This window comes from Streptomyces sp. NPDC001348, from assembly GCF_053597535.1.
Window position 1 is genome coordinate 1 of sequence record NZ_JBSFIK010000032.1, and the last position, 56,951, is coordinate 56,951.

The 56,951-nt window shown below is 70.0% G+C and carries 51 protein-coding genes, 1 tRNA gene and 5 pseudogenes (1 of these 57 running past the window's edge); 25 read left to right on the forward strand and 32 right to left on the reverse strand.

From position 1 onward, the window contains the following. From ACWC21_RS28395 to ACWC21_RS28410, 4 genes and pseudogenes are all read left to right on the forward strand, one after another. The coding region (locus tag ACWC21_RS28395) for a putative T7SS-secreted protein (RefSeq protein WP_450885771.1) at positions 1–4,632 on the forward strand (4,632 nt) is incomplete at its 5' end. A gap of 42 nt (positions 4,633–4,674) precedes the next feature. Beyond that, positions 4,675–5,118: a hypothetical protein gene (locus ACWC21_RS28400; protein WP_450885772.1), complete on the forward strand. Its 444-nt coding sequence runs from the start codon at positions 4,675–4,677 to the stop codon at positions 5,116–5,118. Between the two features lie 82 nt (positions 5,119–5,200). Then, the gene (locus ACWC21_RS28405; RefSeq protein ID WP_450885773.1) at positions 5,201–6,010 is read left to right on the forward strand and encodes a hypothetical protein; all 810 of its coding nucleotides are present in this window, start codon (positions 5,201–5,203) and stop codon (positions 6,008–6,010) included. Positions 6,011–6,036: 26 nt separating this feature from the next. Continuing rightward, positions 6,037–6,145: pseudogene (locus ACWC21_RS28410) on the forward strand (aminotransferase class I/II-fold pyridoxal phosphate-dependent enzyme); the annotation flags it as partial. A 43-nt stretch (positions 6,146–6,188) separates the two neighbouring features. On the opposite strand, the gene ACWC21_RS28415 reads toward ACWC21_RS28410, so the two are convergent. Beyond that, positions 6,189–6,452 (reverse strand): type II toxin-antitoxin system RelE family toxin, encoded by a 264-nt coding sequence (locus tag ACWC21_RS28415; RefSeq protein WP_450885774.1) that lies wholly within the window; start codon positions 6,450–6,452, stop codon positions 6,189–6,191. Continuing rightward, entirely contained in the window at positions 6,445–6,714 is a 270-nt protein-coding gene (locus ACWC21_RS28420) for a type II toxin-antitoxin system Phd/YefM family antitoxin (RefSeq protein WP_005483715.1), read from the reverse strand. The genes ACWC21_RS28415 and ACWC21_RS28420 overlap by 8 nt, the downstream gene beginning before the upstream one ends. A gap of 101 nt (positions 6,715–6,815) precedes the next feature. Between ACWC21_RS28420 and ACWC21_RS28425 the strand changes: the two are divergent. Together ACWC21_RS28425 and ACWC21_RS28430 are read left to right on the forward strand one after the other, a co-directional pair. Continuing rightward, positions 6,816–7,247, forward strand: a pseudogene (locus ACWC21_RS28425) (aminotransferase class I/II-fold pyridoxal phosphate-dependent enzyme); the annotation flags it as partial. A 22-nt stretch (positions 7,248–7,269) separates the two neighbouring features. Further along, complete coding sequence (locus ACWC21_RS28430) at positions 7,270–7,527, forward strand: hypothetical protein (RefSeq protein ID WP_450885776.1); 258 nt, start codon at positions 7,270–7,272, stop codon at positions 7,525–7,527. 447 nt (positions 7,528–7,974) lie between these two features. On the opposite strand, the gene ACWC21_RS28435 is transcribed toward ACWC21_RS28430, so the two are convergent. Next, positions 7,975–8,529 carry a Uma2 family endonuclease gene (locus ACWC21_RS28435; protein WP_450885777.1) on the reverse strand — a complete coding sequence of 185 codons (555 nt, stop codon included), beginning with the start codon at positions 8,527–8,529 and terminating at the stop codon, positions 7,975–7,977. A 113-nt stretch (positions 8,530–8,642) separates the two neighbouring features. On the opposite strand from ACWC21_RS28435, the pseudogene ACWC21_RS28440 reads away from it, so the two are divergent. The 3 genes and pseudogenes from ACWC21_RS28440 to ACWC21_RS28450 all read left to right on the forward strand — a co-directional run. Continuing rightward, positions 8,643–9,077, forward strand: a pseudogene (locus ACWC21_RS28440) (aminotransferase class I/II-fold pyridoxal phosphate-dependent enzyme); the annotation flags it as partial. A gap of 145 nt (positions 9,078–9,222) precedes the next feature. After that, positions 9,223–9,480, forward strand: a complete 258-nt coding sequence (locus ACWC21_RS28445) for a type II toxin-antitoxin system Phd/YefM family antitoxin (RefSeq protein ID WP_037676836.1) — start codon at positions 9,223–9,225, stop codon at positions 9,478–9,480. Positions 9,481–9,490: 10 nt separating this feature from the next. Further along, positions 9,491–9,751: a Txe/YoeB family addiction module toxin gene (locus ACWC21_RS28450; RefSeq protein WP_450885778.1), complete on the forward strand. Its 261-nt coding sequence runs from the start codon at positions 9,491–9,493 to the stop codon at positions 9,749–9,751. 320 nt (positions 9,752–10,071) lie between these two features. Here ACWC21_RS28450 and ACWC21_RS28455 read toward each other — a convergent pair whose 3' ends face one another. Both ACWC21_RS28455 and ACWC21_RS28460 read right to left on the reverse strand, forming a co-directional pair. Beyond that, positions 10,072–10,209 (reverse strand): DUF397 domain-containing protein, encoded by a 138-nt coding sequence (locus ACWC21_RS28455; RefSeq protein ID WP_450885780.1) that lies wholly within the window; start codon positions 10,207–10,209, stop codon positions 10,072–10,074. Beyond that, entirely contained in the window at positions 10,166–11,080 is a 915-nt protein-coding gene (locus ACWC21_RS28460; RefSeq protein WP_450885935.1) for a helix-turn-helix domain-containing protein, read from the reverse strand. Before ACWC21_RS28460 ends, ACWC21_RS28455 begins: the two co-directional genes overlap by 44 nt. A gap of 176 nt (positions 11,081–11,256) precedes the next feature. Here ACWC21_RS28460 and ACWC21_RS28465 point away from each other — a divergent pair, with 176 nt between their 5' ends. After that, on the forward strand, positions 11,257–11,739 hold the full coding sequence (locus tag ACWC21_RS28465; RefSeq protein ID WP_450885782.1) for an ATP-binding protein: 483 nt from the start codon (positions 11,257–11,259) through the stop codon (positions 11,737–11,739). A 93-nt stretch (positions 11,740–11,832) separates the two neighbouring features. Here the strand turns inward: ACWC21_RS28465 and ACWC21_RS28470 are convergent, their stop codons facing one another. Further along, complete coding sequence (locus ACWC21_RS28470; protein ID WP_450885784.1) at positions 11,833–12,384, reverse strand: YbjN domain-containing protein; 552 nt, start codon at positions 12,382–12,384, stop codon at positions 11,833–11,835. A 262-nt stretch (positions 12,385–12,646) separates the two neighbouring features. Further along, positions 12,647–15,244 carry an ATP-dependent chaperone ClpB gene (gene clpB / locus ACWC21_RS28475; protein WP_450885937.1) on the reverse strand — a complete coding sequence of 866 codons (2,598 nt, stop codon included), beginning with the start codon at positions 15,242–15,244 and terminating at the stop codon, positions 12,647–12,649. A gap of 139 nt (positions 15,245–15,383) precedes the next feature. On the opposite strand from clpB, the gene ACWC21_RS28480 reads away from it, so the two are divergent. Then, positions 15,384–15,797 carry a pyridoxamine 5'-phosphate oxidase family protein gene (locus ACWC21_RS28480; RefSeq protein ID WP_388792918.1) on the forward strand — a complete coding sequence of 138 codons (414 nt, stop codon included), beginning with the start codon at positions 15,384–15,386 and terminating at the stop codon, positions 15,795–15,797. Positions 15,798–15,946: 149 nt separating this feature from the next. Here ACWC21_RS28480 and ACWC21_RS28485 read toward each other — a convergent pair whose 3' ends face one another. Both ACWC21_RS28485 and ACWC21_RS28490 read right to left on the reverse strand, forming a co-directional pair. Next, the gene (locus tag ACWC21_RS28485) at positions 15,947–16,282 is read right to left on the reverse strand and encodes a hypothetical protein (RefSeq protein ID WP_450885786.1); all 336 of its coding nucleotides are present in this window, start codon (positions 16,280–16,282) and stop codon (positions 15,947–15,949) included. A 1-nt stretch (position 16,283) separates the two neighbouring features. Then, the gene (locus ACWC21_RS28490) at positions 16,284–16,493 is read right to left on the reverse strand and encodes a hypothetical protein (protein ID WP_450885787.1); all 210 of its coding nucleotides are present in this window, start codon (positions 16,491–16,493) and stop codon (positions 16,284–16,286) included. A gap of 170 nt (positions 16,494–16,663) precedes the next feature. Between ACWC21_RS28490 and ACWC21_RS28495 the strand changes: the two genes are divergently transcribed. Then, on the forward strand, positions 16,664–17,635 hold the full coding sequence (locus ACWC21_RS28495; protein ID WP_450885789.1) for a helix-turn-helix transcriptional regulator: 972 nt from the start codon (positions 16,664–16,666) through the stop codon (positions 17,633–17,635). Between the two features lie 5 nt (positions 17,636–17,640). Then, a complete protein-coding gene (locus tag ACWC21_RS28500) occupies positions 17,641–18,633 on the forward strand; it encodes a LuxR C-terminal-related transcriptional regulator (RefSeq protein WP_450885939.1) in 993 nt (330 codons plus the stop codon). Here ACWC21_RS28500 and ACWC21_RS28505 read toward each other — a convergent pair. The 7 genes from ACWC21_RS28505 to ACWC21_RS28535 form a co-directional block, all read right to left on the reverse strand. Then, positions 18,596–19,642, reverse strand: a complete 1,047-nt coding sequence (locus ACWC21_RS28505; RefSeq protein ID WP_450885790.1) for a LuxR C-terminal-related transcriptional regulator — start codon at positions 19,640–19,642, stop codon at positions 18,596–18,598. The genes ACWC21_RS28500 and ACWC21_RS28505 overlap by 38 nt on opposite strands. A 324-nt stretch (positions 19,643–19,966) precedes the next feature. Then, on the reverse strand, positions 19,967–21,073 hold the full coding sequence (locus ACWC21_RS28510; protein ID WP_450885792.1) for a sugar ABC transporter substrate-binding protein: 1,107 nt from the start codon (positions 21,071–21,073) through the stop codon (positions 19,967–19,969). Positions 21,074–21,493: 420 nt separating this feature from the next. Beyond that, a complete protein-coding gene (locus ACWC21_RS28515) occupies positions 21,494–21,946 on the reverse strand; it encodes a heat shock protein transcriptional repressor HspR (protein ID WP_389143869.1) in 453 nt (150 codons plus the stop codon). 5 nt (positions 21,947–21,951) lie between these two features. Beyond that, positions 21,952–23,127 (reverse strand): molecular chaperone DnaJ, encoded by a 1,176-nt coding sequence (dnaJ, locus tag ACWC21_RS28520; protein ID WP_450885794.1) that lies wholly within the window; start codon positions 23,125–23,127, stop codon positions 21,952–21,954. A 39-nt stretch (positions 23,128–23,166) separates the two neighbouring features. Further along, complete coding sequence (grpE, locus tag ACWC21_RS28525; RefSeq protein ID WP_450885796.1) at positions 23,167–23,826, reverse strand: nucleotide exchange factor GrpE; 660 nt, start codon at positions 23,824–23,826, stop codon at positions 23,167–23,169. Next, positions 23,823–25,667, reverse strand: a complete 1,845-nt coding sequence (dnaK, locus tag ACWC21_RS28530) for a molecular chaperone DnaK (protein WP_450885798.1) — start codon at positions 25,665–25,667, stop codon at positions 23,823–23,825. Before dnaK ends, grpE begins: the two co-directional genes overlap by 4 nt. 93 nt (positions 25,668–25,760) lie before the next feature. After that, entirely contained in the window at positions 25,761–27,008 is a 1,248-nt protein-coding gene (locus ACWC21_RS28535) for an undecaprenyl/decaprenyl-phosphate alpha-N-acetylglucosaminyl 1-phosphate transferase (protein WP_450885800.1), read from the reverse strand. Positions 27,009–27,238: 230 nt separating this feature from the next. Here ACWC21_RS28535 and ACWC21_RS28540 point away from each other — a divergent pair, with 230 nt between their 5' ends. Continuing rightward, positions 27,239–29,521, forward strand: coding sequence for a (Fe-S)-binding protein (locus tag ACWC21_RS28540; RefSeq protein WP_450885802.1), 2,283 nt, complete (start codon positions 27,239–27,241; stop codon positions 29,519–29,521). Positions 29,522–29,584: 63 nt separating this feature from the next. Here ACWC21_RS28540 and ACWC21_RS28545 read toward each other — a convergent pair whose 3' ends face one another. Both ACWC21_RS28545 and ACWC21_RS28550 read right to left on the reverse strand, forming a co-directional pair. Then, complete coding sequence (locus tag ACWC21_RS28545; RefSeq protein WP_450885804.1) at positions 29,585–30,334, reverse strand: L,D-transpeptidase; 750 nt, start codon at positions 30,332–30,334, stop codon at positions 29,585–29,587. After that, positions 30,324–30,836, reverse strand: coding sequence for a SigE family RNA polymerase sigma factor (locus ACWC21_RS28550; protein ID WP_388792892.1), 513 nt, complete (start codon positions 30,834–30,836; stop codon positions 30,324–30,326). Before ACWC21_RS28550 ends, ACWC21_RS28545 begins: the two co-directional genes overlap by 11 nt. A 197-nt stretch (positions 30,837–31,033) precedes the next feature. On the opposite strand from ACWC21_RS28550, the gene ACWC21_RS28555 reads away from it, so the two are divergent. The 5 genes and pseudogenes from ACWC21_RS28555 (at position 31,034) to ACWC21_RS28575 (ending at position 35,876) form a co-directional block, all read left to right on the forward strand. Further along, positions 31,034–31,483, forward strand: coding sequence for a sigma factor-like helix-turn-helix DNA-binding protein (locus ACWC21_RS28555; protein ID WP_450885806.1), 450 nt, complete (start codon positions 31,034–31,036; stop codon positions 31,481–31,483). After that, positions 31,480–32,163, forward strand: coding sequence for a hypothetical protein (locus tag ACWC21_RS28560; protein ID WP_450885808.1), 684 nt, complete (start codon positions 31,480–31,482; stop codon positions 32,161–32,163). The genes ACWC21_RS28555 and ACWC21_RS28560 overlap by 4 nt, the downstream gene beginning before the upstream one ends. Next, positions 32,151–33,872, forward strand: a complete 1,722-nt coding sequence (locus ACWC21_RS28565; RefSeq protein WP_450885810.1) for a transglycosylase domain-containing protein — start codon at positions 32,151–32,153, stop codon at positions 33,870–33,872. Before ACWC21_RS28560 ends, ACWC21_RS28565 begins: the two co-directional genes overlap by 13 nt. 42 nt (positions 33,873–33,914) lie before the next feature. Further along, positions 33,915–34,184 (forward strand): annotated as a pseudogene (locus ACWC21_RS28570) (type II toxin-antitoxin system RelE family toxin); the annotation flags it as partial. Between the two features lie 108 nt (positions 34,185–34,292). Then, positions 34,293–35,876 carry an alpha/beta hydrolase gene (locus ACWC21_RS28575; protein WP_450885812.1) on the forward strand — a complete coding sequence of 528 codons (1,584 nt, stop codon included), beginning with the start codon at positions 34,293–34,295 and terminating at the stop codon, positions 35,874–35,876. Positions 35,877–35,942: 66 nt separating this feature from the next. Here ACWC21_RS28575 and ACWC21_RS28580 read toward each other — a convergent pair whose 3' ends face one another. After that, complete coding sequence (locus tag ACWC21_RS28580) at positions 35,943–36,272, reverse strand: antibiotic biosynthesis monooxygenase family protein (RefSeq protein ID WP_450885814.1); 330 nt, start codon at positions 36,270–36,272, stop codon at positions 35,943–35,945. A 113-nt stretch (positions 36,273–36,385) separates the two neighbouring features. On the opposite strand from ACWC21_RS28580, the gene ACWC21_RS28585 reads away from it, so the two are divergent. From ACWC21_RS28585 to ACWC21_RS28595, 3 genes are all read left to right on the forward strand, one after another. Further along, the gene (locus ACWC21_RS28585) at positions 36,386–36,796 is read left to right on the forward strand and encodes a hypothetical protein (protein WP_450885816.1); all 411 of its coding nucleotides are present in this window, start codon (positions 36,386–36,388) and stop codon (positions 36,794–36,796) included. Between the two features lie 1,533 nt (positions 36,797–38,329). Continuing rightward, positions 38,330–39,811, forward strand: coding sequence for an FG-GAP and VCBS repeat-containing protein (locus ACWC21_RS28590; RefSeq protein WP_450885818.1), 1,482 nt, complete (start codon positions 38,330–38,332; stop codon positions 39,809–39,811). A gap of 155 nt (positions 39,812–39,966) precedes the next feature. Then, positions 39,967–40,938 carry a Yip1 family protein gene (locus ACWC21_RS28595; protein ID WP_450885819.1) on the forward strand — a complete coding sequence of 324 codons (972 nt, stop codon included), beginning with the start codon at positions 39,967–39,969 and terminating at the stop codon, positions 40,936–40,938. Positions 40,939–41,007: 69 nt separating this feature from the next. Here the strand turns inward: ACWC21_RS28595 and ACWC21_RS28600 are convergent, their stop codons facing one another. Together ACWC21_RS28600 and dcd are read right to left on the reverse strand one after the other, a co-directional pair. Next, positions 41,008–41,505, reverse strand: coding sequence for a phosphoribosyltransferase (locus tag ACWC21_RS28600; RefSeq protein WP_450885821.1), 498 nt, complete (start codon positions 41,503–41,505; stop codon positions 41,008–41,010). A 10-nt stretch (positions 41,506–41,515) separates the two neighbouring features. Further along, complete coding sequence (gene dcd / locus ACWC21_RS28605) at positions 41,516–42,091, reverse strand: dCTP deaminase (protein WP_450885823.1); 576 nt, start codon at positions 42,089–42,091, stop codon at positions 41,516–41,518. A 520-nt stretch (positions 42,092–42,611) separates the two neighbouring features. On the opposite strand from dcd, the gene ACWC21_RS28610 reads away from it, so the two are divergent. Further along, a tRNA-Gly gene (locus tag ACWC21_RS28610) sits at positions 42,612–42,685 on the forward strand. A gap of 49 nt (positions 42,686–42,734) precedes the next feature. Here ACWC21_RS28610 and ACWC21_RS28615 read toward each other — a convergent pair. Together ACWC21_RS28615 and ACWC21_RS28620 are read right to left on the reverse strand one after the other, a co-directional pair. Continuing rightward, positions 42,735–43,730: pseudogene (locus ACWC21_RS28615) on the reverse strand (tyrosine-type recombinase/integrase); the annotation flags it as partial. Positions 43,731–44,337: 607 nt separating this feature from the next. Then, entirely contained in the window at positions 44,338–44,928 is a 591-nt protein-coding gene (locus ACWC21_RS28620; protein ID WP_450885825.1) for a TetR/AcrR family transcriptional regulator, read from the reverse strand. 55 nt (positions 44,929–44,983) lie between these two features. Between ACWC21_RS28620 and ACWC21_RS28625 the strand changes: the two genes are divergently transcribed. Next, positions 44,984–45,835 carry a patatin-like phospholipase family protein gene (locus tag ACWC21_RS28625; protein WP_450885827.1) on the forward strand — a complete coding sequence of 284 codons (852 nt, stop codon included), beginning with the start codon at positions 44,984–44,986 and terminating at the stop codon, positions 45,833–45,835. An 84-nt stretch (positions 45,836–45,919) separates the two neighbouring features. Here the strand turns inward: ACWC21_RS28625 and ACWC21_RS28630 are convergent, their stop codons facing one another. From ACWC21_RS28630 to ACWC21_RS28640, 3 genes are all read right to left on the reverse strand, one after another. Next, complete coding sequence (locus ACWC21_RS28630; protein ID WP_450885828.1) at positions 45,920–46,186, reverse strand: ribbon-helix-helix domain-containing protein; 267 nt, start codon at positions 46,184–46,186, stop codon at positions 45,920–45,922. 140 nt (positions 46,187–46,326) lie between these two features. Further along, the gene (locus ACWC21_RS28635; protein ID WP_450885830.1) at positions 46,327–47,448 is read right to left on the reverse strand and encodes a sensor histidine kinase; all 1,122 of its coding nucleotides are present in this window, start codon (positions 47,446–47,448) and stop codon (positions 46,327–46,329) included. Beyond that, positions 47,445–48,125: a response regulator gene (locus ACWC21_RS28640; protein ID WP_450885832.1), complete on the reverse strand. Its 681-nt coding sequence runs from the start codon at positions 48,123–48,125 to the stop codon at positions 47,445–47,447. Before ACWC21_RS28640 ends, ACWC21_RS28635 begins: the two co-directional genes overlap by 4 nt. Positions 48,126–48,600: 475 nt before the next feature. On the opposite strand from ACWC21_RS28640, the gene ACWC21_RS28645 reads away from it, so the two are divergent. Further along, complete coding sequence (locus ACWC21_RS28645) at positions 48,601–49,851, forward strand: DUF418 domain-containing protein (protein ID WP_450885834.1); 1,251 nt, start codon at positions 48,601–48,603, stop codon at positions 49,849–49,851. Positions 49,852–50,002: 151 nt separating this feature from the next. Here ACWC21_RS28645 and ACWC21_RS28650 read toward each other — a convergent pair whose 3' ends face one another. The 6 genes from ACWC21_RS28650 to ACWC21_RS28675 form a co-directional block, all read right to left on the reverse strand. Further along, positions 50,003–51,808, reverse strand: a complete 1,806-nt coding sequence (locus tag ACWC21_RS28650; protein ID WP_450885836.1) for an ABC transporter ATP-binding protein — start codon at positions 51,806–51,808, stop codon at positions 50,003–50,005. An 80-nt stretch (positions 51,809–51,888) separates the two neighbouring features. Next, complete coding sequence (locus ACWC21_RS28655; protein ID WP_450885838.1) at positions 51,889–52,098, reverse strand: hypothetical protein; 210 nt, start codon at positions 52,096–52,098, stop codon at positions 51,889–51,891. Positions 52,099–52,245: 147 nt separating this feature from the next. Beyond that, positions 52,246–53,352, reverse strand: a complete 1,107-nt coding sequence (locus ACWC21_RS28660; RefSeq protein ID WP_450885839.1) for an NlpC/P60 family protein — start codon at positions 53,350–53,352, stop codon at positions 52,246–52,248. A gap of 58 nt (positions 53,353–53,410) precedes the next feature. Continuing rightward, positions 53,411–53,893 (reverse strand): poly-gamma-glutamate biosynthesis protein PgsC/CapC, encoded by a 483-nt coding sequence (locus tag ACWC21_RS28665; protein ID WP_450885841.1) that lies wholly within the window; start codon positions 53,891–53,893, stop codon positions 53,411–53,413. Then, positions 53,890–55,149 (reverse strand): poly-gamma-glutamate synthase PgsB, encoded by a 1,260-nt coding sequence (gene pgsB / locus ACWC21_RS28670; protein WP_450885843.1) that lies wholly within the window; start codon positions 55,147–55,149, stop codon positions 53,890–53,892. The genes ACWC21_RS28665 and pgsB overlap by 4 nt, the downstream gene beginning before the upstream one ends. A gap of 6 nt (positions 55,150–55,155) precedes the next feature. Then, a protein-coding gene (locus tag ACWC21_RS28675) for a HAMP domain-containing protein (protein WP_450885845.1) crosses the window boundary here: on the reverse strand, positions 55,156–56,951 show its 3' portion. It continues 463 nt past the right edge of the window; only the last 1,796 of its 2,259 coding nucleotides appear in the window; its start codon lies off the right edge, out of view — the gene reads right to left on this strand; the stop codon is at positions 55,156–55,158.

The window sequence follows — 56,951 nt, forward strand, 5'->3', positions numbered from 1 at the left end:
GGCGAGGGCCTGGACTACGTCGGTGCGCACGACTGGGCCGACAGTGTGGAGGACTGGGGCGACGACATCGCCTCCGACCTGGGCGCCACCCCGGGCGAGCAGCAACTCGGCCAGACCGAGGAGGCCAACGAACTCGTCCACGGCAGTCCGGACAAGATCCGCGAGAGCGCCAAGCACCTGCACGATTTCCACGGGGCTTTCGACAAGGTGAGTTCGGGGCTGCGGAAGGTCGACTCCTCCGGCTGGCAGGGCGAGGGCGGTGACGCCTTCCGCGAGAAGTTCGGCGTGCACCCCGCCAAGTGGGCACAGGCGGCCGAGGCGTGCGGCGCGGCGGCGGGGGCGCTGGAGTCGTACGCGGACACCGTCAAGTGGGCACAGGGGCAGGCCAAGGAGGCCGTCGAGCTCTACAAGAAGGGTGTGCAGGCGTCCAAGGACGCGGTGGATGCCTACAACAAGAAGGTCGACGCCTACAACGCCAAGGTCAAGGCGAACCAGGACCCGGGCCCCAAGCCCGAGCCGTTCCACGACCCGGGCAAGGCCGACATCAAGGCCGCCGCCCAGAAACTCGCCGAGGCCCGCAAACAGCGCAACACCGCCGCCTCCGAAGCACAGGGCAAGGTCAAGGCCGCACTCGCCCACGCCCCCGCCGAACCCCCACCCCTGGACCGCCTCGGCAACGACTTCACCGACGGCTCGCAGGCCGCCGGCACCGAACTCACCCACGTCGTCGGCGGCGCCCTGAAGGGCACGGCCGGCCTGGTGAACTTCGCCCGCGGCCTGAACCCCACCGACCCCTACAACCTCACCCACCCGGCCGCCTACATGCAGAACGTCAGCATGACGCTCTCCGGACTGGTCTCCACCGCCGCGCATCCCGAACGCGTCGTCCAGGCCGCCGTGGACGGCTTCAAGAAGGACCCCTCCGAGTTCGTCGGCCGCCTCATCCCCGAACTCATCGGCACCAAGGGCGCCGGACTCGCCCGCGGCGGACTCCGCCTCGCGCTCAAAGAGGGCGCGGAGGGGGTGGCGGAGCAAGGGCTGCGCAAGACCGCCCGGAACGCCGTGGAGGAGGGAGCCGAGGACGTCTCCAGGCGACCGGGTGAAAAGGTCTGCGCGAAGGACCCCGTCGACGTCGCCACCGGCCGGATGGTGCTGCCGCAGACCGATGTCTCTCTCCCTGCTGCCCGCCTGCCGCTTCAGTTCAAGCGCCAGTTCGAGTCGTCCTACCGCCTCGGCGGCTGGTTCGGCCCGACCTGGTCCTCCACACTCGACCAGCGGCTGGAGATCGACGCGGAGGGCGTGGTCTTCGTCGGCGAGGACGGCCTGACGCTCGCCTACCCCCACCCGGCACCGGGCGTGCCGACCCTGCCCGCCCACGGCCCGCGCTGGCCCCTGGACCGCACCGACGACGGCTACACCCTCACCGACCCGGAGTCGGGCCAGGTACGACACTTCGCGGACCGCTCCGACACCCTGGCGTTGCTCGACCAACTCGACGACCGCAACGGCAACTGGATCACCTTCGAGTACGACGCCGGCGGTACGCCCCGGCAGCTCACCCACAGCGGCGGCTACCGCCTGCTGCTGTCGACGACCGATGGCCGAGTCACCGCTTTGCACCTGGCCGGTGGCGCACCGGACGGCGACGACCAGGAACTGCTCCGCTACGGCTACACCGACGGCCACCTCACCGAGGTCACCAACTCCTCGGGCCGCCCGACCCGCTTCGGTTACGACGAACTGGGCCGCATCACCTCCTGGACCGACACCAACGACAGCCACTTCACCTACACCTACGACCACCAGGACCGCTGCACCCACCAGTCGGGGGCCGCCGGCCACCTGCGCTCGACCTTCACCTACTCACCGGCCGACGGAGAAACCGGCGAGCACACGACGACCGTCACGGACTCGTTCGGCCACACCACCCGCTACCTGATCAACGAACGCCGCCAGGTAATCGCCGAAACGGACGCATTCGGCGCGGTCACGCGCTACCAGCGCGACCGCTACAACCGGCTGCTGTCCCAGACGGATCCGCTGGGGCATACGACGACGTTCCGCTACGACGAAGCCGGCAACGTGCTCGCCGTGACCCGCCCGGACGGGCGTGAGACACGTGCGGAGTACAACGAGCTCGGGCTGCCTGTGAAGCTCGTCAACCCTGACGGCACGGTCATCCGCCAGAGTTTCGACGAGCGCGGCAACCGAACCTCGGTGACCGATCCGGCAGGCCGGACCAGCCGCTTCGCGTACGACGCCGCAGGACATCCGACCGGCGTGACCGATCCGCTCGGCCACACCACCACCTTCCTCTGCGACCGGGCTGGGCTGCCACTGGCGGTAACCGATCCGCTGGGAGCGGTGACCCGCTACGAACGCGACGCCTTCGGCCGCCCCGTGTCGATCACCGATCCGACCGGTGCCACGGATCATCTGGAGTGGACGGTGGAGGGCCGGCTGTCCCGCCGGACGGCGCCGGACGGCGCCGAGGAGTCGTGGACGTACGACGGCGAGGGCAACTGCATCAGCCACACCAACCCCATGGGAGCTGTCACCCGCTTCGAGTACACCCACTTCGATGTGCTCGCCGCCCGCACCGGTCCGGACGGGGTGAGCCACGAGTTCACCCACGACACCGAGCTACGCCTGACCAAGGTCACCAACCCGATGGGGCTCACCTGGAGTTACGAGTACGACGCAGCCGGGCGGCTGGTCATGGAGACGGACTTCGACGGCCGCACGCTGACCTATACCCACGACGCGGCGGGCCGGCTGGCCTCCCGAACCAACGCCCTCGGGCAGACGGTCACCTTCGAGCGCAACGAGCTGGGTCAGGTGCTCCGCAAGGACGCGGACGGCCGGGTCACCGTCTACGGCTATGACTTCACGGACCAGCTGGCACAGGCGACCGGCCCGGACGGCATCACGCTGACGGTGCTGCGGGACCGATTCGGCCGGGTGCTGGAGGAGGCAGTCGACGGCCGCCGGACGAGATACGCGTACGACGAGCACGGACGCCGTTCGGGCCGCACCACACCGTCCGGTGCGACAACCACCTGGTCGTACGACGCCATCGGGCGCCGTAACCGCCTGGTCGCCTGCGGCCGGACCATCGACTTCGCCTACGACGAGCTGGGCCGGGAACTGACCCGCCGCTTCGGCGAGACGCTCACTCTGGAGCACGCCTTCGACGCCCGGGGCCGCCTGACCAGGCAGGCGCTGACAGGCACGGACGGCCGCACGGTGCAGCAGCGGACCTACACCTACCGTGCCGACGGGCACCTGGCCGGCGTCGACGACCACCTGTCCGGCTCCCGCCGCTTCGACCTGGACACGGTGGGCCGGGTGACAGCCGTGCACGCGGCCGGCTGGAGCGAGACGTACGCCTACGACGAGGCGGGCAACCAGACGCAGGCGGCCTGGCCTACGGGCCACCCCGGCCAGGAGGCGGTGGGCGCCCGCACCTACGCGGGCACCCGCCTGACCAGCGCGGGCAGTGTCCGCTACGAACACGACGCCTTGGGCCGCATCACCCTGCGCCAGAAGACCCGGCTGTCCCGCAAACCCGACACCTGGCGCTACGAGTGGGACGCCGAGGACCGCCTCGCCCAGGTGACCACACCGGACGGCACGCGCTGGCGCTACATCTACGACCCGCTTGGCCGCCGCGCGGCAAAACTCCGCTTGGCGGAAGACGGTGAATCGGTCGTCGAGCGGATCGACTTCAGCTGGGACGGCACGACCCTCTGCGAACAGACCACGACATCCACCGCCCTTCCGCATCCAGTCACCCTGACCTGGGACCACCACGGCATGCGCCCGGTCAGCCAGACGGAACGGATCACCGCGGCCGACGCGCCCCAGCACGAGATCGACTCCCGCTTCTTCGCCATCGTCACCGACCTCGTCGGCACGCCCAGCGAACTCGTCAGCGAAGGCGGTGAGATCAGCTGGCGCTCCCGCAGCACGCTCTGGGGCACCACCGCATGGCCGTCGAACAGTTCGACGTACACACCACTTAGATTCCCCGGCCAGTACTACGACCCCGAAACGGGTCTTCACTACAACTACTTCCGGCACTACGACCCGGAGACCGCCCGCTATCTCACCCCCGATCCCCTCGGCCTCGCCCCCGCCCCCAATCCCGGCACGTACGTCCACAACCCGCACACCTGGTCCGACCCCTACGGCCTCACTCCCTGCCCGCAGGGCGAAAAGAGCAACCCCTTCAAAACCCGTGAGGACGCGGAGCGGGCGGCCTATGATCTCGCCGGTGTTCCCTACGGGGAGGAGCCGATCGCCCAGTGGGTCGTGACCGGGGAAAAGGATCTGAAGCACGTGCCCGGTCATGTCTATTCGCCGGATCCCGCACACTGGGGCAATTTCCGGCAGTTCGAGACGGAAAGCGGCTCACGTGTGGTCGTCGAGCACACCCACGACCCGGCGGGACCGCACTTCCATGCCGGAAAGCCGAAGGTCGACGACACCCGCGAGCTCGTCAATTTCGGCTGGGACAATGCACGTGTGCAGCGGGGCGACGGCAGCTGGGGCTACCCGGAGAACATGGAGAGGTATGCCAAGATCAACAAGCCTGGTGGGGACCATCACCTCTTCTACGAAGGCAACTGAGAACGCGGAAGACAGCCGAGATGACAAGCGAAGGGTTGAAGGGTGACGAAGGAGCAGGAGAAGCCCGAGTGGCAGGATGTCCTGGAGCGCTGCGGTCTTCAGGTGCTGGAGAACGCGACGCAGGACGCCCCACCGGTGCGGTCTGCCATCTACGCCGTCACCGGATTCGAGGTCGAACCGGTCGCCACCATCCCCGCCTCGTCCCCTGACGCCGCCGCCGAACTGGACGCGAAGTGGCACTTCCACGCCTCAAGCGTTTCGCTCTACGACGACAACGGAGAATTCCTCATCCTCCCGCCCGTCTCGGGGGGCAGTGAGATCGGCTGGGTGAGGGTCAAGGACACCGTCGGCAGGAACCTGCCCTCACGTGTCGCAAAGGTGACGGGTTCCCCCGAGTTCCTCGCTGTTTCGACCGACGGCCGGCACCTGTGCGCCGCCTCGGTGGAGGAGTACGACTACTGGGTGGTGCTGCACGCGTTCTCGTGAGCAATCGCTCGGACTTCCATGAATCCCGGAAAAATCGACCAGGCCAATCTGCGTGAGCACATGCCCCGCAAGGTTTTCTGTGGTGACACGTTCAGAACACGAACAAGCAGCCGACCTCTCGGCCGTGCTCGGTGCGGACGGCAACTTCGCCCCGTCCTGGCTGCGAGGCAAATTGGTGACTCCTGTTCCTGTGGGTGCGGAGATCGATGTGGCGTTGGCTCATCGGGTTGCTGCAGGCTGCCGCGCTGTGAGGACTTCACACATCCTCTGCTCGGACCTCTCCCACAACGCCGATGTACTCACCGGCACGACGTTCCGGCTTCCTGCTGACGCAGATTGCACCGGGATCCACCCGCCCCGCCTGCTCTGGACGCCCGCCCTACAAGGAGCCGTCCTCTTTCCGGAAGCGGGTTACGCACTCATCGCGGGAAGCGCCGGCTTCATAGCCGCGACAGTCGGCGAGAGTGTGGACACTGCCCGCACGCGCTTCGGCCGTTACGCGCGCCGCCTCTCCGAGCGCCACCCCGCTCTGCCGAGCGTGGCAGCCACTTATCCACCCAAACACCCGGCCTGGTCCTCCCCCGAAGACGTTGATCCGGAAAGTGCGGCAGCGCGGCAACTGGCTCTGCTGGACGCATTCACCGATGGGACCAGCAGTGCACCGGACTTCGCACATGACTGGTGGGAAGCCCGGCGCGCTTCCCTGGCGGACGGGGAACGGGTCCAGGGGCCGCTCGGCGATCTCTTCGACCGGGTGTTCATGCTCCTCGAGGACTACTCGGTCGGCCCTGACATCAGGGAACCCGGTGATCTCGATGACGCCGAACTCAGGACCGCCATGAGCGAGGCCTGGGACACCTTTCGTCACTCCGGGACCGACCTCGGTGGCTGAAGGCGGCCCGCCGGCTTGTGCCGATGTACGACCACCGGGAGGCCGGCGCCCCGTTCGTTCGTGCGATTCGCGTTCTGCAAGCAGATGGGCGTGCTGGAAGAGGCCATCTCCCGGCTCAGGAGGCTGGCCGCGTGATGCCGTGAAGCCGTACGCCCCTCGCCGCTTCGCCCAGGAGCGCTCAGGTGTCGTAGACGGTGGAGCGATGCCCGACGTGGACGACCCACACCACCAGTTCGCCGTTGTCGATCGTATAGATCACGCGGTAGTCGCCTACCCGTAGGCGGCGCCGCTCGGGCTGGGACACGAGGGCCGTGGTGTTGAACCCCGTCGGGTCGCTCTCCAGCTCAGTCAGCTTGGCCAAGATGCGGAGGGCCATGGCTCGCGGGGCCTTGCGCAGTTCGGCCTGAGCCTCGGCTCGGAAGACGGTGCGGTACTCACTCACTGCGTGCCAGCGTCTCCCTCATGATGTCCTCGATCGGGATGCCGGGTGCCGGGTTGGTCATGCGCTCGTCGATGATCCGGTTGATCTCGCGCTCTTCCCACTCCTGGTACTTGCGCAGCACCTCGATGGACACCACGGCGGCGACCTGCTTGCCGCGCCGGGTGATGACGGTAGGGACATCGTCCCGGTCGGCCCGCTCCACGACCTCGGCCAGGTGTGCCCGGACATCGCGGATGGACTCTATGGGCATTGGCTGTGTCATGCATCCAAGGGTACCAGGTGTCCCATGTGTACACAACGACTCGCTGCCGCTCGGCGGTGTAGCCCTGTGGGCCCGCATGCCAATGAGGGCGTGAACGCGGAGTCGGCTGGGTGACGGCGGCGCCCGGGCTGGTGGCGGCGGTGCGATCGGCCAAGCAGTTCCTGACGTACATGGCGTCGGGCCCGTTCCAGTACGCGGTGGCGGAGGCGCTCGCCCTTCCCGACTCGTACTTCGCCGACTTCCACGCGGACATGCTGGCCAAGCGGGACCTGCTCTCGGCGGGGCTGGCGGATGCCGGTTTCCGGGTCTTCAAGCCCGCCGGCACGTACTTCGTCACCACCGACATCCGTCCCCTCGGCGATGGCGACGGCTTCGCCTTCTGCCGTGCACTGCCCGAGCGCGCAGGCGTCGTCGCCATCCCGAACGCCGTGTTCCACGACCACCGTGACGCCGGAGCCCCCTTCGTACGGTTCGCGTTCTGCAAGCAGACACAGGTTCGGGACGAGGCCGTCAAACGGCTGCGGGCAACGTGACACGCATGAGGGGCGTCAGTATGTGACCAACCATCTGACGGAGGCTACGAAGCAGCCGTTCGAGCGGACCTTTACGAAGGAATGGGATGGCGGAAGCGGTGAGTTCGGGGTCACCAACTCCGTCCTGCACGGTCCGCACGGGGCCCTCGGAGTGGAAATTACCTGGGAACTTCTGCCCGACGGCGGGCGTAGACTCTCAACGGTGATCTTCCGCGGCAGCGGACCGAACGTGAGCATTCACGGCAGTCTGCCGCACTGGCCGCCGTACAGTGGAAAGTGAGGGTACGGGTTTTATGTATCGGGAATTCCTCGTCCCCAGCGACGAAGACGTCCTGGACGCGATCGGCGAGTGGCCGGATACCGATGAGAATGGGGCGCGCGTTCTCACCTGGCACAGCAGTGACGGGGCATCTCTCGTTTTCTCTTACGACGCCCTCGAAAGGTCGGTGAGGGTGCGCTGGACGAACGGGCGAGGCGACGAACTCCTGGATGTCTACCGCGAGAGCGCGACACGCCTCACCTTCTCGTCCACCCCTTCGGCCACACATGCCACGGTCGAGTTCACCATGGGGGAATGCGCGGGAACACTGGAAATCCAGGTGGCCCCACAGCTGTCCGTGCGGGACCGTCTCCTTTTCCATTGACGTTCCAGTGAGAAGCATCGGCAACCCGGCTAGGCGCCTGGATTCGTGACATGCCCCCTGCCGACGCGGCCGCCGGGGTTTCGTCAGCGGGTGTCCCCCTCGGGCTCCGGGCGCGGGAGCTCGTCGAGGTCGAGGGTGAAGGTGCGGCCGTCGGCCAGGGGAATGGGGAGCTTGCCCGTGCCGTACTTGTGGGTGTGCGCCGCGATGTAACCGGTGGCTGTCGGCTGGGTGTGCAATACGACTTCCTGGGCGTACGGGTCCACGACCAGGTAGATCGGGATGCCGTAGCGGCCGTACTTCGCGGTGCAGTCGTCGTAGTCCTTGCGCGCCGAGGAGGTCGAGACGACCTCGGAGATCAGCAGGACGTCCTCGAAGCTGTAGCGCTTACCTTCCTTGCGCGCGTCCTCGCGCAGGATCGCCAGGTCCGGGGCGGAGTTCTCGTCGGCGGGGAAGTCGATGTAGACATCGGAGGTGACCTTCGCGTGACGGCCGAGAGCTAGAGCGGAGTCGATCTGCATCGACCTGATGGTGCTGGAGTGCTCTTCGCTCTGCGGGGTCATGATCACCTTTCCGTCGGCCCCGAACAGGACCGTGTATCCCTTGGGGAACTCGGTGTGCACGATCGCGTCGACGCTCATGGACGGCTCCTTCCCGTGTGTGGTCAGGATACGGCGGACAGCAGCCTGTCACCGCGTCTGGTGGTACGGGTGTGCCCGGTCCGGACCCACGCGAATGGGTGTGTGAACGCGGAGTCGGCTGGGTGACGGCGGCGCCCGGGCTGGTGGCGGCGGTGCGATCGGCCAAGCAGTTCCTGACGTACGTGGCGTCGGGCCCCTTCCAGTACGCGGTGGCGGAGGCGCTCGCCCTTCCCGACTCGTACTTCGCCGACTTCCACGCGGACGTGCCGGCCAAGCGGGACCTGCTGTCGTCGGCGGGGCTGGCGGACGCGGGCTTCCGGGTCTTCCGGCCCGCCGGCACGTACTTCGTCACCACCGACATCCGCCCCCTCGGCGAGGGCGACGGCTTCGCCGTCTGCCGCGCACTGCCCGAGCGGGCGGGTGTCGTCGCCATCCCGAACGCCGTGTTCTACGACCACCGGGAGGCGGGCGCACCTTTCGTACGGTGCGCTTTCTGCGAGCAGACACAGGTTCTGGACGAGGCCGTCAAACGGCTGCGGGCAATGTGACACGCATGAGGGTCGGCCGAGATCGCTACGTCGTCGGCAGCCGCCGCTTCGCGCCCGGAGGCCGCCCGGTGACGGCCGTCACTCTGGCGATTGCCACACCACAGGCATAGACGTACAATATCTTGTACGTCAAGGAGGGTTGATCGTGAAGACCATGACCTATTCGGAGTCGCGCGCGAGGTACGCCGAGGTACTCAACTCCGTCACCGACGACCGCGAAGAAGTCGTGATCACCCGGGCCGGACATGAGCCGGTCGTCATCGTTTCCCTTGAGGACTACGAGTCCCTGAAGGAGACGGCGTACCTGCTGCGAAGCCCGGCCAACGCCCGGCGCCTGCTCGCGTCCATCGACGAGCTGGAAAACGGCGGCGGCACCGTACGCGAGCTGGCGACCGACGAATGAGAGCCACGCGTTGAAGATCATCTTCTCCTCCCGTGCCTGGGAGGACTACCTGTGGTGGCAGCTTCAGGACCGGAAGATTCTTAAGCGCATCAACACTCTCATCGCGGACATCACCCGGAACGGCAACGAGGGGATCGGCAAACCGGAGCCGCTCAAGCACGGGTTCCAGGGCTACTGGTCACGCCGTATCAACGACGAGCACCGATTGATCTACAAGGCCACCGAGGACGGCGTCCTGATCGCGCAGTGCCGCTACCACTACGAAAGCTGACAGGGCTCGGGGGCGGGCACAGCACCTCCGTGTGCGACAAGCAGACCGTCTCTTCCTGATCGGTCAGGCCCTCGATCGGGATGCCAGTCCCGGCCGGGGGCCGTCGTCTGTGTGCGGTTGTCGCCGCGAACGCAACCGTCCGCATCCCGCGCCTGCAAGCCGGTCACCCGGACGGGTGACGCGTGCCCTGCGGCCGGGGAGGGTGGGTGGGCGGGTAGTTCTTTCCCCCGGTTCTTTCAGGAGGTCAGTGGCCCGCCGGGCCCTCACGGACAAGGGCCCGGTGAGCCCGGAAGACGGACGGCGGCCGGGGCGCGGCTGCCTCAGGGACGGTGCTGCCCGGCCTTCAACCCGCCTATGAAGGCTTCCCAGGAGGCGGCTTCGAAGCACAGTGCCGGGCCCTGCGGGACCTTGCTGTCACGGACGGGGACGACGGCCCGGAGTCCGTCGGCCACCTCCACGCAGTTGCCGCCCTCCTGATTGCTGAAGCTGCTCTTGCGCCACGCGACGCCGTTCAGATCGGGACGGGACCTTCGCTCCACGGTGGTTGCCCTCCATCACGGATCGGATCATGTCGAGCGACATGAGCGGGGGCAGAGCTGCCGCCCGCAGCCGATCGTAGGTCAGCGCGAAACTCCTGACCTCGTCCGGATCCTCGACGAGTTGGCCGTAGTGCGCGCCTTCGGTGTAGGCGATCTCCGAGCCGTCCGGCATGGTGAGCACCGTCAGCGAGCCGCCCATGACATCGTGCTCGCCCTGGTCGAACGGCAGTACCTGCAGGGTGATGTGCGGTTCCGCCGTGGTCCTGAGCAACCGCGCCAACTGCTCACGCATCACGGTCTGGCCGCCGACGGGACGCCTGAGTACGGCCTCGTCGAGGACCACCCACAACTCGGGCCGCTCGGGCCCCCCGAGGCGCTCCTGTCGTCCTATGCGCAGGGCTACGCGCTCCTCCAACTGCTCTTTGCTACCCAGCGTTCGGCCGACACTCAGCACCGCCCGCGCGTAGTCCTCCGTCTGCAGCAAGCCTGGCACCACATGAGCCGCGTACTCGCGGATGGCCACCGCCCGCTCCGAGCACTCCATGAACCTCCGCGACCAGTCCGGAAACGCCTCCCGGTACACGTACGGCCACAGCTCCACCAGCAGGTCGTCCGCCCCCAGCACCGCGTCCAGCGCCCGCGCCAGCTCCAGCGTCGGTTTCGCGCCGGACGCCCGCTCGATCTGGGTGATCCGGGTGCTCACCACGTGGACCGCGTCGCCGAGCTCGGCCTGGGTCAGCCCGGCCGCCGTACGGAGCCTGCGTACCCGTGCGCCGAACAGGGCCGCCATCGACGCGCTGGGGTCAATTCCGTTGGCCAAAGCGTCACTTCCGTTCCTTATGGCCTGAAAAGTAAGGCTGTGTCACCTGTCGAGCGTAGGGCGATCGGACGACTCTTGAGCACGGAACGTGATGACTCGTGCACCCCACGAGACAGCTCAGCTCGACAGACAAGGACGGACAGCCCGTGTCGACAGGAACGACAGGAACGACAGGAACGACCACGCCGGGACACGGGCCGCGCGAACTCCCCTGTTGCAGCGAACAGTTCCCCTCCTCACCCCGAGGTGCGCAGCTCGCGCGCCGCCTGGCCGTCCGGCGCATGGAGGAGTGGGGTCACCCGCCGGCGTCCGACGTGTCGTGCGCGGTCGCCCTCGTCGTCGGCGAGCTCGCCGCGAACGCCGTGCGGCACGGCCGGGTGCCCGGACGCGATTTCGGCCTCCGGCTCGCCCTCGACCCGACGGCGGGCCTGGTGCGTGTCGAGGTCACGGACGCCGCCTCCGAGAAGCGGCTGCCCGCGACCCCGCCGTCGCCGCACCCCGACGGTGAGTCCGGCCGGGGGCTGCTCCTGGTGGACGTCCTGGCCGTGCGCTGGGGGTCGGTGCCCCGTCGGCCCGTGGGCAAGACGGTGTGGGCGGAGGTGAACCTTGAGGGGTCAACTTCTGTGTGACGCCGGGGATACGACGTGAGCCCGGCCGGGGGCACACGCGGCCGTACTGGCCGGTGCCCTGGCCGGGCTCTGTCACCCGTGGGGACGAGGGGGCTACTCCTCGCCGTCCGCGTCGCCCTCGGAGTCGTCCTCGGACGCGTCCGCCTCGTTGACCTCCTGCTCGAGGCCGAGCTGCTCGACCAGCCACTTGTCGAACTCGATCGCGGCCCGCACCCAGCTGACCGTGGAGGAGACGAAGTGGTTGAGGTCGACGCCGGTGCCGATCAGCATCTGCGCCTCGCCGATGAGGCGGACGGTGCCGTCGTCGTGGGTGTGGCTGTACACCTTGGGCCACAGGGTGCGCCGGTTCCAGTCGTCGATGGACTCCAGCAGCTGCGGCTTCTCGTCGATCTTGTGGGGGCGGTCGTAGAAGGTCCGCACCGAGAAGACGGCCTGGTCGGCCTCTCCGCGGAACATGAAGTACGTACGGAACTGCTCCCACGGCGCCGCGAGGTCACCCTCGTCGTCGACGACGTACTTGAGCTCCATCTGGTCGAGGAGCTGCGTCACGAGATCCTGATCCGGGACGACGGGGCCCTGCGGCCCTTGGGGCTGCGGGTCGGGCTGGCCCCCGAAGTTCGGAATCGAGGACGGGTCGATGGTCACCGTGAATTTCCCTTCGTACGGATTCCGCCATCCTCCCTCATCCGGGGAGGGGGGTGGCAAGCCCCGTCGGGGGCTGTCAGCCGTCGGCTGATTCGATTCGGTCACCGTTGTCCGACGGCCTCATGACGAACCTACGGCAGGCTCGCGGCGAGCGCATGAGCAGAGAGGTGCGGTGGCTGCTGGGGGTGATGTGGCTGGTGTGTCCGGTGTTTCGCCCGGCCGGTGCAGTGCGGTGCACCGGCCGGGCCGGCCACCGCCGTCGTCAGAGCGTCTTGCCGGTCGCCGGGCCCACGATCAGCCCGTCGCCGAAGGCGTCCACGCGGACCGTGTCGCCGTCCTTGACCTCGCCGGACAGGATCTCCTTGGCGAGGCGGTCGCCGATGGCGGTCTGGACCAGGCGGCGCAGCGGACGGGCGCCGTACGCCGGGTCGTTGCCCTCGTCGGCGAGCCAGGCCAGGGCCTCGTCGGTGATCTCCAGGGTGAGGCGCCGCTCGGCGAGCCGCTTGGCGAGCCGGTCGATCTGCAGCCGGGCGATCCGGGCCAGTTCCTCCTTGCTGAGCGCGGAGAAGACGACCAGGTCGTCCAGCCGGTTGAGGAACTCCGGCTTGAAGGAGCTGCGTACCGTCTCCAGCACCTGCTCCTTCTTCTCCGCCTCGCCGAGCACCGGGTCGACCAGGTACTGGCTGCCCAGGTTGGAGGTGAGGACGAGGATGGTGTTGCGGAAGTCGACCGTGCGTCCCTGGCCGTCCGTCAGGCGGCCGTCGTCCAGCACCTGCAGCAGGATGTCGAAGACCTCGGGGTGGGCCTTCTCGACCTCGTCGAGCAGGATCACGCTGTACGGGCGGCGGCGCACCGCCTCCGTCAGCTGGCCGCCCTCCTCGTAGCCGACGTACCCGGGAGGCGCGCCGACGAGCCGGGCCACACTGTGCTTCTCGCTGTACTCCGACATGTCGATGCGGACCATGGCCCGCTCGTCGTCGAAGAGGAACTCCGCGAGCGCCTTGGCCAGTTCGGTCTTGCCGACACCGGTCGGGCCGAGGAAGAGGAAGGACCCGGTGGGCCGGTCGGGGTCGGCGATCCCGGCGCGGCTGCGGCGCACCGCGTCGGAGACGGCCCGTACGGCCTCGGACTGCCCGATGAGCCGCTTGCCGAGCTCGTCCTCCATGCGCAGCAGCTTCTGCGTCTCGCCCTCCATCAGACGGCCGGCGGGGATGCCGGTCCAGGAGGCGACGACGTCGGCGATGTCGTCGGAGCCGACCTCGTCCTTGACCATCGTGTCCTGGGCGGCCTCCTCCTCGGCCTCGGAGGCGGCCTCCAGCTCCTTCTCCAGGGACGGGATCTCTCCGTAGAGCAGCTTGGAGGCGGTGTCGAAGTCGCCGTCGCGCTGGGCGCGTTCGGCCTGTCCACGCAGGTCGTCGAGGCGCTCCTTCAGCTCGCCGACCCGGTTGAGGGACGTCTTCTCCTTCTCCCAGCGGGCGGTCAGACCGCGCAGCTCCTCCTCCTTGTCGGCGAGGTCACGGCGCAGCTTCTCCAGGCGCTCGCGGGAGGCGGGGTCGGTCTCCTTCTCCAGCGCCAGCTCCTCCATCTTCAGCCGGTCGACGGCGCGCTGGAGTTCGTCGATCTCGACGGGCGAGGAGTCGATCTCCATGCGCAGCCGCGAGGCGGCCTCGTCGACGAGGTCGATGGCCTTGTCGGGCAGGAAGCGGGAGGTGATGTAGCGGTCGGAGAGCGTGGCCGCGGCGACCAGGGCGCTGTCCGCGATCTGCACCTTGTGGTGGGCCTCGTAGCGGCCCTTGAGGCCGCGCAGGATGGCGATGGTGTCCTCGACGGTCGGTTCGGAAACCAGCACCTGCTGGAAGCGCCGCTCCAGCGCCGGGTCCTTCTCGATCCGCTCCCGGTACTCGTCGAGCGTGGTGGCGCCGACCATGCGCAGCTCACCGCGGGCGAGCATCGGCTTGAGCATGTTGCCGGCGTCCATGGCGGAGTCGCCGCCGGCGCCCGCGCCCACCACGGTGTGCAGCTCGTCGATGAAGGTGATGATCTGCCCGTCGGAGTCCTTGATCTCCGCGAGGACGGTCTTCAGCCGCTCCTCGAACTCGCCGCGGTACTTGGCGCCCGCGACCATCGCGCCCAGGTCGAGGGCGACCAGCCGCTTGTCCTTGAGGGACTCGGGCACGTCGCCCTTGACGATCCGCTGGGCGAGGCCCTCGACGACGGCGGTCTTGCCGACGCCGGGCTCGCCGATCAGCACCGGGTTGTTCTTGGTGCGGCGGGACAGCACCTGCACGACCCGGCGGATCTCCTGGTCACGCCCGATGACCGGGTCGAGCTTGCCGTCGCGTGCGGCGGCGGTGAAGTCGGTGCCGAACTTCTCCAGGGCCTTGTACTGGCCCTCCGGGTCCGCGGTGGTCACGCGGCGCCCTCCCCTCGCCTTCTGAAAGGCCTCGAGCAGCTTCTTGGCGGTGGCACCCTGTCCCGACAGCACCTCGCCGGCCGCGCCGCCCTTGGCGGCGATGCCGATGAGCAGGTGCTCGGTGGAGAGGTACTCGTCGCCGAGGTCCTTGGCGCGCTCGGTCGCGTCGGCGATCACGGCGAGCAGTTCACGGTTGGGCTGCGGGGGCGCGACGGTGGACCCGGTCACACTGGGCAGCCCGGCCAGCACGCGCTCGACACCGGAGCGCACGGCCGCCTGGTCGGCGTCGACGGCGGCGAGCAGGTCGGTGATGTTCTCGTTGTCCTGCCCCTGGAGCAGAGCCAGCAGCAGATGGGCGGGCGTGAGGTCCGGGTGCCCCTCGGTGACGGCCCGGTTGCTGGCCGCGTTGATCGCGTCCCGGCTCCTGTTGGTCAGCTCGGCGTCCACGTGTCCGTTCTCCTCCTCGGCGTCGGCTCGTCGGCCGTACATCCCACTGCTGACTTAACCAACATACACAAAGTTGAGTCTATTCCACTCAAGGCCACTCGGGTGGAGTCGCCGGGACGTTCGGGCTAGCTTCCGTTCCATGAGTACGTACTCCGTGGATCCGGGTGCCCCGGACGAGCCCTATCTGAGCTTCTGGCGGGAGCGGCACCTGTGCACGCTGACCACCCTGCGCCCCGACGGGAGCCCGCACGTCGTGCCCGTCGGAGTGACCTACGACGCCGGGGCGCGGCTGGCCCGGGTGATCACGAACAAGGCGAGCGCGAAGGCGGCCCACGTGCTGGCCGCGGGGCCGGAGGGCGCCCGGGTCGCCGTGTGCCAGGTGGACGGGCGCCGGTGGGCGACGCTGGAGGGGCGGGCGTACGTCCGCGGCGAGCGGGAGCGGGTGGCGGAGGCGGAGCGGCGCTACGCGGAGCGCTACGAGCGGGTCCCGTCGCCCAATCCGTCACGCGTTGTGATCGAGATAGAGGTGGAGCGAGCCCTGGGACGCGGTTGAGCGCGTTTCGGCCACCCTGAAGGGCCGGGCAAACACACCCATACGAGGAAATGTCCTGGGAAACGACAGCGGCGTCACCGTGTTCAGGTCACGGTGACGCCGCTGCGGGGGGAAGTACCTGCGCGATCTTTTACGACGGGGGAATCGCGTCAGGCACTGCGGGGGGTGGCCGAGATGGTCCTCACGTCCGAGACTCCCGGGTCTGCCAACCGGTGGTCTCGCTGGTCCAGGTTCACAAAGATCATTCCGTAGCGGACGGCGCATCGCACGGGCTGTGGCGCCCCGCGGGGCTTCCGCAGGCACCGGTACGCCCGCACGTCCTCGTCCTCGTCCCGCGTCACGACGACCGGCTCTCCGAAGACGGTCACCATCAGCGAGTCGCCGCTGTGGGGGATGGCGGTGACCAGGTCGATGAAGTGCCAGCCGGAGCGATAGGCGGTGGCCATCTCGCGGCGGAAGGAGCGGTCGTCGGGCGGAGTCGTCACGTCAGCTCCCGGCTCCGCCTGCCGCCGCGCCGGTGTTCACGGCAACCGAGGGCCACTCAGTGATCGCCTGGACCTGGGTCTTGCCGGCCGACGGCCACTCAGTAATCGCCTGAACACCGCTCTTCGCGCCCGACACGCCGCTCAACACCCCCAGGGCCGCGACGGCGGACAAGCCGGCGACGAGCACCGAGCGAAACAGTCTGTTACGCATAGTCGGCTTCATCCTCACTTGAAGGTCCCCTTTTCCCCCGTCAGGTACGACGATGGCTCATTCGGGCACGTGGTGGCCACAGAATCAGTGCATCATGTTCCTGCATGTTCAGGATATTGGGGGGTGGAGATTTAGTGGCGAATCGGCCAAAAGCGGTACATCCCCACGCGATGACCCAGCTGTGTGAAGAAGGCAGCCGCCTCTACACCACCGCTCTCAGTACGGGACGCATCGCCCGCTCGGACACGGACGCCGCCCCCTGCCTGATCGAATTCGCCCTGCTCCACCCCGACCCCGACGATCCGGACTGGCTGCGCCCGGTACCCCCCGCGGTCGCCCTCGCCCAGCGGCTCAACCCCCTTGAACGGGAGATAGCCGAGCACAGGCGCCTGTCCGTCGAACTCACCGAGGCCTTCGAGCCGTTCATGGCGCTCAGCACCGCGGCGACGACGACCAGCGACTCCATCACGGTGCTGGAGGGCAGCGACCGGATCAACGCGGCTCTCAATCTCGCCACCTCCCAGTGCCAGACCGAACTCGTCACGGTACAGCCGTCCGACCGCATCTCCGAGACCAGTCTGCTGCAGGGCCTGGAGCGGGACCGGCCGCTGATCGAACGTGGTGTGAAGATCCGGAGCCTGTATCAGCACACCGCCCGGTACAACCCGGAGAAACTGGCCTACGCCGCACAGCTCTCGGACGGCAAGGTCGAGTACCGCACCATCGACGAACTGGTCGAGCGTCTGATCATCGTCGACGGCACGGTCGCCTTCATCCCGGTCCGCGAGGACCACAAGATCGCCCTGGAACTGCGTCAACCCGGCCTGGTCCGCTATCTCATGAAGGTCTTCGAGTACCTGTGGGACCGGGCCGTTCCGATGAGTGCCGGCGGGCCGTACGAAGTCGACGCCGGGGGGATCACCGAGATCCAGCACTCCATCGCCAAGCTCCTGGTGGAGGGTCATGTCGACGAGGCCATCGCCCGCCGCCTCGGCATGAACGTACGGACCTGCCGCGCCCACATCGCCAAGCTGGCCCAGGCCCTGGGCAGCGGCAGCCGTGCCCAACTGGGCTACCTCATCGCCCAGTCGGGCATCCTCAACAAGAACGGCCCGCTGCCGGAGCCGGACGGCCGCCGGTGAGCGGCATACCGTCGCCGCATCCGGAGCACGGCCCGGAGGAGCTCTGCTGCGCGGGATCGGAACTGTACGCACAAGCCCTGCGGGACGGCGTCGTCCACCGCGCCGACGCCGAACGGGCGCCCTGCCTGCAGGACTTGGGCCTGCTGCAGCCGGCCGTCGCGGACCCGAAACGGCTGGAGCCGGTCGCCCCGACGGTCGCGCTCAACCGCCTCCTGCGCACCTCCCGCTCCCGCATCGCCGACGAACAGCGCCGCGAGGAACGCCTGGTGGAGCTCTTCGATCCGCTGCTGCGCATCGACGCACCGCACTCCGCCGGCGCCGCCACCCCCACCCTGCGCCTCCTCAGCGGCAGCGACCGCATCAACCGCGCCCTCGACGAGGCCATGGCCGAGGGCCGTGAGGAAGTCCTCTGCATCCAGCCGCACACCGGTCTCGGCGGCCCGCGCGGCGACGTCGCGCAGAGCGAGGCCTACGGCCGCGACCAGGCCCTGCTGGACCGCGGCGGCCGCATCCGCACCCTCTACCAGGACACGCTGCGCCACCGGCCCACCATCTACGGCTACAACGAGCAGCTGAAGGGCGACACGGCGGCCCGCAGCCTCGACGAACTGCCCGACCGCCTCGTCGTCGTCGACCGCGCGGTGGCCTTCATCCCCGCGGGCGAGGACGGCACCGGCGCCCTCGCCCTGGAGGTCCGCCACCCCGCACTGGTCAGGTACTTCGTCACCACCTTCGACCGGCTCTGGCACCTGGCCACCCCCATGTACCCGGAAGCCGTCCGCCGCCCGTCCCTCGGCGGCATCACCCCGCGCCAGCGCGCGATCGCCGCCCTCCTGGTCGAGGGGCACACCGACGCGGTCATCGCCGACCGCCTCGGCATGAACGTCCGCACCGCCCGCGTCCACATCGCCAAACTCGCCGCCACCCTGGGCAGCGACAGCCGGGCCCAGCTCGGCTACCTCATCGCACGGTCGGGGATCCTCGACCGGGAAGCCTGACCACGGCCTGCTCCGCCGTGAGCGGCGGCCCGTCCAGCCCCACCTGGGCGATGCGCACCCCCAGCTGGGTACGGCTGGCCGCCCCCAGCGTCTCCGACAGCCGGGCGATGTGGGCCCGGCAGGTGCGGACGCTGATGCCGAGCCGCTCGGCGATCACCGCGTCCTGATGGCCCTCCGCCAGCAGGGCCGCGATGGACTGCTCACGGTGGGAGATGCCCTCGATGCCGGTGTCCGGCAGCGGCGCGGTCAGCGGGATCGCCAGCCGCCACAGTCTTTCGAAAACCGTCACCAGGTATTCGACCAGCGCGGGGTGACGCAGTTCCAGCGCCATCGTGCGGTCGGCGTTGGCGGGGATGAAGGCCACCGTGCGGTCGAAGAGGATCAGCCGGTCGATGACCTCGTCCAGGGTGCGGGCCTCCACCGCGTCACCCATCAGCTCCAGGTAGTTCAGCAGCCCCTGCCCGTGCCGGGCGACATGCGTGTACAGGTCGCGCATGCGCACGCCCCGGCCGCGCAGCGTCAGCGCCCGGTGCAGGCCCTCGGTGAGCTCGGCCTCCCGCCGGATGCCGCCGGGCTGCACGGTCAGCACCTCGGTGGTGCAGGCCTCGGTCGCCTCGTCCATCGCGGCCTGGATCCGGGACAGCCCGTCCAGGACGCGGATGGCGGAGCCCTCCGCCGCGGCGGACGCGTCAGGCCGCACCTGCCGTCCCAGACCGGCGTACCGCTCGAACGCGGACACCGCCGACCCCACCCGTCGCTGGCTCTCCCTGACCTCGTCGTACACCCCGCGCAGCAGCCGGGTCATGACCTCCTGCGGGGAGGTCGGCACCAGCCAGTCCATGTCGTCGGGGTCCGGGTGCAGCAGCGCCAGCTCCAGCAGGCAGGGCACCGGCTCGGCGTCCGTGCGCGCCACGCGGCCCCGCCGTACGGCCCGGGAATACACGCGATCCCCGGCCTCGCACAGTCGGTCGGCACCGTGGGGATGCTCCTCCGTCCCGTGCCCGGCCATCGCCCGTTCCACCCCCGGTTCACAGCCTCTTCCGCAGCGCAACTATGCGCGGCCCCGACCGGGTCCGCAACACGGCTCTCCGCGCCACGACCGACGTAAACCACGGGTATGGCCGGTTATCCACCGGCCTCCGCCCGCCGCACTGCAACAAGCTGATGGTGGTGCCCAACAAGCCACCGGGTGCATCGTGGAACCCGCTCGCTCCGGATGCCGGGGCACCCGGGTGGGGCCCGGGCCGGGCTCCTCGTCCGCCCGGGGCAGCCGCATCGCGCCCACGGGGGTGGCGCGATGCGGCGCCGGCCGGTGCCACGCCGGGGATACCGGCTACTTCAGGCCGATGGCCGCGCAGTCGGACTTGAGCTTGGGCGTGCAGATGTCGCCCACCTTGTAGATGCCGTCCGCGAGGACGGTGCTCTTGATGGTCTTCCGCGTCAGGGCGTTCACCGTGACCAGCTGGGCGGGGATGTCCTTGGTGGTGGGGCTGTCGACCTTGTCCTGGGTGAGGGAGTCGAACTGGATGTCCCGGCCCTGCAGCTTGGCGACGGCCATCTCCGCGGCCGCCTGCGCCAGGTCGGGGTAGGGCTTGTAGACGCTCATGTACTGCTCGCCCGAGACGACCCGCTGGACCGCCGACAGCTCCGCGTCCTGGCCCGTGATGGGCGGCAGGCTGGTGACGCCCGCGTTGTGGAAGGCGTCGACGATGCCACCGGCCATGGCGTCGTTGGCGGAGTAGACCGCGGCGATGTTGTCCTTGCCGATCAGGTTGATCGCCTCGGTCATCTCCTTCTCGGCGTTCTTCGGGTCCCAGGCGGGCGTGTTGTAGCTCTTGGCGATGGTCACCTTGCCGTTGAGCTCGGAGAGCGCGCCCTCCTTGAACTGCGCCGAGTTCGGGTCGGTGGACGAGCCGTTGATCATCACGACCTTGTCGGAGGTGTCGGCCTGCGGGCCCAGCGCCTCGAGCAGGGTGCGGGCCTGCACCTCGCCGACGAGCTCGTTGTCGAAGGAGGCGTACGCGTCGATCGGGCCCTCGGCCAGCCGGTCGTAGGCGATGACCGGGATGCCCGCATCCTTGGCCTTCTTCACGGTGGGGGCGATGCCGTGCGAGTCGACCGCGTCGAGGATGATCAGGTCGACCCTGTCGTCGATCATCTTCTGCATCTGCTTGATCTGCTTGGGCAGGCTCGAACCGGCGTTCTGGTACACCGTCTTGCCCTGCTTCTTGGTGAGCTCGGATATCCGGGCCCGCATGATGGGGTAGTCGAACTCCGCGTACCGCGTGTTCGTCGTCTCCGGCATCAGCACGCCCACCGTGACGTCGTTGCCCTTCGTCGGGCTTGCGTCGCTCGAGTCCCCCGTCGCGTTCAGCATGCCGCAGCCGGCGAGCGAGAGGGTCATCGTGGTGGCGGCCACGGACAGGACGATACGACGCATGCGAGGGCTCACTTCAGGGGTTTCGGGACGCGGCGGCTCCTATGCCACCCAGATGACTGAAAAGCCAACGCGGCGCCCACCACCGGCGTCAAGCGGAATCACTTAACGAGTGCGCAACGCCACGCTCCGCAGCACCTGTGAAGACGGAGCGGAATCGCCTCCAAACGCTCTTTACGGACCCTTCACCCAACGGAAGTTCATGTGCGGGTAAAGATCCGCACAACCAATTCCATAGCTCGCAAGTCGTGATCGACGACGGCACGAACAGCCGCTCGGGCCGTCGGGCCGATCCGATCAGAGGAGCGAACGGTTCCGGCCCGGGTCCCGGCCGGACGTCCACGGCGCGTGCGGTGGCACCGAAGGCGCACGCGCAGGGGCCCGGAGGTTTCTCCTCCGGGCCCCTGCGCGTGTACGGGTGCGTCAGTCCGACGGACCCTGCCGCTTCGGGCGCCAGACCACCAGCGCGCTGGTCTGCTGGACCTCCTGGTACGGGACGAGGTCCCGCCGGTAGGAGGCGTGCACGGCGGCCTCGCGCTGACGCATCGCCGCCGCCGCGCCGTCCAGGGCCGCCTGCATCTCCGCGACGCGGGACTGCAGGGCGGCGACCTGGTTCTCCAGTTCGATGATGCGCTTGATGCCGGCCAGGTTGATGCCCTCGTCCTGCGACAACTGCTGCACCTGACGGAGCAGTTCGATGTCGCGGGCCGAGTAGCGGCGGCCCCGGCCGGGAGTGCGGTCGGGGGAGACCAGCCCCAGGCGGTCGTACTGGCGCAGCGTCTGCGGGTGCAGGCCGGAGAGCTGGGCCGCCACCGAGATGACGTAGACCGGGGTCTCCTCGGTCAGTTCATACGGGTTGCGTCGACGGCCGTCCATCCCACTCAAGCTCCCTTCGCAGCCTCGAACAGCTCAGCCCGCGGATCCTCACCCGCGGTCGCCTCGCGATACGCCTCGAGCGCGTCACGAGCCTTCCCCGACAGATCCTTGGGAACACTCACCTCGACGGTGACCAACAGGTCGCCGCGGGTGCCGTCCTTGCGGACCGCGCCCTTGCCCCGCGCCCGCATGGTGCGGCCGTTGGGCGTGCCCGGCGGCAGCTTCAGCGTGACGGCGGGGCCGCCGAGGGTCGGGACCCGGACCTCGCCGCCGAGGGCGGCCTCGGTGAACGTGACCGGGACGGTGACCGTGAGGTTGTCGCCCTTGCGGCCGAACACCGGGTGCTCACCCACGTGCACCACCACGTACAGGTCGCCCGCCGGCCCGCCCCGCTCGCCGGGCGCGCCCTTGCCGCGCAGCCGGATGCGCTGCCCGTCGGTGACGCCGGCCGGGATGCGGACCTGCATGGTGCGGGACGACTTGGCCCGGCCGCTGCCCTTGCAGTCCGCACAGGGGTGTTCGGCGATCAGGCCGCGGCCCTTGCAGTCGGGGCAGGGGTCGGTGAGGGAGAAGCCTCCCCCGGAACCCCGGGCGACCTGACCGGTGCCGACGCAGGTCGGGCACACGCGCGGTGTGCCGTTCTTGTCGCCGGTGCCCGAACAGGCCTTGCACGGTGCCTGCGAGGACATCCTGAGCGGGACCGTGGCCCCCTCGATGGCCTCCGTGAAGCTCAGCGTGACCTCGGACTCGATGTCCTGGCCGCGCCGGGGCTGGGTGCGCGTGGTGCCCGCACCGCCCCGGTTGAACAGGCCCCCGAAGACGTCACCGATTCCGCCGCCGAAGCTGCCTCCGGTCTGGGCGCCGCCTCCGCCTCCGAAGAGGTCGCCCAGGTCGAAGTTGAACGATCCGCCACCCGCGCCCGGCCCGGGGCGGAAGCCCCCGTTGCCGAAGAGCGCGCGCGCGTCGTCGTACTCCTTGCGCTTCTTGGGGTCACCGAGGACGTCGTTCGCCTCGGAGATCTCCTTGAACCGCTCCTCGGCCTTGGCGTTGCCCTTGTTGGCGTCCGGGTGGTACTCGCGGGCGAGCTTCCGGTACGCCTTCTTGATCTCGGCCTCGGTGGCGTCCTTCGGGACGCCGAGGACCTTGTAGTAGTCCTTCTCGATGAAGTCCTTGGTGCTCATCCCCGACGCCCCTCCTTCCCTGCTTGGTTGGTGTCGACGTCAGCCCTCCTCCGGGCCACCGTTCTCCTTGTCGTCGGCCGCCGGGGTCTCGTCGGCCCCTTCGGCCTTGACCGTCTGCGCGCCGGGCTGCGGCTCGGCCACGGCCACCCGCGCGGGGCGGATGGTGCGCTCGCCGATGCGATACCCGGGCTGCAGAATCGCCACGCACGTCGTCTCGGTGACGTCCGGCGCGTAGCTGTGCATCAGGGCCTCGTGGATCGTCGGGTCGAAGGGCTCGCCCTCCTTGCCGAACTGCTGCAGGCCCATCTTGGCCGCGACGGTCTCCAGCGACTCGGCCACCGACTTGAAACCGCCGACGAGTTCGCCGTGTTCCCGTGCGCGGCCGATGTCGTCCAGCACCGGGAGGAGCTCGGTCAGGAGGTTCGCGATGGCGATCTCCTTGACCGTGATCCGGTCGCGCTCGACGCGGCGGCGGTAGTTCTGGTACTCGGCCTGGAGGCGCTGGAGGTCCGCGGTGCGCTCGCCGAGCGCGGTGCGCACCTGGTCCAGCTGGGCCACCAGACCCGCTGTCTGGCTCGCGTCCCCGGCCGGGGCCGCCTGCTCCTTCGGGGAGGAGGCGGCCTTCGGCTCGGCGTCTTCAGGGGTGGCGCCGGAGGGGACGTCGGGCTTCTCGTCGAAGCCCGGGGTCTCCTCCGTCACGCGGCACCGTCCTTGCGCTCGTCGTCCACGATCTCGGCGTCCACGACGTCGTCGTCGGCCTTGGCCTCACCGGCACCGGCGGACTCGCCACCGGCGGCCTGCGCGGCCTGGGCGTCGGCGTACATGGCCTGGCCCAGCTTCTGGGAGACCGCCGCGACCTTCTCCGTGGCGTTGCGGATCTCGGCGGTGTCCTCGCCCTTGAGGGCTTCCTTCAGCTCGCCGATGGCGCCCTCGACCTCGGTCTTGATCTCGCCCGGGACCTTGTCCTCGTTGTCCTTGAGGAACTTCTCGGTCTGGTAGACGAGCTGCTCGCCCTGGTTGCGCGACTCGGCGGCCTCGCGGCGCTTGTGGTCCTCCTCCGCGTAGCGCTCGGCCTCCTCGCGCATGCGGTCGACCTCGTCCTTCGGGAGCGAGGAGCCGCCGGTGACGGTCATCTTCTGCTCCTTGCCGGTGCCGAGGTCCTTCGCCGTGACGTGCATGATGCCGTTGGCGTCGATGTCGAAGGAGACCTCGATCTGCGGGACGCCGCGCGGCGCCGGCGGCAGACCGGTCAGCTCGAACATGCCGAGCTTCTTGTTGTAGGCCGCGATCTCGCGCTCGCCCTGGTAGACCTGGATCTGCACGGACGGCTGGTTGTCCTCGGCCGTCGTGAAGATCTCGGAGCGCTTGGTCGGGATCGTGGTGTTGCGCTCGATCAGCTTGGTCATGATGCCGCCCTTGGTCTCGATACCGAGGGACAGCGGGGTGACGTCGAGCAGCAGGACGTCCTTGACCTCGCCCTTGAGGACACCGGCCTGGAGCGAGGCGCCGATGGCGACGACCTCGTCCGGGTTCACGCCCTTGTTGGCCTCCTTGCCGCCGGTCAGCTCCTTGACGAGCTCGGCGACGGCGGGCATGCGGGTGGAGCCACCGACGAGGACGACGTGGTCGATCTCGTTGATGGAGATGCCGGCGTCCTTGATGACGTTGTGGAACGGCGTCTTGCAGCGCTCCAACAGGTCGGCCGTCAGCTGCTGGAACTGGGCGCGGGTGAGCTTCTCGTCCAGGTGCAGCGGGCCCTCGGCGGACGCGGTGATGTAGGGCAGGTTGATCGAGGTCTCGGTGGACGAGGACAGCTCGATCTTCGCCTTCTCGGCGGCCTCGCGGAGGCGCTGGAGGGCCATCTTGTCCTTGGCCAGGTCCACGCCGTGACCGGACTTGAACTGCTGCACCAGGTAGTCGACGACGCGCTGGTCCCAGTCGTCACCACCGAGGTGGTTGTCACCGTTGGTGGCCTTCACCTCGACGACGCCGTCGCCGATCTCCAGCAGGGACACGTCGAAGGTGCCGCCACCGAGGTCGAAGACGAGGATCGTCTGGTCGTCCTTGTCCAGGCCGTAGGCGAGCGCGGCCGCGGTGGGCTCGTTGACGATGCGCAGGACGTTCAGACCGGCGATCTCGCCGGCCTCCTTGGTCGCCTGGCGCTCGGAGTCGTTGAAGTACGCCGGGACGGTGATGACCGCGTCGGTCACCTTCTCGCCCAGGTAGGACTCGGCGTCGCGCTTCAGCTTCTGCAGGATGAAGGCGGAGATCTGCTGCGGGTTGAAGGGCTTCCCGTCGAGCTCCATCTTCCAGTCGGTGCCCATGTGGCGCTTCACCGAGCGGATGGTCCGGTCCACGTTCGTGACCGCCTGGCGCTTGGCGACCTCGCCCACCAGCACCTCGCCGTTCTTGGCGAAGGCGACGACGGACGGCGTGGTCCTGGCACCCTCGGCGTTGGTGATGACGGTGGGCTCGCCGCCCTCCAGAACGCTGACGACGGAGTTAGTCGTGCCCAGGTCGATGCCGACCGCACGTGCCATGGTGATTCCTCCAGCTGACTTGAGTGGAACAGGCTCAAGTGTGCATGAGGCGGGCCGCTGGGTCAACAGACATGAGTCGAGTGGACTCAAGTCTTATCCGTTCCTTACGCGCAACCGGCCTGTGACCTGCGCGGACACCGGGCCGGAGTCCCGTGTGGAGGTCTGCGCGGGCGGCCTGGAGCAGGCCTGAACGGGTGACCTGGGTGAGGTCTGGGCCGGTGTCCGGGTGAAGGTCTGAACGGGTGTCCGGGTGGAGGTCGGGGCGGGTGTCCGGGTGGAGGTCGGGGCGGGCGTCCTGGTGGAGGTCCGGGCGGGCGCCCCGGTGAGGGTCCGGGTCGCCGTCCGGGTGCCGGTCTGTGCGGGTGCCCGGCGGCGGGCCCCGTACACGGGGACGCGCAGCAGCCCGAGTACGACCACCGACGCCCCGCCGACCACCCACAGCACGGCCGGCTCCCCCGCCCACCCGCTGTGCACCAGCACACCGGCCAGTACCGCCGCGAAGGCACCGGCCCCCAGCAGCGCGGTGACCACGGGCGGAGTGGGCCCGAGCCGCCGCAGCCGGTGGGCGAGGTGGTCGGGTCCGCCGCGCAGCAGCGGGCGGCCGGCCATCAGCCGGGAGACGGCCACGAGGACCACGTCCGCGGTGGCGACCGCGGTGAGCGGGAAGAGCACCCGGGCGCTGGACGCGAGCGGGTATCCCGCCCGGGCGAACACGGCGGCGGCGGCGAGCAGGAACCCGGTGAACAGCGACCCGCAGGCCCCCAGCCCGATCCGGGCCGGCGGCCAGTTGTGCATGAGGAACCCGGTCAGGGCGGCGGCCAGCACGCTCAGCAGCACCGCGAGCCCGTCCATCACCTCGGCCGCCGCGCAGGCGCCCGCCCCGAAGGCGGTGACCACCCCGACCGTACCCGCGAGCCCGTCGGCGTGGTCGAGGGCCCGGAAGGCCAGCGCGACGAAGGCGATCCAGGCGACCGCGAGCAGCCCGGCGGGCAGCCCCGTCTCCTCGTACGGCACCACACAGGCCGCCGCCACCGCCGTGCCGCCGACCAGCACCCGCGCCCGCAGCCGCCACACGTCGGCGGCCAGTCCGAGCGCGGCGACACCCACCCCGGCGACCAGCAGCCGCGCCACCCCGTCCCCGAGGGGCGCGACCCGCGTCCACTGCCCCGTTCCGGCGACGAGACAGGTGACGGCCACGACGGCCAGCCCCCCGAACAGCGGCACCGGGCGCTGGCGCCGCCGGTCGACGATCCCGGCCCGCAGGACGGGCCCCCGGAGCAGCGCCGCGAGCACGGCGGTCAGGAGGAAGGCGGCGGTGGCGGCGATGATCCCATAGAGCACGGCTCTAAATTAGGCCCGAAAGTAACAATTGTGGATGAATAACACGATCGGATTGCCCGGCGGACGACACCCGCACCCACCCGCGCCCCCGCCCAGGCACACCTCAGCGACCCATATCACCCCGCACCCGGCTGCATCCCGACGGAAGATGGGGGTAGTCTCAGACGGACTGCATAAGTTACCGCTTAGTAATGTCGCTCGGTTAATTCGAGGCCGCCTCAGGAGCCCCAATGCAACTCGCCGCGATCATCGTGTCGCTGGTCCTGATCGTGGTCGGCGTGGCACTGTTCGGCCGCGCCCTCCTGCAGATCTACAACTTCATGCGGCTGGGCCAGCCGGTGCCGGCCGGCACCCGGACCAACGATCCCACACAGCGCACCCTCACCGTGGCCAAGGAGTTCGTCGGCCACACCCGGATGAACCGGTGGGGTGTCATCGGGGTGGCGCACTGGTTCGTGGCGGTCGGCTTCCTCACCCTGCTGCTGACGATCGTCAACGCGTTCGGCCAGCTGTTCAAGGCCGAGTGGCTCCTGCCGGTCCTCGGCGACTGGGCGCCGTACAACATGTACGTCGAGTTCATCGGCACGATGACGGTGCTCGGCATCCTCGTACTGATCGTCGTCCGCCAGCTGAGCCACCCGCGCAAGCCGGGCCGCAAGTCCCGCTTCGCCGGCTCCAACTTCGGCCAGGCGTACTTCGTCGAGGCGGTCATCCTCGTCGTCGGCGTCTGCATCTTCATGCTGCACGCCCTGGAGGGCGCCCAGCACCACGTGGACGGCTACGAGGCCTCGTTCTTCATCTCGTACCCGGTGGTGCACTGGCTGGAAGGCATGGACGTCTCCACGCTCCAGAACCTCACCTACTTCTTCGCCGGCCTGAAGATCGCGACCTCCTTCATCTGGATGATCGTGGTCGCCCTGAAGACCGACATGGGCGTCGCCTGGCACCGCTTCCTCGCGTTCCCGAACATCTGGTTCAAGCGCAACGCGACCGGCGAGACCTCCCTCGGCGCCCTGCTCCCGATGACGTCCGGCGGCAAGCCGATCAACTTCGAGGACCCGGGCGACGACGACGTGTTCGGCGTCTCGCAGGTCGAGCAGTTCTCCTGGAAGGGCCTGCTGGACTTCTCCACCTGCACCGAGTGCGGCCGCTGCCAGTCGCAGTGCCCCGCCTGGAACACCGGCAAGCCGCTCTCCCCGAAGCTGCTGATCATGTCCCTGCGGGACCACGCCCACGCCAAGGCGCCCTACCTGCTCGCGGGTGGCGGCAAGACCATGGAGGGCGAGGAGAAGGCGTCCGAGGAGCAGCTGGCGGGCGTTCCCGCCGCCGCCCTCGCGGAGGCCGAGCGGCCGCTGATCGGCACCGCGGAAGAGAACGGCGTCATCGACCCCGACGTCCTGTGGTCCTGCACCACCTGCGGCGCCTGCGTCGAGCAGTGCCCCGTCGACATCGAGCACGTCGACCACATCGTCGACATGCGCCGCTACCAGGTGATGATCGAGAGCGCCTTCCCGTCCGAGGCGGGCACGATGCTCAAGAACCTGGAGAAGAAGGGCAACCCCTGGGGCCTGGCCAAGAAGCAGCGCCTGGAGTGGCTCAAGGAGGTCGACTTCGAGGTCCCGGTCGTCGGCAAGGACATCGAGGACCTCACCGAGGTCGAGTACCTGTACTGGGTCGGCTGCGCCGGCGCCCTCGAGGACCGCGCCAAGAAGACCACGAAGGCCTTCGCCGAGCTGCTCCACATCGCGGGCGTCAAGTTCGCGATCATGGGCGGCGACGAGAAGTGCACGGGTGACTCGGCGCGGAGGCTGGGCAACGAGCCCCTGTTCCAGGAGCTCGGCATGGAGAACGTGATGGCCCTGAACACGGCGTTCGGCGAGGAGCTGGACGACGAGGGCAAGGTCACGGCCGAGTCGAAGAAGCCGAAGTCGGCGAAGAAGATCGTCGCCACCTGCCCGCACTGCCTCAACACCCTCGGCAACGAGTACCCGCAGCTCGGCGGCGACTACGAGGTCATCCACCACACCCAGCTGCTCCAGCACCTGGTGGACGAGGGCAAGCTGGTCCCGGTGACCCCGGTCGAGGGCATCATCACCTACCACGACCCGTGCTACCTGGGCCGCCACAACAAGATCTACACGCCCCCGCGCGAGATCATCGGCAAGGTCCCGGGCCTGCGCAACGAGGAGATGCACCGCCACAAGGAGCGCGGCTTCTGCTGCGGCGCCGGCGGCGCGCGGATGTGGATGGAGGAGCGGATCGGCAAGCGCATCAACAACGAGCGTGTCGACGAGGCCCTCTCCCTCAACCCGGACATCGTCTCCACGGCCTGCCCGTTCTGCCTCGTCATGCTCACGGACTCCGTGAACGGCAAGAAGAACGATGGCAAGGCCAAGGAGTCCATCCAGGTCGTGGACGTCGCCCAGCTCCTCCTCGACTCCGTCAAGACGCCTGGCGACCCGGCCGGCGAGGCCGAGACGCAGAGCGAGCCGGAGCCGGAGCCGGTGAAGTAACCGCGCCGACCGGTACCGCCGATGCCCCCTCGCCCCGTTCGGGCGAGGGGGCATCGGCGTACGTCAGGAGGCGGAGACGGAGGAGCTCGGTGTCACGGCCGGGGCGGAGTCGGGAAAGGTCGGTGTCCCGCCCGGGGCCGGCTCGGCCGCTGTCGCGTTCACGACGTCGACCACCGCCCCGGTCCGCAGGCGCCCGTACAGCCACTTCGCGTCGGAGAGCCGCAGGCCGATCCAGCCCGAGGTGACGTCGTACTTGCCGGGGGCCTTCTCGTCGTAGGGCACGGCGGCGATGAAGGTCGCCGTGCCGTCCTCCGCCCGCAGACCGATCACCCACGGGAGCTTGTAGCTGCCTGTGGATCCCCCGGCGACCACTTCGCCGCCCGCCACCTTCACGTCGGTCATGGACGTGACGGTCATCCGCCCGGTCGGGGTCGGTGTCTTCGGAAGGCCGCAGGTGATCGGCAGCCTGCGCCCGCCGGCGACGAGGTACCGCGCCGAGAGGTTCACCGTCACGTCGGCCGCCGCCCGCTGGGTCGGCGAGCTGATCGCCGTGCGGGTCTGCCGCGGGGCAGGCTGCGCGCTGGTCCGGCCGGCGGCCGGCGAGGACTCCGGCCCGGCGTCCGGACCGCCCAGGTTCAGCACCAGTGTGAACGCCACCGCGACCGCGGCGGCCGCTCCGGCGACCACGGTGGCGGTACGTCGGCGACGGCGGCGCGACTGGGCCAGACGGCGGATGTCCGCGCCCGACGCGGTCGGCAACCTCTGCCCCGACTCGGCCAGTTGACGCAGGCCGGTGGTGAGGTCATCGGACACGGTCGTCCTCCCTCTCCCCGTCACCGCTGCCGAGTTCCCGCGCCAGCGCCGCCCGGCCGCGGGACAGCCGGGCCTTGACCGTCCCCACGGGGGCCCCGGTCTCGGAGGCTACCTGCTCCACACTCAGGTCGCACAGATGGTGCAGGACCACCGCCATCCGCTGCGCCTCGGGCAGCCGCCGCAACGCCGCGACCAGATCGGCGAGATGAGCCTGCCCCGACTCGGGCCCCGGCGTGTACTCCGGCGGCGGGGTACGGCGCACCAGCTCCAGCCACCGCTTGGCCCGCCGCCAGCGGCTCACCGCCAGCCGCATCGCCACCGTCCGGACCCAGGCCTCGGGCGCCCCGTCCGCCAGGAACTCCCGGCGCCGGTCCCAGGCCCGTACGAACGCGTCCTGCACCACGTCCTGCGCCTCGCCGTGGTCCCCGGTGAAGGCGTAGAGCTGGCCGGTCAGCCGGGGGAACGCGGCGGCGTAGAAAGCGTCGAACTCCTCCTCCGTCATGCCCCCGCCTCTTCCTCCGTCATACCCCCGCCACGAGTTCTCAGATGTCCCGTGCAACCCGGCGGTCACTGCCGTGCGTACAGGTCCCGTACGTCGCACATCGAAACACACCGCAGGAGGAAAACGATGACCCGCAGAGACAACTCCCCCCGTGCCGCAGTCTTTTGGGCCGTCCGCCCACCGGTCGTGCCGCTGACGTGACCCCCCGACCCCCTTCCCCGCGCGAGGACTTCGCGGCCTACGCCGACCGCGCCTGGCCCCGCCTGTACCGCACCGCCCACCTGCTGACCGGCGATCCGCGGGCGGCCCGGGAACTGGCGCGCACGACGCTGGCCGACACCTACGCCCGCCGACGGCGGATGCCGCGCGACGACGCCGACTTCTACGTCCGGCGGACACTGGTCCGCCGGTATCTGCGCCACGCCCGCCGCCTCACCCGCGGTGCCGGCGAACGGCCGCTGCTCTTCCAGGCGCTCGGACGCCTGGGCCGACGGCAGCGGGTGGTGCTGGTGCTGCGCCACGGCGAGCACCTGGCCGAGGCGGAGATCGCCGAGGTGCTGGGCTGTTCGGTCGGCGCGGTCAGGTCGTACGCGCGGCGCGGCCTTTCTGCTCTCGGCCCCCTGCCGGTGTCAGGAGTCGGCCGGTGAACCGTACCCAGGCCCGCGAGGCACGCGAGGCACACGAACGCGAGGTACGCGAGGCGTTCGCCGAGGCGGCGCGCGAAGCCGACCCGCCGCCCCTGCCGCTGGCCGAGATCGAACACGAGGGCCGCGCCCGCCGTCGCAGACGCCTTGCCACGGCACTGCTCACCGTCTGCCTGCTGGTGCTCGCCCCGCTCGGCTACCTCGCCTCGCACACCCTGGTCACGACCTCGTCGTCCGGCTCGACGTCGCCCTCGGACCCCACTCCGGCCGGGACCGTGCGCGTGGTCGCCTCGGGTGAACGCGTGCGCCCCCTGCACGGCGTGGAGTTGTGGCTGGCGAAGGACGGGGTGCACTGGTCGACGGCATGGGGACCGGGCTGGTCCCAGCCGGTCGGCGGGCGTGCGGCGCACGGTCCCGCCGTCACCCTGCACCTGGAGGGGAGCGGCGACCGCGCCGTCCTGTCCGGCACCTACCAGGGTGACCGGCCGGCCGCGCGGGTGGAGGTGACCACGCCGTCCGGCGCGACACACGGCACGCTGCTCACGCTGGCGGGTGCCCGGGGCTGGAGCGCGTGGTACGCGACCCTCCAAGCCGGCCGAGTGAAGCGGGAGTTCGAGAAGTTGCAGGTGACGGTGTACGACGCGCGGGGCGTGGCGCTGGCGAGGAGCGGATGGAACTCGTGACCGACATGACGGACGTACCGGAACTGACCGGAACCACGGGCCCGGGGACCACGGCCCAGCAGGCCCCGCCGGGTCCGACTGCCCCGGAATCCGGCCCGGACCCCGACCCGGACCCGTCGAAGCGCGTACGCCGACAGCGGCGCCGGCTGCCCCGGCGGGTCCGCAGCCGTCGGCGCCGGGGCCGTTGGATCCGGCGGGGCCTGATCGCCCTGCTCACCCTCGTCCTGGCGCTGTGCGGTGCGGTCGTCGTCGCGTACCAACTGACCGTCATCCCGAAGCCGCATCCGGAGACCGTGGTCCAGAGCACGGTGTTCGTGGACGCGAGCGGGGAGTACCTGGGCCGGCGAGGCCCTGTGGACCGGCAGGACGTGAAGCTCTCCCAGGTTCCCCGGCAGGTGCAGGACGCGGTGATCGCCGCCGAGAACCGCTCGTTCCGCACGGACTCGGGTGTCTCGCCGACCGCCGTCGTACGGGCGGCGGTGTCCACGCTGAGCGGCGGCGAACGGCAGGGCGGCTCCACGATCACCCAGCAGTACGTGAAGAACGCGCTGCTCAGCCCCGAGCAGTCGCTCACCCGCAAGGCCCGCGAGGCGCTGATCGCCGTCAAGCTGGACCGTACCCGCTCCAAGGAGTCGATCCTCGAGGGCTACCTCAACACCGTGTACTTCGGCCGGGGCGCGGCCGGCATCCAGTCGGCGGCGCGCAACTACTTCGGCGTGGACGCGAAGGACCTGACGCTCTCGCAGGGCGCGGCACTGGCGGCCATCATCAACCTGCCGTCGTACTACGAGCGGGCCGGCGCGGACGCCAAGGTGACGGCGACCCTGCACAAGCGGTGGGACTGGGTCCTCGGCGGGATGCTGGGCGCGGGCACGATCACCGCGAAGGACCGTGCCCAGGCGGTCTTCCCGGCCTTCCGCTTCTACCCGCCGGGCGACACGGACGGCCAGCGGCAGTACCTCATCGACGTGGCGGCGGCCGAGGCGGCGAAACGGCTCGGCATCTCCCAGGACGAGCTGGCCCGGGGCGGGTACACGGTGCGTACGACGTTCGACGTGACCGCACAGGACGCGACGGCCGACCGGGTGGGCGACGCGCCGCCGGCCGCCAAGGGGACGCGACTGCACACGGCCGTGGTGGCGATGGTCCCCGGGGACGGCGCGGTCCGGGTGCTGTACGGGGGCGCCCGGTACGCGAAGCAGCCGTTCAACGACGCGGTGTCCGGTGCGGTGGAGGCGGGCACGGCGCTGACAGCACTCAAGAAGTGGGGCCTCGACGCCCCGGCGGCTTCCCTCGTCCGTACCGCCACGCCCTCCCCGCTGCGGCTGGCGTCGGCGTACGCGGCGGTCGCGGCGGGGGCCACGTACGCGAAGCCGTACACGGTCGCGAAGATCACCCGCGGCGGCCACACCCTCTACACGGCCCACCCCGACACCCGCCGGCTCCTCCCGGCAGGTGTGGCCGAACCCGTGGCGAAGGCCCCGGCCGACGCCTTCCTGCGCTCCTTCACCGGCGGCGCGGGCACCGGCCCCGGCACGCGCACGGTCTGGCACACGGAGTCCGACGACCACCTCTCCGTCACGGTCGCCCTGTTCGCCGAACACCCGGCGAAGGGCAGACACCCGGCGACCCCCGCACGGCTCTCCGGCGACCCGGAGGAGTTCGCGCAGACGGTCGCGGGGACGGCCAGGACAGGCCGGGCGGGCTGAGGTGGGACAACAACCGTCAGAGCAAAGGGGGAAGCGGCGAGTACGCGTGGTACGCCGCATGCCCAACGGGACATGCTCAAGATCCCCCGTCCGGATGCCCTGCGGATCCTCCACCGCCTCGCCGAGCTCCAGAGGGCGACGGACGCAGGCGGCACGTCGGCCTTCGACATCAAAGCCCTTCAAGGACACAGCGCCCGTTGGCGGCTCCGAGTCGGCGACTACCGCGTTGTCCACACCGTCGAGGACGGTCAGCTGGTCGTACGGGTCCTGGCCGTAGGCAATCGCCGCGACATCAACCGACAGGCTCCTTGAGCCTGTGCGCTACTGCGGAGCAGAGGGAACCCGATGGGGCAAACCCCCGTGCTTACAGGCCCGTTGGCAGGATGTCGGTGACGGACGGGAGCGGCGAAGCTCGTCCGTATGACGAAGATCAAGCGAACCGCAGCCCTGTTCGCCGCCTCCGCCGCCGTCCTGGGCCTCGCCGTACCCGCCACTGCAGCGTCCGCTTCGACGGCCGGCAACGCCAGGCCACCGCGACTCCACTGGACGAAGTGCGAGGGAACAGGCCTGGATCCACGGCAGCAGTGCGCGACCATCGAGGTACCGATGGACTACGCCGACCCGCACGGCGAGCAGATCACCCTCGCGTTCTCGCGCATCCCTGCCGAGAACCCGAGAACGCGCCGCGGCGCGCTGTTCCTCATCCCCGGCGGACCCGGCGGCGGCAGCCTCGACCAGCCGTCGGACAAGGGGCAGAAGCTGCCGCAGGCGGTCCGGAACACCTACGACCTGATCGGGTTCGACCCCCGCGGGTACGGCCGTTCGACCCCGGTCGGCTGCGGCTTCGAACGAGGTGATCTCGCCCGGACGAAGCTCCTTCCCTGGCCCGCCCCCGACGGTTCCGTCAAGGCGAACATGGCCACCGCGCGCCGGATGTCGGACGCCTGCGCACGCAACGGCGGCCGGCTGATACGGCACATCAGCAGCGCCAACGAGGCCCGCGACCTCGACCGCATCCGGGCGGCGCTCGGCGAGCGGAAGATCTCCGCCTGGGGCGTCTCGTACGGGACGTACATCGGCGCCGTCTACAACCAGCTGTTCCCGGACCGCACCGACCGTTTCGTGCTGGACAGCAACGACAGCCCCGACACAAAGGTGGAGCGGGCCTGGTTCGCCGCGTACGAGACGGGCGCCGAGGACAACTTCGCCGAGTTCGCCGAGTGGGCGTCCCGGCCGGGCAACCCCGAGCGGGTGGCCGCGACCCCGGCCGAGGTGCGCCGCCTCTTCCTCCGCCTCGCCGCACGACTCGACCGCGCCCCCCTCCCGTGGCCCGGTGCCAACCCGGAGGAGCTCAACGGCAACGTGCTCCGGCAGACCATGCTGGACAGCCTCTACGACCCCGACGGCTATCCCGCCCTGGCCAAGCTCGTCCTGGCCGCCCGGAAGGGCACGGTGCCGCCCGCGCCCCAGGCGCCGCCCGAGCCGGTCATGCAGAACGTCACCGCGGTCGTCGCCGCCACCGTCTGCAACGACGTCGCCTGGCCCACATCCGCTGCCGGGTACGAGAAGGCGGTCGCCGAGAGCCGCGCCGAGTTCCCGCTGACCGCGGGGATGCCGAGGGGCGCGGCGATGTGCGCCGCCTGGCCGTACCCGCCGCAGGAGCCCCCGGTACGGATCACCGACCGCGGCCCCTCCACCGTCCTCATGGTCCAGAACCGGCACGACGTGGCCACCCCCCTCAGCGGCGCCCTCGAACTCCGCGAGGCCCTCGGCCGGCGCGCCGTCATGGTCACCGTGAACTCCACCGGCCACGAGGCCTACCTCGCCAACGGCAACGCCTGCGGCGACCGGACGGTCTCCCGCTTCCTGGCGACGGGTGAGCGGCCGAGGCGGGACGTCGTCTGCGACCAGGCGCGGCACTTGCATCGCCGGGCGCCCCTTGACGTGCCCGTTTCCGGCGGTCCCCGGTCCGCGCTCATGACGGCGGCACAGATCCGGCCGTAGACGCGCGCCGACACGCGCCGACGCCCGCCTGAGCACGGAGGGCGTCGGCTTTGCCGCCGTTGGGGCCTACTCGCCCTTCGGGCCCGCCTGCTGGACCACGTCGAAGGACCACAGGGTCGAGCCGGAGGCCGCCGGCCTGGGGCGCTCGCCGCCCTCGCCGCCGCCCTGGTGCGCGGACTTCATCGGGCCCTCCATCCAGGCCTGGAAGGACTCCTCGTCCCGCCAGCGCGTGTACACGAGGTACTGGTCGGTGCCCTCCACGGGCCGCAGCAGCTCGAACCACTCGAACCCGTCGGAGCCCTCCACGGCGTGCGCCCGCGAGGCGAACCGCTTCTCCAGCACCTCCCGCTGCTCGGCGGGGACGGTCAGCACGTTGATCTTGACTACGCTAGGCACATGACACCTCTCGTCAAAGGGGGCCCCGACTGGACTCCTAATCTGGACCATGTGCGCGCAGTGTCCTACATCCGACAGTCAAGGAAGCGTGAGGACGACTCCGCGTCGTCAACATGGACGCCGCTGACGACGTGGTGGCCCATACCGTGTGGTCCCGCCTGACAGCGCTGGACCCCGAAGACCCCGAAGATCTCGAATGGCTCGCCGAGGCCGCACGCCGGTTTGCAGCGCAAGCGGACACGGGCGGGCGACAGGCTGAACTAGTAGCCGCGCGCGCCGAGTTGGAGCATGTACGGGAAGCGCTCCGCACGCTGTATGTCGACCGGCAGGCAGGCTTGTACGCGGGTGCCGTCGGTGACCAGATGTTCCGTGAGTCCGTGGAGCGGTTGACAGCGCACGAGCCGCGAACGGCGGAACGCGTGGAAGAACTGGGGGTTGCCGAGGCTGGCACGGTCGCGATCCCCTCAGAGTGGACGGATCCGGAGGGAGACCCACTGGCGCCGGAGTCGACGTGGGGCAGTTGAGGCCTGGAGGACCGGCGTAGCTTCTTGGCGTTCTTCGTCGACCGCATCACCATTGCCAAGTCCATCGGCCGTGGCCGCAACGCGAACACGGAGGATCGGGTGACTGTGCACTGGGCAGAGGCTCCAAGCAGCTAGGCGCCTGAGCGCCGTTCACGGCCCGTTGCTGGAATCCTCCGGTGGCGGGCCGTGGGTGTCCCTCCGGGCATTGTGGCCCTGCGGATGGTGCCGGCCGGTGACGAATGACGATGGTGACACCGTTCCCGATCTGCCCTACAGCGGTAGATGTTCATATTGGTCTCTCCTTTCACCTATTCCGCTCTTGACCTGGAGTTTTGCGGGTCCATGGAGTCACCTAACGGTTGACCTTTGGTCCACCTCCGGTCACCTATGGGTCCTCCGCCGCTTCGCGATCTTGGGGACAGCGGGAAGGCAAGGCTCGGACGCAACTACAGAGAGTCGGATCTTGAGGAAGTACATGGACGACGTGGCCGCCCGTCGCGCGCTGGAGACTGCCGCCCAGTATGCCGACAAGGCTCGTGACCCACTGCCGTTCGTGTGGACGGGGCAAGTTGGGCGACACCCGGCGGGGAGTGGCGGGATCCTCCGCTGATCCGCAGGGGTGTGGGGGACTGGCTGGCGGACGTGGCTGCCGGACTTCGCTGGTACTACGCCCCTGCCATTGAGGCCGGAGAGCGGCGCGCAGAGTTGGAGCGTCGGGCAGGCACCATCGAGACCAACGCACTGCTCGCCGAAGCGGAAGCACGGGCGCTCCTGCACCAGGAAGCTGCGTCTCTGCGCCATGCCGTTGCCGCCATCACTACTCCTCCGGCTCCGTTCGCGCTGAAAACCCTGCAATCGCTCGACACCGTGGCGTCCGAGATGCTGTCGGCGCCCGACGGCCGCGCGACTCACCTCCTATCGCTGGCTTCACAGTTCGACGCCTTCCGGGCTCCACTGCGCGATCCTGCCGCGTGGGTCAAGCGTCTCGGCTCGGCGCCACACAGCGTCCACGTGCGTACATCTGCCGTTTGGGAAGCGTTCTGTGCCGCTGAGCCGGTGCTTGCCCGCTCGCTGGGGACCACCGGGGGTAAGCGGGCGCTGTTCGCTGGATGGACGGTCGCTTTGGCGCGCGCCGGAAGCTGGCCGGATACGAGGGTTGGCGGGGCGTCGCGCTGGACGACTGACCGTCGCTGGCGTGCGGCACGGGGGGTCTGGAACTTTTCCGGCCCCCCTCCTTGGCACCCCCGCCTTCCCTGAAATGCGAAGGCGTGAGCGACCGGCTGATCATTGCCCTTGGGGCTGTGGCTCGGTTCACCGTGCCCGCCGGCCCTCGCCCTCCCCGGCCGCGGGGACTCCCCGCAGCAGCCTCGGAAAATCAACCGAACTCACGTACAACCCTTACTGCCCGCCACAGGTCTCCTGATCGCCGACCGCTCCCGTGCGCAGCACGAATCGCCGCACCGCCGAACGGTCGCACCCCATCGACTGCGGATGCCCCGCCAGGCATCCCCCGCATGCAGCAGGAGACCCCGCATGCACAGACCCCTGCGACTCGCCCTCGCGACGGCCACCGCGGCCGCGCTGACGGGCGGTCTGCTCACCTTCGCGGCCACGACCGCCTCGGCCGCGGACTCCACCACGGTCGCGAAGGCCGACTTCAACGGCGACGGCATCGGCGACGTGGCGACCTCCGCCGCCACCGCCTACGTCAGCGGCCACAAGGACGCCGGTCTGGTCGTCGCGCTGTACGGCTCCGCCTCCGGCGTGACCGCCGCCAAGCGCACCACCCTCAGCCAGAACACCGCCGGCGTCCCCGGCACCGCCGAGGCCGGTGACGAGTTCGGCGCGGAGCTGGCGTACGCCGACTTCAACGGCGACGGCTACGACGACCTCGCCGTCGGCTCCCCGCACGAGAAGGTCGGCACGGACACCAACGGCGGCGCCCTCGCCATCCTCTGGGGCTCCGCGAACGGCCTCACCGGCAAGAGCATCGACGTGCCCGACCCGGCCACCGGCTCCCACGACTACTGGGGCAAGGACCTCGCCGCCGGCGACTTCGACGGCGACGGCAAGGCCGACCTGGCCGTCGGCAGCTCCTCCAACACGCTCTACGTCTACAAGGGCGGCTTCAGCACCTCCGGCACGCCCGGCGGCCGCACGACCGTCAAGCCGCCCATCGAGAACGGCAGCAACGACTCGCCCTACGGCCCGATGAGCCTGACCGCCGGCGACGTCAACGGCGACGGCCGCACCGACCTGATCGTCGACGGGTACGAGACCAGGACCTCGTCCCACTGGAACACCAACTACTGGCTGCCCGGCACCGCCAACGGCCTCAGCGTGTCCGGCGCCAAGGCCCTCAAGTCCGGCATCATCACGGCCGTCGGCGACATCAACGGCGACGGCTTCGGCGACATCGTCAGCGGCGCCTCCTGGGACACGAAGGCCGGCGACGGCACCACCATCCCGGACAGCGCCAAGGGCGGCCGGGTCGCCATCACCTACGGCACCGCGAACGGCCCGGGCACCACCAAGTCCGTCAACCAGGACACCGGCAACGTGCCTGGCACCGCGGAGACCGGCGACGGCTTCGGCTGGGACCTCGACCTCGGTGACGTCAACGGCGACCACTACCAGGACCTCGTCGTCAGCTCCCCGAACGAGGACATCGACGGCGTCAGCAACACCGGCCAGGTCACCGTCCTGTACGGCTCCGCCACCGGCATCAACACCTCCACCGGCGCCCAGGCCTTCTCCCAGAACACCGCGGGCGTCCCAGACGGCGACGAGAAGAGCGACCTCTTCGGCGCCGACGTCAAGCTGGACGACGTCACCGGCGACGGCAAGGCCGACCTGGTCGTGGGCTCGTACGAGAACGGCGGCGACGGCGCGCTGACCTACCTGCCGTCCAACGGCACGAAGATCACCGCGACCGGCTCCCGCGCCGTCTCGGCGAGCGCCGCGGGCGTCTCGACGACGGGCAGCCCGCAGTTCGGCGCCCTCTTCGCCGACTGAGCGGACGCGACGGCCGTACTGCCCTCCGCACCCCTCGGGGGACCCCTCAGGGGTCTCTCGGGGGTCCCTTAGGGGATGTCACAGCTCGGCAGCAAAGCCGGGTCCGGGCGCCGCCTCCGGCACGTCACTCCGCGAGACCGGGTACGTTCGAAGACGTGGCTGGATTCAGGATCGGACGCGGGGGCAGGAACGGCCGGGCCCCGCAAGGACATCAGGCGCCGCAGGGCCCGTCGTACGGGCAGCAGCAGCGCCCGTCGCACGGCCAGGGGCCGTCGTACGGCCGGCAGGCGCCGCAGGCACCCTCGTACGGTTACCCGCCGGCGCCGCAGCCGTACCCGCAGCAGCGGCCGCAGTACGGCGGCACCGGGGGCGGGGGCGGCCAGTGGCCGCAGGCCGGCGGCGGCCACCCCGGCGGCGACGGACCGGAGTACTTCGGCGGCGGCTACCCCGGCCAGGGCGGCGCTCCGGACCCGTACGCGGCCGACAGCCCGGGCCACACCCAGGCCTTCTCGGTCGACGAGGCCGCCTCCTACACGCAGGGTGAGACCTACCACGCCGGCTCGGCGGCCCCGTCCGGCCCGATCGGCCCGCCCCTGCACTGGAAGGAACTGCTGCGCGGGATCGTCCTCTCCCCCGGCCAGACCTTCCTCCGGATGCGCGACTACACGATGTGGGGCCCGGCCCTCATCGTGTCCTTCCTCTACGGCCTCCTCGCCGTCTTCGGCTTCGACGGCGCCCGTGCGGACGCGATCAACGCCACCCTCTCCAACGCGGTGCCGATCGTCCTGACGACGGCCGTGGCGATGGTGCTGTCGGCCTTCATCCTGGGCGTGGTCACCCACACCCTGGCCCGCCAGCTCGGCGGCGACGGCGCCTGGCAGCCCACGGTCGGCCTCTCCATGCTGATCATGTCCATCACGGACGCGCCCCGTCTGGCCCTCGCCATGTTCTTCGGCGGCGACGCGGGCTTCGTCCAGCTGCTGGGCTGGGCCACCTGGGTCGCCGCGGGCGCCCTGCTGACCCTGATGGTCAGCCGCTCCCACGACCTGCCCTGGCCGAAGGCCCTCGGCGCGTCGGCGATCCAGTTGATCGCTCTGCTGTCGATCGTGAAGCTCGGCACGTTCTAGCCGCCCGTCGGCACCACACGAGAAGGGCCCCGGCTGGACGACAGCCGGGGCCCTTCTCCGCTGTGCGGGTCAGGCGTCGAGCACCTGGCCCACGCGCCTGACCACGGGCGGTTCGACACTCCACGGGAAGTTGATCCAGTCATCGGTGCGCTTCCACACGTACTCGCACTTCACCAGGGACTGGGACTTCTCATAGATCACAGCGGACCGCACCTCGGCGACGGTGTCGAGGCAGAAGTCGCGCACCAGCTTCAGTGTCTTCCCCGTGTCGGCGACGTCGTCGGTGATGAGCACCTTCTTGTCGGAGAAGTCGATGGCGTTCGGCACGGGAGCGAGCATGACCGGCATGGGAAGGGTGGTCCCCACACCGGTGTAGAACTCCACGTTGACGAGATGGATGTTCTTGCAGTCGAGGGCATAGGCGAGCCCGCCGGCGACGAAGACCCCGCCGCGCGCGATGCTCAGCACTATGTCGGGCTCGAAGCCGTCGTCCGCGATGGACTGCGCGAGCTCGCGCACGGCGACGCCGAACCGCTCGTAGCTCAGGTTCTCCCGCACGTCACTCATGGCGCCGTCCTCACACCTGCGTCCGGTGGAAGTTCTGCCAGGAACGCGAGGCGGTGGGCCCGCGCTGCCCCTGGTACCGGGACCCGTACCGCTCGCTTCCGTAGGGGAACTCGGCCGGCGAGCTGAGCCGGAACATGCACAGCTGCCCGATCTTCATGCCCGGCCAGAGCTTGATGGGGAGCGTGGCGAGGTTGGACAGCTCCAGGGTCACGTGCCCGCTGAACCCGGGGTCGATGAACCCGGCGGTGGAGTGCGTGACGAGCCCGAGCCGCCCGAGGGAGCTCTTCCCCTCGAGCCGCGACGCGAGATCGTCGGGCAGCGTGATGACCTCGTACGTCGAGGCCAGGACGAACTCGCCGGGGTGCAGGATGAACGGCTCGTCGCCCTCGGGCTCCACGAGCCGGGTGAGATCCACCTGCTCGATGGAGGGGTCGATGTGCGGGTACCGGTGATTCTCGAACACCCGGAAGTACCGGTCCAGCCGCACGTCGATGCTCGACGGCTGCACCATGGATTCGTCGTAGGGATCGATCCGCACCCGTCCGGCGTCGATCTCGGCCCGGATGTCCTTGTCTGAGAGAAGCACGTCCCGAGGATACGCAAGGCGCGCGGAGCCGTGACAATCGTGACGGTTCCACGCGCCGAGGTACTGCTGTCCGCTGCCGCGGCTACCGCTTCTCGAGAGCCACCGGTACGGCACTGCGCAGCCGGGCACACCGTGGACACCGCACGAGCCGACCGGGGCCGAGCCGCTCGGCCTGCTGCATCGGGAACGAAGCGGTGCTGAACACGTGCCCATCGGCACAGCGGACGACGGTGCGTTCCATCAAGTCCAAGAGTCCCTTCCCCAAGAGCCTCGTCCGGCTGACTGCCCTGACGACAAAAGCCACATTAGGGCATCAAAGAGACGACCCTCCAGGCGGCACTCCGACCCCGCCGGGCCCCTCGGCCACGCCCCCACGGTACGCCCCAACTCAGTTCCCCCGCAGCCGGATCCCATGCCGGAGAAGCACCCGCGAGATCCAGATCTCGAGCACGCGGGCCTGCAATGAGGTACAGTGAGCGAGCGTTCGGACACGGCCCCGAAACGGGCCCGTCCGTCTTACGCGGGTGTAGTTTAATGGTAGAACATCAGCTTCCCAAGCTGAGAGCGCGAGTTCGATTCTCGTCACCCGCTCCATGCTGAAGGCCCAGGTCAGAGACCTGGGCCTTGTTGTTGTGCGGTGTGATCAGCCGCCGCGTGCCAGATTCGTGCCAGAAGGCTCGTCGGGGGCCTTCCTGGCTACCGCCGCCCGAGCCTTCCGGACGGTGGCGTCGAGGCCGGCGGCAACCTCTTCCTGGCGCTCGTCGTCGGAGTGCTGGTAGATCAAGGCCGCCTTCTCGGAGGACTGCCCGGCGCGGACCATCGTGTCCTTGAGAGTGGCGCCGGAGCGGGTGGAGAGCGTGTGCCCGGTGTGCCGGAGGTCGTAGAACCGGAAGCCCTCGGGCATGCCGACGATCTCACGCGCCTTGCGCCACCTCCGGCCGAAGGTGCTGCGGCGGAAGGGTGCCCCCTTCTCCCCCACGAACAGCAGCCCGTCGGCCCCCAGCTCGGCGTACGACTCCAGGTGCCAACGGAGCTCCCGACGGAGGAACGCGGGAAGAATCACAGTCCGGGTTCCGGCCTCACTCTTGGTCTCACCCTGCACGCGTCGCCCATCCATCCGCTCCGGCTCGGCGAGGCGAACGCGGATGCGGAGGGTGTCCAGGTCGACGTCCCGGCGACGGAGGCCCGCCAGCTCTTCCGGCCGCATCGGGCCGTAGGCGCCGAGGTAGACCATGAGCCGCCAGCGCATCCCCACGGCTTCGGCAAGGGCGTCGACCTGGGCGACGGTGGCGATACGGCGCTCGGCGGCCTTCTCCTTACCGGCCACTTTGATACGGCACGGGTTGCGCTGAATCAGCTCGTCGTCGACGGCCGTCTCCATGATGGCTTTAAGGAGTCGGTACGCCTTGGCAGTCAAAGTCTTGGCACCCGTGACGCGGAGCCGTTCGGCTCGCCACTCACGGACGCGCGGAGCGGTGATCTCATCCAAGTCCGAGTCAGCGAAGGCGGTCAGGTGCTTGTCGAGGAGATAGCGGTAGAAGTCCTGGGTGAGCGGGGCCAACTCGCGTTCCTCCACCCACTTTCCGGCGTAGGCACGGAAGCTCACCACTCCCGCCTCAGGGTCCCTCCACCGGCTCCGCTGCGGGCGCCGCTCCTGCCTCCGGCCCGCTCCGCCCGCGCTGCGCCGACGCGCGCCCAGGTGTGGACAGGGCCGGTGGCCATGAGTCGATCACCGCACAGCGCGGCAACGGTCAGGACAGCCTCCGGCGGGGGCGCTCAGGCTCCGAGACGGAGGGGGCGCCGTTCGCGGGTGTCGGCCGAGTGTGGCGTGCGCGGGGAGCTCCCATCCCGTCTGCCGTCGACCCAGGCAGAGCCGAGCAGACGCGGCCCATGGCGTCCAGGTCGTTCGTACAGTGGCGCGCTCCACCTGGACGCCATGGACCACGCCCGCTCCACGGTGTGTGGGCCGACGGCAGACGGGATGGGAGCTGGGGGTGGTGGGTGCGGGAACGTGCCTTGACTCGGCGATTACTGACTTCGGCGTTTTAGGGTCTGGGCGTCGTCGGAGCCGGGACGGGGTGCGTCGTGACTGGTTTCCGGAGGCGTGCGGTATCCAAATGGGGGCGGCTGAACGCCGCTGAGTAGCGCAAGCACCACGAAGAGTGATTGGCTGCACCTGGAGTCGCCGCGGTATCACCCCGAGTGGGAATGCGCCGAAGTCAGTAAACGGCACACCTGGCTGACCATCAGAGTCCCGTAGCCGTGCTGCTTTGTTCCGGGCCCGGTTGTGGGGGGACTCCCATGACTTGCAGGACTCGCCGGTGAAGGGCGGTCGCGTCGGCTGTCTGCCCGCCGACGGCTGTGCGCCACAGGAGGTACAACAGGCCGCTTTCGGCGCGCAGGCGCACGTCGGGCGCGGCGCCGGCCACCCTTTCCAGCCGGGCAGTGAGGCCGTCGAGCATGGGGGTGAGCTTGGCCTCGATGGCCACGCGTGCCAGTTCCGAGTCCGGATCCGCAAGGCAGGCGGCGATCAGCCTGCCCAGGCCATGGGGCACGGCGTCGCCGATGCGTTCAAGGGCGGTGACCAGATCAGCAAAGGGATCACCGGTGTCATCCGTCTCGTGCTGGGTCACGTCGGCCCGGAGGGCCGCCATGACCAGCTCCTTCTTTCCTGCCCAGCGCCGGTAGAGCGCACCGAGGCCGATGCCGGCCGACTCGGCGACGTCCTTCATCCGCAGTCCGTCGTAGCCGCGCTCTTGAAGGAGAACAAGGGTGTGCTCGAGGGCGACACGGTCGATGTCGGCTCGGCGAGGGCGGCCACGGTGCACAGGCTGCATCCGCTTACGGTAACGTAGATTATCGGAAATCATGATTACCGGAAAGGTGGTTCCTGTGACTCCCCCGAACCCGACCCGCGCACTCGTCCTCGGTGGTGGCGGCGTCACCGGCATAGGCTGGGAAGTCGGCCTGCTCGCGGGTCTGCTCGACGAGGGCATCGACCTTCGCACCGCGGACACGGTGATCGGAACCTCCGCCGGCTCCTTCGTCGGAACGAACTTCACCTCCGGCACGGACTGGGAAGCACTCTTCGCCGACCAGGCGCGCGCCGCCGACCACGAACCGGTGGTGCGGACCGACCCGGCCGTCTACGAGGGCTGGGCAGAAGCCTTCCGCTCCGGCGCGGGCGTACCCGAGGCGGTGGGCGCCGGCTTCGGCCGGGTAGCCCGGAAGTTCGGGGCGAACGTCTCCCCCCGGATGCGCCAGGCTGTGGTCCGCGCGCGCCTGCGCACTGAGCAGTGGCCGGCCACCATGCGGGTCGCCGTCACTGACGCGGACACCGGTCGTCTTGAACTGCTCGGACCCGAAGCGGGGATCGCGATCGAAACCGCCACGGCAGCCAGCGGTGCCGTTCCCGGCATCTGGCCCAGCGTGCACTTCAGCGGGCGCGAATGGATTGACGCCGGCATGGTCTCCGCCGCAAACGCCATCCTTGCGGCCGGCCACGACCGCATTGTCGTCCTGGCCCCCATGCCCGAGGGGCACGCAGGCATCCCCAGCGCCCAGGACGACGTCGCCCGCCTGAGCCAGAGTGCGCAGACCGTGCTTGCCACACCCGATGCCACCAGCCGCGCCGCCATCGGGCCAAACCCCTACGACCCGGCCCGGGCCAAACCGGCCGCCGACGCCGGCCGGCAACAAGGCCGCGCCCTCGCCCCCGCCGTCGGAGCCGTCTGGGCATACTGACTTCGACGCATGAGGGGTCAGTTCGGTCCGTCGAGAGCGAGTCCAGGGCCGCCAGAAGGCCGGACGTATCGGCGATGACAATGATCACGCGGCGGGTCCGGAGCCCGAGCCGGTCTCACGCCGGACGGCACCGGTGACCGTGTCGCGGACCTTCGACTTGGACAGCGGGCGCCCCGGTCCCTCGAAGGTGCGTGAGAACAGCGGCTCGTCCCAGACCCGGTTCGCCATCGCCGCGAGGTGAATGCCCTGGCGGATGATCTCGGCCTCGCTTATCCCGCGGCGCTTGGCGGCCTCCTTGATGATCGCCAGGTCCTCCGGGTCCGCGTAGACGTTCGTGCGCTTCATGGACATGTACCAAAAGCAGTCCATGTACCGGATTGATGTATCCGGCGCACCTACCCATGTGGTGTTGCCGAGGACCAGCCGAGCCGACCTCACAGGATGTCGACCGGGCTCGGCCCCGTCCACGCGTCGCGTCGGGCGGGTTGTGCTCAGGCGGGCCGGGCGGGGGCCCGTAGTTCGATCTTGTATCCGCCCTGTGGAGTGGGTTCGGCGGTGAGGGTGCCGTCGAGGAGTTCGGCGCGTTCTCTCAGGCCGATCAGGCCGTGCCGGGCGCTGGGCAGGGCGACGGACGGGCGGGTGGGGGCGGTGTTGGTGACGGTGACGCCGAAGTGCTGCGCGTCGTGCCACAGGCGCACCTCGGCACGTGCGCCGGGGGCGTGCTTGCGTACGTTCGTGAGGGTTTCCTGAACCGTGCGGTAGACGGTGCGTTGGGCGGTGGTGCTGATGCCGGGCGGGAGTCCGCCGGTCAGGGTGGTCTCGATGCCGCTGTTGGCAATCAGCTGCTGGAGGTCGGCGAGGGTGGGCTGGGGGGTGAGTTCGGTCTCCTTGCCGCCGGAGGCGCGCAGCAGGGCGACCATGTGGCGGAGTTCGTCGAGGGTGTTCACGCTCAGGGTGCGGATGGTGCGGGCTGCGTCGCGGGCGTCGGCGTCCTTGGCGGAGACCTGCAGGGCTCCGGCCTGTACGGCGATGAGGCTGACCTGGTGGGAGACGACGTCGTGCATCTCGCGGGCCAGTTGGGTGCGTTCGCTGGCGAGGACGGTCTGGGCGTAGAGGGCGCGTTCGTGTTCGCGGGCCACTTCCACCTCGACGAGTTGTCGGGCCACCTCGTGTCTGGCCTGGACGAGCTGGCCGAACAGGATCGGGGCGAAGGCCGTGGCCAGCGTGTAGACGAACTGGATGAGCGTCCAGGTCTGGTCGCCGGAATACGAGTCGGACAGGGGCCACGCGAGGGTGCTCGCCGCCGCGTTCAGCAGGGCGCAGCCGGCCAGCAGCGGGCGCTTGCGGGTGCGCCTGGCCAGTGTGTACAGCGCGGCGATCGGCGCGACCGCCACGTCCATGAACAGGGTCATGGGGAGGGTCAGCAGGAACACCGCCAGTGGAAAGCGGCCGCGCAGGAACAGTCCTGCGCAGCCGAGGGCGACGCAGGCCAGCATGAACGGTGTCGCCTCGCCGTAGAGGTTGATCCAGGCGTCGAGCGCGGCGAGGACGACGAGGCCCGCGTCGACGGCCCAGGGCGGCACCCGCCGCCACAGTGCCTGACCCGTGCTCATCGCGTCTTGCTCGGTGCCGTGCTGGAGCCGTCGTCGCTGAGCAGTCCGGCCCGCTCCGCGAGGAGCGCCGCCTGGACACGGCTGGAGACCCGGAGCTTGGTCAGGATGGAACTGACGTGGTCCTTGACGGTGCCCGCGCTCAGATGGATGCGGGTGCCGATCTCGGCGTTGGACAGTCCTTCCGCGACCAGGACGAGGACGTCGCGTTCGCGTTCGCTGAGCAGATGTACTCGCGCCAGGCCCGCGCCCTGGGGCGCGCCCGCCCCCGGATGGCTCCGCAGCAGGGCACGCGAGGCTTTCGGGGACATCACCACCCCGCCCGCGGCCAGGGTCCGCACGAGGTGGGCGAGTTGTTCGGGCTCGGTGTCCTTGAGCAGGAAGCCCGCGGCTCCCGAGCGCAGCGCGGTCAGGATGTACTCGTCGGTGTCGAAGGTGGTCAGCATGGCCACCGTCGGCGGCTTGGGCAGCGTCCGTATCTCCCTCAGGACGGTCAGGCCGTCCACGTCCGGCATACGGATGTCGAGGAGCACGACGTCCGGGTGTTCGCGCCGGATCACGTCGGCGGCCTGCGCTCCTTCCGCGGTCGCCACGACCTGGATGCCGTCAGAGGCGTTCAGGATCAGCTGGAACCCCGACCGCACCAGCGCCTCGTCGTCCACCACCACTACCCGGATCACCGGCGTTCCGCCTCACATTCGTCCGCTCTGTCCCGCTTCTCGGCGACCCCCGTACAACCCTGCATCGGGGCGTCCACGATCTCGTTCGGTGATCGCCTGCGGTCGACAGTACGTCGGGCACGGCGCGCGACGGCAAGGCCGCTGTGGACACCCGCCAACCGGCGGGCCGGTTCCCGCCGTTCGGGGGGAGAGAAAGCGCGCTCCGGTCCGTCGGCGGGCGGATGCGCGCGGATCGGCGGAGGGTGTCCGTGGTTCTCGTCCGGTGGGACCGGTCCGTGGCCCGCCCGAGTCCGCGGGCCGGCCGGCACGGTGAATGCGTTGCCCGGGCCGGCGGTCGCGGTGGCCGATGCCGTCGTCGAAGGGCGGCCGGCCGGCCGGGCCCGCTGGTCGGCGGGGCGGTACCGGCCGGTCGGCGGGGGTGTTGCCGAAGCCTGCCGGATGGTCCGCCTCCGCACGGCACCAAGAGATTTCCCGTATGACACAGATACAGCCGCCGCAGGAGACACCTGCTCCGCAGGAGAACTCGCCTCCACGGCCCCGAAGCTCGCCCGAGTCCGCCGAGCAGGTCCCCGGCAGGCCCTCGATGGGGCGCCTGGTCGGAGTGGACCTGGCCCGCGCGCTGGCGGTGTTCGGCATGTACGTCGTGCACATCGGCCCGCCGCTGTCGGCCACACACGGCGTCGCCAGCTGGATCCGGTACATGGCGGACGGCCACTCGTCGGTCCTGTTCGCCACCCTCGCCGGGTTCTCGCTGATGCTGATCGCGGGCCGCTTCGAGCCGAAGACCGGACTGGCCGGACGGCAGGCGAAAGCCCGGATCGCGCTCCGCGCCGTGACCCTGCTTGCGCTTGGCACCGCTATGGCGATGGAATACGGCGGCGTCATCATCCTCGGCTTCTACGGCGTCTACTTCCTCCTCGCCCTGCCCCTGGTGCGGCTGCGCGCGAGGACCCTCGCGGTGATCGCGGCGGCGCTCGCGCTCGTCACGCCGCAGCTGGCGTTCGTCCTGACGTCGCGGCTGAGCGACTCCGTCCAGCAGAGCATCAACGCCTACGATCCGCTCCACCGGCTCAGCGAGGTGGGTGTGCTCGACCTGCTGCTCACCGGCTTCTACCCGACCATCACGTGGATGACGTTCGTGATCGCCGGCATGGCGCTCGCCCGCCTGGACCTGTCCGCGGGCGCCGTCCAGCGGCGCGTGGCGGCACTCGGCGCCGGCCTCGTCGTAGGGGCTTACGGCTTGTCGCTGCTGCTGGCGGGCAAGAACGCGTTGAGGAGCACGGCGGAGGACGGGGTGTCGTCCAGTGGCTCCGGGTCGGCGTCCATGGGCAGCGGGTCCGTCGAGCCCCAGCTGTCGGCCTCGGATCTGTTGACCGCCGGGCCGCACAGCGGCACCACGTTCGACATCATCGGCAGCGTGGGCGTCGCGATCCTCGTGATCGTGGGCGCGACGGTGCTGATGGACCGCCTGCCGCGACTGCGCGGCCTGGCCAAGCCCGTCATCGCGGTGGGCACCATGTCCCTGACGGCCTACGTGGGCCACTTCCTCGTACAGACCGTGCTGTCCGTGCCCGCGGGGACCAGCACCCAGCAGTCATGGGTGCCGGTGCTCATGTTCATCCTCGGGGCGATGGTGTTCGCCACGGTCTGGTCCCGCTTCTTCCGCCGCGGTCCCCTGGAGCATCTGCTCAACGCCGCGACCAGGCCCGCGAAGTACATCAGGTGAGGTCCGGTCGGGGTGGCCCGGCTTCAGCGCACCGGTAACCGGCGGATGCCCGGCGCCCCCCGGCACCTGGCCCCGGCTGCCTCCGCCGCACGGCGGGGGCGGCCGGGGCAGGCGGCCGACGGCACCGGCGAGCCCATGGGCCAGGCCCGTCTCATCCGCGGGGGCGTGCCGCCGAGGTCAGGAGCTGCGTCGCCGCCAGCCGCGCGTACAGCTCGTCCTCGGCCACCAGCTCCTCGTGGGTGCCGGCCGCGCGGACCTTGCCCGCGTCCATGACGACGATACGGTCGGCGTCCGTGACGGTCGACAGGCGGTGGGCCACCACCAGCACGGTGGTCTCGCGTGCGGTCTCGGTGATGACGTCCCGCAGTGCCAGCTCGTTGACGGCGTCGAGCTGCGAGGTCGCCTCGTCCAGGAGCAGCAGCCGGGGTCTGCGCAGCAGCGCGCGGGCGATCGCGACGCGCTGGCGCTCGCCACCGGACAGTGTCGAGCCGCGGTGCCCGACGGGGGTGTCCAGGCCGTGCGGGAGACGCTCGACGAGGGCGTCGAGCCTGGCCCGGGCGAGGACCTCGCGAATGTCGCCGTCGGTCGCGCCGGGCGCGGCGAAGACCAGGTTCTCCCGCAGCGTGCCCGCCAGCACCGGCGCGTCCTGCTCCACGTACCCGATGACGGACCGCAGCTCGGACAGCGGCCACTCCTTCACGTCCTTGCCGTCGACCAGGACGCGGCCGCCGGCCGCTTCGTAGAACCGCTCGACGAGCGCGAAGACCGTCGACTTGCCCGCACCCGAGGGGCCGACGAAGGCCGTCATCCCGCCGCCCGGCACCTCGAACTGCACCCCCTGGTGGATGTACGGCAGCCCGGGCCCGTACCGGAAGGAGACCTCCTCGAAGCGGACCGACGCCGGACGCGGCCGCACCGCTTCCGTCGCCGCCGGCCGCGCCGGCCGGTGCCGGTCTCGCGGCTCCGTCGCCAGACCGTCCACCTGCGTGATGCGGGCGATCGCCGCCAAGCCCTCCTGGTAGTGGGACGCGGCGTCCACCAACTTGTACACCGGTTCCATCAAGTAGAAGAGGTACAGGAGGAACGCGATGAGCGTGGACACGGTGATCTGCCCGGACGCCACGCGAGACCCGCCGACGGCGAGCACCGCGAGGAACGCCAGCTGGACGGCGAGGTTGTCCGCCGAACCCAGCGCGGCCTCCCACTTGGCGCCGCGCACGCCGTGGCGCCACGCCCTGCGAGCCGCCGCCTCGACCCGGGCGGTCTCCCGCTCCTCGGCGCCGGAGGCCTTCACCGTGCGGAACGCGCCGAAGACCCGCTCCAGGCCCGTGGACATCTCCCCGACAGCCGCCTGCGAACGCTCGGTGGCCTGCCCGATCCTCGGCATCACCAGCGCGACGCCCGCGCCGAGCACCGCGACCACGGCGAGCGTCACACCGAGCAGCACGGCGTCGAGGAACGCCATCACCACGACCGCCGCGACCAGCGTCACCGCACCCGTCGCCGCGGAGACCACCGCCTGGGTGCTGACCGCCCGCAACAGGGTGGTGTCCGAGGTGACCCGCGACATCAGATCGCCCGGCTGCATCCGGTCCGCCTCCGCCAGCCGCAGCCGCAGCAGCCTTCCGATCAGGCTGCGGCGGGCGGCGAGCACCACCGACTCCGCCGTCCGTTCCAGCACATAGGCGCCGAACGCCTCGGCCACCGTGCTCAGCAGCACCAGCACGGTCAACATCAGCAGGACGGTGCCGATCGTGCCACCGGAGGAGAGCCGGTCGACCAGCGCCTTCGTGGCCAGCGGCTGCAGCAGCCCGCCAGCGGCCCCGGCCAGCGCGCACAGCAGACCGAGCGCGATGACCCAACGGTGCGGACGGACGTACCCGTACAGCGCCTTGAGCGTCTCGCGGGCGCGCAGGGACTCGGCACCCGTCGCCTTCGGGGCGGATGCGGTGTTCACAGGATTCCTTTCCTACGTGGTCGGCCGCGCACCGCGTCAGCGGCTGCGGGCACCGGCCCGCGCGGGACCTCGGGGTCGGCTCAACGGCCCAGTGCGACGGCCCTCGTGGCGAGCATGTGCACGACGTCATCGCAGAGTCCAGGGCGTATGACGGTCAGGCAGAGGCCGCTCGCCACCAGCGCCATGCCGAGGAACTCCCAGAGCTCGCTCCTCGCGTCACCGCGACCCGTTGCACCGGCCGACGGCCGGCGGACGGTGTCGAGTTCCCTCTCGTGCCCACGCTGTGTCATGCCGCCAGCATGGAAGCCCGCGTCTTGCGTCGGCCATCCGGCGATCGTCGGGGACCCCCCCCCGCCAAGTGGCTGGAGCCGTCCGCGCACGGTGACACCGGACCAGCCTCCTCGACGCGCACAGGCGTCGATCCGGTCGGAGCGCGGTCAGAGGCGGCGGGCCCCGCGCAGCCCCTGGGCGTAGTAGCCGTCACCGTCGAGCCGTGAGGTGCCGCCCTTGTCACCCATGGTGGGGCCGTTGGCGCTTTTGCGGCTGGAGATGAAGCGCGGGTGGTCGGCGGTGTCCAGGCCGAGGTAGATACCGATGTGGCCGATCCGTCCGCCGGGCAGCTCCCGTGTCTTGAAGTACACCAGGTCGCCTGGCTGGAGCTGTTGGATGACGGCGGGGCGGCGGTCGGTGAGGGGGATCACGGGTACGCCGAGCCGCCCGCGGGCGATCGCGTCGGGGGTCCGCTGCAGCCCGTTGCCCGCCGCGCCGTCCCTGCTGTTCAGCGGGAAGCCCGAGCGGTATCCGTACACCAGCCGGACATAGCCGGAGCTGTCGACGGAGCGCGCGCGGTCCTTCTCGGGGCGGCGGGTGACCGCGTCGGGGAAGGTCCAGGGGATGCCCAGGTAGTCGTAGAAGTCCGAGCCCGTGCGCTCCTTCGACTTCCCCCGCACAGCACGCCCGGAGTCGCTGGGGGTGCTGGGCGTGTAGCGGGCGGCACCGCTGTATGTGACTCCCGCGGCCGTCTTCCGGGCCGGGGCACCCGCGACGTAGTCGAAGGCCGTGGCGAGGATGTCCGGATCGCGGCTGCCGAGCCGGGACCTGAGCCAGGTCCTGAACCAGTCGCTCCGCTCTGCGCCACGGGCCCATGCCTTGGGCAGCAGCCGCACCCAGCTCCTGGTGACGACTCGGGCGGACGTCGTACGCGGCTCCGCGAAGGTCCTGCTGGGCCCTGTCAGTACGGCCGTGCTGGCGCCGTCGGTGAACGTGGCGACGAGGGTGCCGTGCCGGTCGCGGGCGACCGTGCGGGCGGGGTTGCCGATCCGCTCGAAGTACAGCGGGCCGCTCCTGACCCGGATTCCGGCACCCAGCGATGCCTGCGATACATGCGGTACCCGTGAGACCTCGGATGCCTCCGGACGGTCGGCGCGGTGCCTGAACTGCACGGTCAGCACGCAGCTCGCCGCGAGCAGGACGGCTGTCACCAGGAACAGGACCGCGTTCCTGGACAGGGAGAACCCGTGGACTCCGGGCAGGAGGCGTTTCACTGGCCAACTCCTATGGGAGGGACGGAGAGATGGCGCCACGCGTCGGGGACGGGGCGGCTCATGTCGTGGGCAGGGCGCCCAGCAGCAGCCCGGACACCAGAATCACGTAGGCGGCGAAAGTGACCGCGCCGGTGGACAGGACCGTCGCCGCCTTGGGCTGCCTCTCGAGCTGGTAGGCGATGAGCCCGGGGACGATGAACCCGAGGGCCTGATGGGCGAACAGCAGGGGGAACTGCTGCTGGAGCAGCAGGGAGAGCCCGGCCTGGAGCAGGACGCCGGTGAGTACGACGGCGGCGAACAGCCGCTTGCCGTAGAGGATGACGAAGCGCTGCAGCAGCTTGGTCATCAGGTAGGTCAGGCCTGCCACGACCGCGACCATGACGGCGCGCCGCAGATCGCCGACGAGGGTGAGGGCGAGCCAGCCGGGGGTGATCATTCCACCCGGTGAGAGGTTCGTGGTCAGGTAGCACAGGAGGGAGAACACCAGACCGAGTGCGATGCCGATGGCGGCGATCTGCGGGGTGATCACTGCGGGGATCAACGGGATGCTCCCTGGACGGGGTTGTGGTGGGCACCGGGCGATGTGAGGGCGTCGGCGGGGTCGGCGGCGTCGGGATGGTCGGGCGCGAGTGCCGCGAGCCGCTCCAGGAAGAGTTCGCCCTGGCCGTGGATGTTGCCGATGGCGACGAGCGAGGAGTCCGGCCCCAGGTGAGCCAGCAGATCCGCGGTGAGCCGGTCGGGGTCGCGGCGGTCGCCTCCGAGATCGACGACGTTCCCGGTCCAGTGGACGGGTATGGCGTCGGCAGCCGACTTGGTGGGGTGGCCGATGAGGAACACCGTCTCCGGGTCGAGCCGGGGGATGAGTGCGCCCATCTGCCCGTTGCGCTCCACACGGTCGGGACGGCAATTGATGACGACGTGCAACGGGCGGTGGATCGCGCCCAGTTCGAGCAGCTGCTCGATGTTCATCAGCGTCGACTCGGGGTCGTTGGCGGCGAAGACGTTCGCGAAGCGCAGCCGCTTTCCGTCAGGGGTGCGGTACCGCTCGACGGACAGCACACCCGGGTCCGGTGGCGCCTCGTACATTCCCTTCAGCGCGGTCGCGCGGTCGACACCGAGCAGTTCGGCGACCGCGAGTGCGATGGCCACGTTCTCCTTGAAGGTGAACCAGCTGAAGCCGCGCAGTTCCTTGTCGGTGACGGTTTCCGGGTCGGCGTATACCAGCCGGCAGTTCCGGGCGTCGGCCTCCTTCTGGAGGATGGGGAAGCGCTCTTTCTCCGCGGTGACACAGACGCCGCCCTCCGGCATGGACCGGCACAGTGAGCGTGCCACGTCGTCCAGCGTCGGGCCCATCTCGGCGAGATGGTCCTCCCGGACGTTGCAGAGCACGCCGATGGTGGAGCGGATCAGCTTGGACTGGTTGATCTCCTGGAGTGCAGGCATGACGGCCATGCACTCCATGACCAGGACATCGGGTCGGTAGCCGGCGGCCCGCCGGACGATGCCGATCTGCTCCACGACGTTGGCGATGCCGAACTTGCGGTAGACCGGCTCCTCGGTGGCATCGGGGTGGATGAACCGGGCCGCGGTGCCCGTGGTCTTGGCGACGGTCACCCGACCGCTGCCGCGCAGCGCGCCCGCGCACAGCCGGGTGATGGAGGACTTGCCGCGAATGCCGTTGACCAGAACCCGGGTGGGTATGACGGCGAGATTCGCGTCATGGCGGCGCTGTTCGACGATGCCCGCGACCAGCAGGCCGGCGCAGCACGTCGCGAGAACGCAGTACAGGAAGAGCACGGCGGGTCAGCTCCTGGGGCCGGGGCCGGACACGGAAGTGGAGGGGGTGGACGCCCCGTCGGGGGAACCTGACGCGGGCGGTGTGCCGGTGCGGGGGAGTCGCTGCCTGATCAGTTCGAGGCTGCGGGCGACGGATCCCACCTCGTCGTGGTAGCGCGGGTAGAGCACCGTTCTGCGGTCCCCGGCTGCCAACGCCTCGGCGTGCTGGGTGAGTTCACGCAGCGGACGGATGACGACGAGGTGCAGCCAGCCGAGACAGAGAGCGCCCGCTGTCAGCCCCAGCAGACCGACGAGCATGATCCGCCGCTGTGCCTCGTACTCGGGCAGGCCGATCCAGAACACGGGCCTGATCGAGGCGACCTCCCAGCCGAGTGCGCTCGCGACGCCCCTCTTTGCGTTGAACGGCGCCACCGCGGCGACCGCCGGATCCCTCCACCCGAGCAGCAGCTCGGCGGAGCCCTTGGTCGGGCGGACGGCCTTCAGCTGGGCTCGCAGCCGGCTGTCGGACACCCGCCCGAAGGCCACGAAGCCCTTGTTGGACGCGATGACCCGGTGCGCGGAGTCCACCAGCCACACGGAGCCGAGACCGGGGCGGTCGAGGATGCCGGTCAGGTACCGGACCTTGAACTCACCCACGACATAGTGGCGTCCGGATCTCGCCGGCGCTCCCTTGGCCGGCTGAGCGGCCACGGCGGCGAGCACCGGTTGCGTGCCGGAGGTGTTCGTCTGCCTGACCCCGGTCCTGACGCGGACCTTCATCGGCGTACGGGGTTCGTCACCGGCCCGGACGAGGAGCTTGCCGGCGCCGTCGACGACGTACAGGGACCGATAGCGGCCGTGCTGCTCCAGGGATCTGCCGAGGACCCTGCGCGCCTCCTCCGGCCGGGAAGCGTCGATCACGGTGGCGAGATGGGTGAGATCCGCGTATCCGTCGTTGATCCCCCTGCGCACGCGGTCCGCCGTCGTCTCGGTGCGTTGCCGCTGGTCGTCGGAGATCAGCCGCGGTACGACCGCAGCCGGGTGCGGCAGGGTGCCGCCGAGCGTCAGCAGCATCGACGCGGGCCAGGCCAGCAGAGCGAACGCGCACACCACGAGGACGGTGCGCACTCCGAGCCGACGCCGGCTCCTCCCCGTCCCGGGCAGAACACGCCCCTTGGCCGGTGGCTGCACGACCGTCTTCTGCGACGGCCCGCTCCTGCTCCGGAGTTGCCGGCGCAGCGCCTCCAGCGCGGCGCCGACCCGGGCGGGTTCCCCGAAGCGGGGCACGCGGACGGGAGCCGTGAGGTCACCCGAGCCGAGCCTCAGCGCTTCGCGACGCAACCGCAGCACAGGCCGCTGCACGACCAGGTGGAGGGTGGCGGTGGCCCCGGCCGCGAGGGCCAGGAGCACGACCGCGGCGAGGAGGGCGAGACGAAGGTCACCGGTCCCGGCCCCATGACGCTGGGTTCGCACCGTTGTGACGACCGTCAGTCCGAGCCCGCTGCTCGGGCTCTCCTTCGAGGCAAGTCCCCGGGCCACTGCGGCGTACCCGACGGCGGTACGGGTGTTGCCGTCCGCTGCCCGGACGAGGCTGCCGCTCGGACCGTCGAAGCCGCCGGCGGCGGCGGTGTCCGACGGTCCCTTGCTCTGCGCCTCGCGGGCGGCCATGCCGGCCAGCGCCCTGGCCCGGTCGGTGGCGGATCCCGGCCCGGCCGAGAGGAGGGTGGACCCGTCACGGTCCACGACGTCGAGCGTGTGATCACTGCTGACGGAGATGCCCGGCAGCTTCAGGCTCTGGGAGGCGACGAGCAACTCCTGCCTGC

Coding starts and splice junctions, on each gene's coding strand:
- ACWC21_RS28630 (WP_450885828.1), bottom strand. CDS start 46,186: ATGTCCATGAAGCGCACGAACGTCTACGCGGACCCGGAGGACCTGGCG.
- dnaK (WP_450885798.1), bottom strand. CDS start 25,667: ATGGCACGTGCGGTCGGCATCGACCTGGGCACGACTAACTCCGTCGTC.
- dnaJ (WP_450885794.1), bottom strand. CDS start 23,127: ATGAGCACCAAGGACTTCATCGAGAAGGACTACTACAAGGTCCTCGGC.
- ACWC21_RS28495 (WP_450885789.1), top strand. CDS start 16,664: ATGACCCAGCTGTGTGAAGAAGGCAGCCGCCTCTACACCACCGCTCTC.
- ACWC21_RS28635 (WP_450885830.1), bottom strand. CDS start 47,448: ATGAGCACGGGTCAGGCACTGTGGCGGCGGGTGCCGCCCTGGGCCGTC.
- ACWC21_RS28645 (WP_450885834.1), top strand. CDS start 48,601: ATGACACAGATACAGCCGCCGCAGGAGACACCTGCTCCGCAGGAGAAC.
- ACWC21_RS28585 (WP_450885816.1), top strand. CDS start 36,386: ATGGACGCCGCTGACGACGTGGTGGCCCATACCGTGTGGTCCCGCCTG.
- ACWC21_RS28505 (WP_450885790.1), bottom strand. CDS start 19,642: ATGGCCGGGCACGGGACGGAGGAGCATCCCCACGGTGCCGACCGACTG.
- ACWC21_RS28515 (WP_389143869.1), bottom strand. CDS start 21,946: ATGGACGGCCGTCGACGCAACCCGTATGAACTGACCGAGGAGACCCCG.
- ACWC21_RS28480 (WP_388792918.1), top strand. CDS start 15,384: ATGAGTACGTACTCCGTGGATCCGGGTGCCCCGGACGAGCCCTATCTG.
- ACWC21_RS28620 (WP_450885825.1), bottom strand. CDS start 44,928: ATGCAGCCTGTGCACCGTGGCCGCCCTCGCCGAGCCGACATCGACCGT.
- ACWC21_RS28655 (WP_450885838.1), bottom strand. CDS start 52,098: ATGACACAGCGTGGGCACGAGAGGGAACTCGACACCGTCCGCCGGCCG.
- ACWC21_RS28510 (WP_450885792.1), bottom strand. CDS start 21,073: ATGCGTCGTATCGTCCTGTCCGTGGCCGCCACCACGATGACCCTCTCG.
- ACWC21_RS28460 (WP_450885935.1), bottom strand. CDS start 11,080: ATGGCGGCCCTGTTCGGCGCACGGGTACGCAGGCTCCGTACGGCGGCC.
- ACWC21_RS28540 (WP_450885802.1), top strand. CDS start 27,239: ATGCAACTCGCCGCGATCATCGTGTCGCTGGTCCTGATCGTGGTCGGC.
- ACWC21_RS28575 (WP_450885812.1), top strand. CDS start 34,293: ATGACGAAGATCAAGCGAACCGCAGCCCTGTTCGCCGCCTCCGCCGCC.
- ACWC21_RS28435 (WP_450885777.1), bottom strand. CDS start 8,529: ATGAGCGTCGACGCGATCGTGCACACCGAGTTCCCCAAGGGATACACG.
- ACWC21_RS28600 (WP_450885821.1), bottom strand. CDS start 41,505: ATGAGTGACGTGCGGGAGAACCTGAGCTACGAGCGGTTCGGCGTCGCC.
- ACWC21_RS28490 (WP_450885787.1), bottom strand. CDS start 16,493: ATGCGTAACAGACTGTTTCGCTCGGTGCTCGTCGCCGGCTTGTCCGCC.
- ACWC21_RS28565 (WP_450885810.1), top strand. CDS start 32,151: ATGGAACTCGTGACCGACATGACGGACGTACCGGAACTGACCGGAACC.
- ACWC21_RS28590 (WP_450885818.1), top strand. CDS start 38,330: ATGCACAGACCCCTGCGACTCGCCCTCGCGACGGCCACCGCGGCCGCG.
- ACWC21_RS28550 (WP_388792892.1), bottom strand. CDS start 30,836: ATGACGGAGGAGGAGTTCGACGCTTTCTACGCCGCCGCGTTCCCCCGG.
- ACWC21_RS28420 (WP_005483715.1), bottom strand. CDS start 6,714: ATGACACAGCCAATGCCCATAGAGTCCATCCGCGATGTCCGGGCACAC.